The following is a 56,352-nucleotide window of genomic DNA, read 5'->3' as shown; positions in this document are numbered from 1 at the left end:
AACAACGCTCACGCGCTGTTCGGCCGGCCCATGGTCACCAGCCCCGAAGCCACCATCGCGATCGAGACCGAGGCGGGCGGGCACGACGCCCTGGTGTTCTGCGACGGACGCCGCGAGATGGTGATCCCCCCCGGCTGCCGGATCGAGGTGACCCGCTGCGACACACCGGTCAAATGGGCGCGGCTGGACAGCGCGCCGTTCACCGACCGCTTGGTGCGCAAATTCCGCCTGCCGGTGACCGGTTGGCGCGGAAAGTAACGGCGCTGGCACGGTGCTCACTGAAATCCGCATCGAGTCGCTGGGGGCCATCAGCGCCGCGGTCGGGGAATTCGGCCGCGGCCTGACGGTGCTGACCGGCGAGACCGGCACCGGCAAGACGATGGTGGTGACCGGGCTGCACCTGCTCGGCGGTGCCCGCGCCGATCCCACTCGCGTCCGGTCCGGGGCCGACCGCGCCGTCGTCGAGGGCCGTTTCGCCACAAGCGATCTCGCCGATGAGACGGCGACGCAACTGGATGCGATGCTGGAAGACCTGGGTGGGGAGCGCGACGAGGACGGCAGCGTGATCGCGCTGCGCTCGGTCAGCCGCGACGGGCCGTCGCGGGCGTATCTCGGCGGCCGCAGCGTGCCCGCAAAGTCGCTGGGCGACTTCACCACCGAGCTGTTGACCCTGCACGGCCAGAACGACCAGCTGCGGCTGATGCGTCCCGAGGAGCAGCGCGGCGCGCTGGACCGCTTCGCCGGCGCCGGTCCGGCGCTGGAGCGCTACCGCAAGCTGCGCGACGCCTGGCTGACGGCGCGGCGCGACCTGATCGACCGCCGCGACCGGGCCCGCGAACTCGCCCTGGAGGCCGACCGGCTCAAGTTCGCTTTGAACGAGATCGACACCGTCGATCCGCAACCCGGGGAAGACGACGCGCTGGTCGCCGACATCCTGCGCCTCTCCGAACTGGACACGCTGCGCGAGGCCGCCGCCATCGCGCGCGCCGCATTGTCGGCCGACGACGCCGACGGTCTGGGCCAGAGCGCCACCGATAGCCTCGGAAAGGCAAGGGCCGCACTCGAATCCACCGACGACGCGACGCTGCGCGCGTTGGCCGGCCAGATCGGCGAGGCGCTCACCGTCGTCGCCGACGCGGCGCACGAGCTCGGTGGGTTCCTGGACGGACTGCCGGTGGACGCCAGCGCCCTGGAGTCCAAGCTGGCCCGGCAGGCGGAACTGCGCACGCTGACCCGCAAGTACGCCGCCGACATCGACGGCGTGCTGCAGTGGGCGCGGGAGTCACGCGATCGGCTGGCGCAACTCGATATCTCCGAAGAAGGCCTGGCGGCGCTGGAACGCCGGGTCGACGAACTGGCCCGCGAACTGTCCGATGGGGCAACCGATCTCAGCAAGCTGCGGCGCAAGGCCGCCAAGCGGCTGGCCAAAGAGGTGACCGCGGAACTGTCCGGGCTGGCGATGGCCGACGCCGAATTCACGATCGACGTGAGCCTCGACGCCGCGGGCCAGGACGATCCGGCCACGCTGGCGCTACCGTCGGGCGAGCTGGTGCGCGCCGGTGGCGACGGTATCGATGAGGTCGAGTTCGGCTTCGCCGCCCACCGCGGCATGACGGTGCTGCCGCTGGCGAAAAGCGCCTCCGGTGGGGAGTTGTCCCGGGTGATGCTGGCGCTCGAGGCGGTGCTGGCGGCGTCGGCGGCCGGCACCACGATGGTGTTCGACGAGGTCGACGCCGGCGTCGGGGGCCGGGCGGCCGTGCAGATCGGGCGGCGGCTGGCGCGGCTGGCCCGGACCCACCAGGTCATCGTCGTCACGCACCTGCCGCAGGTCGCCGCATACGCCGACGTGCACCTGGTGGTGCACAGCGCCGGACCCAAGGGCACCAGCGTGGTGCGGCGAGTCACCGACGACGACCGCGTCGCCGAGCTGGCCCGGATGCTGGCCGGGCTGGGCGACTCGGACAGCGGGCGCGCGCACGCCCGCGAACTGCTCGAAACGGCACAGAACGATAGGGACTGACCCGGCCCCCTGCCGCGAGCGCGCGTGTTTGTACGCCGACACGCCGCGCAGCCCGTACAACTGCGCGCCCTCGCCGCGACCAAGCCGTAATGACCCTGTTACTGATGTGACTCTAGATAACTTCTGAGGCTAATGTTACGGCGCGCCTCCACGCCTGGCCCGGGCTTCACCGACAGAATCGCCCCCATGAAGATGTCAGGTCTGCTTTCGCGTAACACGTCCCGGCCGGGCCTCACCGGCACCGCTCGGGTCGACCGGAACATCGACCGCCTGCTGCGCAGGGTGTGTCCCGGCGACATCGTGGTACTCGACATCCTGGATCTGGACCGCATCACCGCGGACGCGCTGGTGGAGGCCGACATCGCCGCCGTGGTCAACGCCTCGCCCTCGGTCTCGGGCCGCTACCCGAACCTGGGCCCCGAGGTGCTGGTCAACAACGGCGTGACCCTCATCGACGAGACCGGGCCCGACGTCTTCAAGAAGGTCAAGGACGGCGCCAAGATTCGCCTCTACGAGGGCGGCGTGTACTCCGGCGACCGCCGCCTGGTCCGCGGCACCGAACGCACCGACCACGACATCGCCGACCTGATGCGCGAGGCTAAGAGCGGCCTGGCCGCACATCTGGAGGCGTTCGCGGGCAACACGATTGAGTTCATCAAGAGCGAGAGCCCGCTGCTGATCGACGGTATCGGCATCCCCGACATCGACGTCGACCTGCGCCGCCGGCACGTGGTGATCGTGGGCGACGAGCCCGGCGCCGAGGACGAGTTGCGCTCGCTCAAGCCGTTCATCAAGGAGTACCAGCCGGTGCTCATCGGCGTGGACACCGGCGCGGATGTGTTGCGCAAGGCCGGGTATCGGCCCCAGATCATCGTCGGCGACCCCGACAAGATCAGCACCGACGCCCTCAAGTGCGGTGCGCACGTCGTCCTGCCCGCCGACGCCGACGGCCACGCGCCCGGTCTGGAGCGGATTCAGGATCTCGGCGTGGGAGCGATGACCTTCCCGGCCGCGGGCTCGGCCGTCGACTTGGCCCTGTTGCTGGCCGACCACCACGGCGCCGCGCTGCTCGTGACGGCCGGCCACACCGCCAACATCGAGACGTTCTTCGACCGCAACCGCACCCAGAGCAACCCCTCGACGTTTTTGACCCGGCTTCGAGTGGGGGAGAAGGTGGTGGACGCCAAGGCCGTTGCCACGTTGTACCGCAACCACATTTCGGCGGGCGCCATCGCGCTGCTGGCGTTGACGATGCTGATCGCGGTCATCGTGGCGCTGTGGGTGTCCCGCACCGACGGTGTGGTGGTGCACTGGGTCACCCACTACTGGAACCACCTCTCGCTGTGGGTGCAGCACTTGGTCAGCTAGTTCGAGGACGGTGCGTCAAATGATCTCGTTACGCCAACATGCCCTGTCGCTGGCCGCCGTCTTCCTGGCGCTGGCCGTGGGAGTCGTGCTGGGCTCCGGATTCTTGTCGGACACCCTGCTGTCCAGCCTGCGTGACGAGAAGCGTGACCTGTACACCCAGATCAGCGGGCTCAACGACCAGAAGAACGTGATGAACGAAAAGCTGGCCGCGGCAAACAATTTCGACAACCAGCTGGCCGGCCGGATCGTGCACGACGCCCTGGGCGGAAAGTCGGTGGTCGTCTTCCGCACCCCCGACGCCAAGGACGACGACGTCGCCGCGGTCTCGAAATTCATCGGCCAGGCCGGCGGGACCCTCACCGGAACGGTGTCGCTGACGCAGGAGTTCGTCGACGCGAACTCCGCGGAGAAGCTTCGCACGGTGGTGAACTCGTCGATCCTGCCCGCCGGTCAGCAGCTGAGCACCAAGCTCGTCGACCAGGGTTCGCAGGCCGGCGACCTGCTGGGCATCGCGCTGCTGGTGAACGCCAATCCGAGCGTGCCGCCCGTCGACGACACGCAGCGCGACACCGTGCTGGCCTCGCTGCGCGACACCGGCTTCATCACCTACCAGCCCGCCGACCGGCTGGGGGCGGCCAACGCCGCGCTGGTCGTCACCGGCGGCGGGCTGCCGCAGGACGCCGGCAATCAGGGCGTCAGCGTGGCCCGCTTCTCGGCCGCGCTCGCCCCGCACGGCTCGGGCACCCTACTGGCGGGCCGCGACGGTTCGGCGACGGGCGGCGCCGCGGTCGCCGTGACCCGCGCCGACACCGGCATGGCGTCGGCCATCAGCACCGTCGACGACGTCGACGCCGCGCCCGGGCGCATCACCGCGGTGCTGGGCCTGCACGACCTGATCAACGGCAACCACGTCGGGCAGTACGGCACCGGGCACGGGGCCACCTCGATCACCGTGCCGCAGTAGCGGGCGTGTTCCCCGCGACACGGCGTCGTGGATGTTAGGGTGGGTTTCCGTGGGTCGGCAGGCCCATCTAGTTCATCGCTAGAAAAATCGAAGCCCTGCCCGTCTTCACGGAGGTCGCCTGTGCGGAAGCACCCGCAAACCACTACCAAGCACCTCTTCGTCAGCGGTGGGGTCGCTTCCTCGCTGGGCAAAGGGCTTACCGCCAGCAGCCTGGGGCAGCTACTGACGGCCCGTGGGCTGCACGTGACGATGCAGAAGCTCGACCCGTACCTCAACGTCGACCCGGGCACGATGAACCCGTTCCAGCACGGCGAGGTCTTCGTCACCGAGGACGGCGCCGAGACCGACCTCGACGTCGGCCACTACGAGCGGTTCCTGGATCGCGACCTGTCCGGCTCGGCGAATGTCACCACCGGTCAGGTGTATTCGACCGTCATCGCCAAGGAACGGCGCGGTGAGTACCTCGGCGACACCGTCCAGGTGATCCCGCACATCACCGACGAGATCAAGCGGCGCATCGTGGCGATGGCCCAGCCGGACGCCGACGGCAATCGCCCCGACGTCGTCATCACCGAAATCGGCGGCACCGTCGGCGATATCGAGTCGCAACCCTTTCTGGAGGCCGCGCGGCAGGTGCGCCACGACCTCGGCCGGGAGAACGTCTTCTTCCTGCACGTGTCGCTGGTGCCCTACCTGGCCCCGTCGGGCGAGCTCAAGACCAAGCCCACCCAGCACTCGGTGGCCGCGCTGCGCAGCATCGGTATCACCCCCGACGCGCTGATCCTGCGCTGCGACCGTGACGTTCCCGAGGCGCTGAAGAACAAGATCGCGCTGAGCTGCGACGTCGATATCGACGGCGTCATCTCCACCCCCGATGCTCCGTCGATCTACGACATCCCGAAGGTGTTGCACCGCGAGGAACTCGACGCGTTCGTGGTGCGCCGGCTCAACCTGCCGTTCCGCGACGTCGACTGGACCGAGTGGGACGACCTGCTGCGCCGGGTGCACGAGCCGCACGAGACGGTGCGAATCGCTCTGGTGGGCAAGTACGTTGAGCTTTCCGACGCCTACCTGTCGGTGACCGAGGCGCTGCGCGCCGGCGGGTTCAAGCACCAAGCCAAGGTCGAGATGGTGTGGGTGCCCTCCGACGACTGCGCGAACGCCCATGACGCCGCCACCGCGCTGGGCGACGTGCACGGCGTGCTGATCCCCGGCGGTTTCGGCATCCGCGGCATCGAGGGCAAGATCGGCGCCATCCGTCATGCCCGGGGACGCGGGCTGCCGGTGCTGGGCCTGTGCCTGGGGCTGCAGTGCATCGTGATCGAGGCCGCGCGCTCGGCCGGTCTCACGGAGGCCAACTCGGCCGAATTCGAGCCGGGCACACCGGATCCCGTCATCTCCACGATGGCCGATCAGGAGCATATCGTCGCCGGCCAGGCGGACCTCGGCGGCACCATGCGGCTGGGGGCCTACCCGGCGGTGCTGGAGCCGGATTCGATTGTGGCCCAGGCGTACGGGGCCACCGAGGTCTCCGAGCGGCACCGGCACCGCTACGAGGTCAACAACGCCTACCGCGACAAGATCGCCGAAAGCGGCCTGCGTTTCTCGGGGACCTCGCCCGACGGACACTTGGTGGAGTTCGTCGAATACCCGCCCGATCTGCACCCGTTCGTCGTCGGCACCCAGGCCCATCCCGAACTGAAGAGCAGGCCGACGCGGCCACACCCTTTGTTCGTCGCGTTCGTCAAGGCGGCCCTGGACTACAAGGCGGGCGAGCAGCTGCCGGTGGAAATCCCCGAGCAGCACTCGCCCAACGGCACCCAGCATCGAGACAGCGTTCAGCGGCCGCTACCCGAGCCCGCGTCCCGTGGCTGACCACGTCTTCGAGACGGCGTCATCCGAAACGCTGCACACCGGAAAGATTTTCGCGCTGCGCCGCGATCAGGTCCGGATGCCCGGCGGCAAGCTCGTCACCCGGGAGGTCGTCGAGCACTTCGGCGCGGTGGCGGTGGTGGCCATGGACGACGACGGCAACATCCCGATGGTCTATCAGTACCGCCACGCGTTCGGCCGGCGGCTGTGGGAGTTGCCCGCCGGGCTGCTCGACGTGGGGGGCGAGCCCGCGCAGCTGACCGCCGCCCGGGAGCTGCACGAGGAGGCGGGGCTGAAGGCCGACACCTGGCGGGTGCTCGTCGACCTCGATTCCACGCCCGGCTTCAGCGACGAATCGGTGCGCGTCTATCTGGCTACCGGCCTCACCGAGGTGGACCGCCCCGAGGCGCACGACGAAGAGGCCGACATGACGATGCAGTGGTATCCGCTGGCGGAGGCCACCCGCAAGGTGCTCACCGGCGAGATCGTCAATGCCATTGCGGTGGCGGGGATTCTGGCCGCCCACGCGGTGACCGACGGGGTCGCCCAGCCGCGCCCGGCGGACAGCCCATGGACCGACAAGCCGACCGCGTTCGCAGCGCGTAAGGCCGCGCAATGACGGCGGCTCTCGACACGCAGCTGCAGGGCTACTTCGACCACCTGACGATCGAGCGGGGCGTGGCGAAGAACACGCTGAGCTCCTATCGCCGGGACCTGCGCCGCTACAGCAAGCACCTGTCCGACCGCGGGATTTACGACCTGGCCAAGGTGGGCGAGGACGACGTCAGCGAGTTCCTGGTGGCGCTGCGTCGCGGCGATCCCGACACCGGGGCCGCGGCGCTGTCCGCGGTGTCGGCGGCGCGGGCGCTGATCGCGGTGCGCGGCCTGCATCGGTTCGCCGCCGCCGAAGGGCTGGCCGAACTGGACGTGGCGCGGGCCGTGCGGCCGCCGACCCCGGGCCGTCGGCTTCCCAAGAGCCTCACCATCGACGAGGTGCTGGCGCTGCTGGAGGGCGCCGGCGGCGACAGCCCGAGCGACGGCCCGCTGACGCTGCGCAACCGCGCTCTGCTGGAGTTGTTGTACTCCACCGGATCTCGGATCTCCGAGGCCGTCGGCCTCGACGTCGACGACATCGACACCGAGGCCCGTTCGGTGTTGCTGCGCGGCAAGGGCGGCAAGCAGCGGCTGGTGCCGATCGGGCGCCCCGCCGTGCGGGCGTTGGACGCGTATCTGGTGCGCGGTCGCCCCGATCTGGCGCCCCGCGGCCGCGGCACGCCCGCCATCTTCCTCAACGCCCGCGGCGGCCGGCTGTCGCGGCAAAGCGCGTGGCAGGTGCTGCAGGACGCCGCCGAGCGCGCGGGCATCACCTCGGGGGTGTCGCCGCACATGCTGCGCCATTCCTTCGCGACCCACCTGCTCGAGGGCGGCGCGGACGTCCGCGTCGTGCAGGAGCTGCTCGGGCACGCCTCGGTGACGACGACGCAGATCTACACGCTGGTGACGGTGCATGCGCTGCGCGAGGTGTGGGCCGGGGCGCACCCCCGGGCGCGGTAACTCTGCGCCGAACGTCGACTTGTTGCGCGAGTTCGTCGCAAATCCCGACATTAACTCGACGCTGGACCCCGGTATTCCGACTCCAGCACCAGGTCGGACACCAGCGACTGGTATTCCAGGTGCGCCTTGTGCTCGACGGTGTCCCAACCCTTGCCCTGCTGCTGGCGCATGTACTCGCGATATTTCGGGGCGCCGGGGATTCTCACGTTGTCGGCGACGACGATCGCGCCCGGGCGCAGCCAGCCCCGGTCGAGGATGCTCATCAGGTCGCCCAGGTAGGCGTTCTTGTCGTGGTCCAGGAACACGAAATCGAGTGCGCCCGAAGCGAATCCGTGGTCATTGGCCAGTGCGTCCAGCGTGCGTCCGCCGTCGCCGATGGTCCCGACGACGCACGTCACCCGGTCGGCGACCCCGGCGTGCTCCCAGATCCGCCGGGCGTTGGCGGCGTTGGCCTCGGCGAGCTCGACGGAGTACACCTTCGCTTTGGGGGCGGCGCGGGCGATCCGCAGCGCACCGTAGCCGCAGTAGGTGCCCAGCTCGAGCGCCACCGCGGGGTCGGCGCGCCGCACGGCCGCGTCGAGCAACAGCCCCTTCTCGTCGCCGACGTTGATCAGCATCGACTTCTCGTAGGCGAACTTGTCGATGGTGGCCAGCACGTCGTCGACGTCGCCGCCCCGGGCGTTGCGCAGGACGTATTCGACGGCGGCGGCCTCGCGCCCGTCGCCGATCTGTCCCGTGGTGGTGATGTTGCGATTCCCGGCGGCCATCCGCCACACCGACCACCGCAGGATGGGCAGGCGTCGCTTGAGATCCATGAGAATCCACGATAGTGCCGGCCACGATGCCCCTGCGAATGGTGCTGGTGTGACTGAAGTTAGCCCTGCGCGCAAAGGTGCGTTCCACCAGCGATTTCCGCCCATATTGGCTGGTGATTCGTCCGCGCGGCGCCCGGGTTACATGCGCGAAGCCGTTAGACTTTCGAGCGATGTTCACCTCTCGAACACGCCGGGCGTGATGACCGAGCACCCGGACAACGGCGTCGAGATCGGCTTGACGGGACGCCCCCCGCGGGCGATTCCCGAGCCGGCGCCGCGCACCTCGCACGGCCCGGCCAAGGTCGTCGCCATGTGCAACCAGAAGGGCGGCGTCGGGAAGACCACCTCGACGATCAACCTGGGCGCCGCGCTCGCCGAATACGGCCGGCGCGTGCTGCTGGTGGACATGGACCCGCAGGGCGCGCTGTCCGCGGGCCTGGGCGTCCCGCACTACGAGCTGGAGAAGACGATCCACAACGTGCTGGTCGAGCCGCGGGTGTCGATCGACGACGTGCTCCTCCACACCCGCGTCAACCACATGGACCTGGTGCCCAGCAACATCGACCTGTCGGCCGCCGAGATCCAGTTGGTCAACGAGGTCGGCCGCGAGCAGACCCTGGGCCGCTCGCTGTACCCGGTGCTGGACCGCTACGACTACGTCCTGATCGACTGCCAGCCGTCGTTGGGCCTGCTCACCGTCAACGGACTGGCCTGCGCGGACGGCGTGGTGATTCCCACCGAGTGCGAATTCTTCTCGCTGCGCGGCCTGGCGCTGCTCACCGACACCGTCGACAAGGTGCGCGACCGGCTCAACCCGAAGCTGGAGATCAGCGGGATCCTGCTCACCCGTTACGACCCGCGCACCGTCAACTCGCGCGAGGTGATGGCCCGCGTCGTGGAGCGGTTCGGGGACCTGGTGTTCGACACCGTGATCACCCGGACCGTCCGGTTCCCGGAGACCAGCGTGGCGGGCGAGCCCATCACCACCTGGGCGCCCCGATCGACCGGCGCCATCGCCTACCGCGCGCTGGCCCGCGAGTTCATCCACCGATTCGGCGCGTGAACGGCGCAGCCAACGGTGAGGCGCCAGCCAAGAACGGCTTCCAGGTACGCCTGACCAACTTCGAGGGGCCGTTCGATCTGCTGCTGCAGCTGATCTTCGCCCATCGCCTCGACGTCACCGAGGTGGCGCTGCACCAGGTCACCGACGACTTCATCGCCTATACCAAAGCGATCGGCTCCCAGCTGGGCCTCGAGGAGACCACGGCCTTCCTGGTGATCGCCGCGACGCTGCTCGACCTCAAGGCGGCCCGCCTGCTGCCGGCCGGACAGGTCGACGACGACGAAGACCTGGCGCTGCTCGAGGTGCGCGACCTGCTGTTCGCCCGGCTGCTGCAGTACCGCGCCTTCAAGCACGTCGCGGAGATGTTCGCCGAGCTGGAGGCCGCAGCGTTGCGCAGCTATCCGCGCGCGGTGTCGCTCGAGGACCGGTTCACCGAGCTGCTCCCCGAGGTGATGCTCGGCGTCGACGCCGAGCGGTTCGCGCAGATCGCCGCCGTCGCGTTCACCCCGCGTCCGGTCCCGACGGTGGCCCTCGGCCACCTGCATGAGCTGCAGGTCTCGGTCCCCGAGCAGGCCGAGAAACTGCTGGCGATCCTGGAAGCCCGGGGCAGTGGGCACTGGGCGACGTTTTCCGAGCTGGTCGCCGACTGTGAGGCGCCGATGGAGGTCGTCGGGCGCTTCCTCGCGCTGCTCGAGCTGTATCGGACCCGGACGGTAGCATTCGACCAGTCAGAGCCGCTTGGCGTGCTCCAAATTTCGTGGACCGGGGAACGTCCGGTAGAAGTGCGGGACGAATGATGACGGACGAGCTGCCCGACGAGCTGCCCGAGATCGATCTGGGCATCGAGATCGCCGAGGCGGCGCCGATGGACGCCGAGGAACTCGGCTCCGTGCTGGAAGCGCTGCTGCTGGTGGTGGACACCCCCGTCACCGCCGAGGCGCTGGGCGCGGCCACGCAGCAACCCGTGTACCGAATAGCCGCCAAGCTGCAGCAGCTGGCCGAGGAACTCACCGAACGCGACAGCGGCATCGATCTGCGGCAAAACAGCGAGGGCTGGCGGATGTACACCCGCGCCCGGTTCGCGCCGTACGTGGAGAAGTTGCTGCTGGACGGCGCGCGATCCAAGCTCACCCGGGCCGCGCTGGAGACGCTGGCCGTGGTCGCCTATCGGCAGCCCGTGACGCGGGCGCGGGTCAGCGCGGTGCGCGGCGTCAACGTCGACGCCGTCATGCGCACCCTGCTGGCGCGCGGCCTGATCACCGAGGCCGGCGCCGACGACGACACCGGCGCGACGACATTCGCCACCACCGAGCTGTTCCTGGAGCGGCTGGGGCTGACGTCGCTGGCCGACCTCCCCGATATCGCGCCGCTGCTTCCCGACGTCGACACGATCGAGGACCTGAGCGAATCCCTGGACAGCGAGCCACGTTTCATCAAACTCGGGGGCGGTTCGGCCTCCGAGCAGTCGCTGTCCTTCGACGTGGACAAGGATTGATGGCCGAATCTGAAGGGGTCCGCCTACAAAAAGTCTTGTCCCAGGCGGGAATAGCGTCGCGCCGGGCCGCCGAGAAGTTGATCATCGACGGCCGCGTCGAGGTGGACGGGCAGGTGGTGACCGAGCTGGGCACCCGGGTCGACCCGGACGCTTCGGTGATCCGCGTCGACGGGGCGCGGGTAGTGGTCGACGACTCGCTGGTGTACCTGGCCCTGAACAAGCCGCGCGGCATGCACTCGACCATGTCCGACGAGCGCGGCCGGCCGTGCATCGGCGACCTGATCGAGCGCCGGGTTCGCGGCAACAAGAACCTCTTTCACGTCGGCCGGCTCGACGCCGACACCGAGGGGCTGATCCTGCTGACCAACGACGGCGAGCTGGCGCACCGGCTGATGCACCCCTCCCACGAGGTGCCCAAGACGTACCTGGCGACGGTGACCGGGACCGTGCCGCGCGGGCTGGGTAAGCGGTTGCGGGCCGGGGTCGAGCTGGAGGACGGCCCGGCGCGGGTCGACGATTTCGCGGTGGTGGATGCCATTCCGGGGAAGACGTTGGTGCGCGTGACATTGCACGAGGGACGCAACCGCATCGTGCGCCGGCTGTTGGGCGCCGCCGGTTTTCCAGTGGAGGCGCTGGTGCGCACCGACATCGGCGCGGTGTCGCTGGGGGAGCAGCGCCCGGGCAGCATCCGGGCGTTACGGCGCGACGAGATCGGTTCGCTCTACAAGGCGGTCGGGCTGTGAGCAACATAGTAGTCGCGATCGATGGTCCGGCAGGGACTGGAAAGTCCTCTGTGTCAAAGGGATTAGCCCAAGCACTGGGATTGCGCTACCTGGACACAGGCGCCATGTATCGGCTGGTGACACTGGCGGTATTGCGGGCGGGAGTCGATCCGGCCGACGCCGAAGCGGTTGCACACGTTGCCGATACGGTGAGGATGTCGGTTGCCTACCATCCCGACGGTGATCTCTATTTCCTGGCGGGAGAAGATGTCTCGGCCAAGATCCGTGGCGATGAGGTCACTGGTGCCGTCTCGGCGGTGTCGTCGGTTCCTGCAGTGCGTAGCAAGCTCGTCGCCCGACAGCGTGACGAGATTAGGCAGGGCGGCGTCGTCGTCGAGGGCCGGGACATCGGAACCGTGGTCCTGCCCGACGCGCCGGTCAAGATCTTCCTCACCGCCTCGGCCGAAACCCGCGCCAGGCGGCGCAACGACCAGAACGTCGCGTCCGGTCTGGCCGACGACTGCGAGGGCGTGCTGGCCGACGTGCGCCGCCGCGACCATCTCGATTCCACCCGGGCGGTGTCGCCGCTGCGCGCGGCGCCCGACGCGGTGGTCGTGGACACCAGCGACATGACCGAGGCGCAGGTGATCGCGCATTTGCTCGAGCTGGTGCGGCAGAAGAGCGGGGCGGTGCGATGACGCAGGACGGCACCTGGGCCGACGAAAGTGATTGGGAAGCGGTCGATTCCGGCGTTGAGGACGCCGAAGATGCCGGACCGGCGCCGGTGGTCGCGGTGGTGGGCCGGCCCAACGTCGGCAAGTCGACTCTGGTCAACCGGATCCTGGGCCGGCGCGAGGCGGTGGTGCAGGACATCCCCGGCGTGACGCGCGACCGCGTCTCCTATGACGCGCTGTGGACCGGGCGCAGGTTCGTCGTGCAGGACACCGGGGGGTGGGAGCCCGACGCGAAGGGCCTGCAGCAGTTGGTGGCCGAGCAGGCGGCGGTGGCCATGCGGACCGCCGACGCGGTGATCCTGGTGATCGACGCGACCGTCGGCGCCACCGCGGCCGACGAGGCCGCCGCGCGCATCCTGCTGCGCTCGGGCAAGCCGGTCTTCCTGGCGGCCAACAAGGTTGACAGCGACAGGGCCGAGGCCGACGTCGCGGAGCTGTGGTCGCTGGGGCTCGGCGAGCCGCACGCCGTCAGCGCGATGCACGGCCGCGGTGTCGCCGATCTGCTCGACGAGGTGCTGGCCGTGCTGCCCGAGGTGTCGGAGGCCGCACCCGCGCCGGGCGGGCCGCGGCGGGTGGCGCTGGTCGGCAAGCCGAACGTGGGCAAGAGCTCGTTGCTGAACAAGCTTGCGGGCGACGAGCGTTCGGTGGTGCACGACGTCGCCGGGACGACCGTGGATCCGGTGGACTCGCTCATCGAACTGGGCGGCAAGGTCTGGCGGTTCGTCGACACCGCGGGGTTGCGGCGCAAGGTGGGCCAGGCCAGCGGGCACGAGTTCTATGCGTCGGTGCGCACCCACTCGGCGATCGATGCGGCCGAGGTGGTGGTCGTGCTGATCGACGGGTCGCAGACCCTGACCGAGCAGGATCAGCGGGTGCTGTCGATGGTGATCGAGGCCGGCCGCGCGCTGGTGCTGGCGTTCAACAAGTGGGACCTGGTCGACGAGGACCGCCTCGACCTGCTGGAGCGCGAAATCGACCGCGAGCTGGCGCAGCTGCGGTGGGCGCAGCGGGTGAACATCTCCGCCAAGACGGGCCGCGCGCTGCAGAAGCTGGTGCCGGCGATGGAGACCGCGCTGGAGTCCTGGGACGCGCGGATCGGCACCGGGCAGCTGAACGCGTGGATCAAGGAAATCGTCGCCGCCACGCCGCCGCCGGTGCGCGGCGGCAAGCAGCCGCGGATCCTGTTCGCCACCCAGGCCGCCGCCCGCCCGCCGACGTTCGTGCTCTTTACCACCGGTTTTCTGGAGGCCGGCTACCGGCGGTTCCTGGAGCGACGGCTGCGCGAGACGTTCGGCTTCGAGGGCAGCCCGATCCGGATCAACGTGCGGGTGCGCGAGAAGCGGGGACCGAAGCGCCGCTGAGTGTGCGCTCACGGCTTTGCGGGTGCACCCACGGCGGAGATCCGGCGATTTTCCCGCCCCCTGCACACACTGATGGCCCAGGAGTCACACTCGACGCCCCGCCAGGCCGTCACTGGGTAGCGGGTCGTCTGCGGTAGGCTGTCGACCTGCTGCCGGTGATCCCGGCAGCACGCGGGCTGTGGCGCAGTTTGGTAGCGCACTTGACTGGGGGTCAAGTGGTCGCAGGTTCAAATCCTGTCAGCCCGACCAAAATTTCCGCAGGTAGACCGCCTATCGGTGGTCCGCGACAACCGTCGAAGCGGTACCGCCGACGGGTATGTACAGCAACCGGTACAGCAACGCGTGCGCGTTTGCCGGAGAACCGTTAATTGTCCGAGAGCCCCCTCATTCTTTCGACGGCGGCTCAGGTCGTGTGACCTCGACCTCGGCTGTCATAGTTAGCGGCACCACTAACGACGCCGTCGCACCAATGAACACATGGCCCAGAAATTTGAGCACGTAATCCGTCGTGGTGGAATCCGCGTCGAGGTGAACAACCTGGATGCCCTCACTCTTAGCAATAAGCTCGCCGCCATCTTGTACACCGATGGGGGTTACGACAATCCCGCCCGCGGCGCCAACGTCGCCGATCCTGTACGCGACCGCTCCCATCGCTTCCGCCTTGATCTTGGAGGTGGTACATCGCCGGCACTCGATGACGACGATTGCCCCGTCATCCGTGCTGACGCCCTTGCCCTCGACCTCCCAGTTCATGCCCGACTTGCCGACGAGTTTCTGCTTGCCCTCCACGCGTTCCAGTCCGAGCCCGAGCGCGTCGCTCAGCCACGACTGGCAGGCCAGGGTAGCTGACCGCAGACAATACGGCCGTTGCAGGACGTGCTCCGCGATCGAGCGACGACGGGTAGCGGATTTGTAATCGCCGCCACAGTGACGGGCCGCCCCCGGAGAGCAAGGGCGGCGCGTCAAATGTTCAGAAGCGGGCTACAGCGATCCTGTTCCCCGCTTTAGCCCTGGGACCAGCTGCCGAATCCCCAGGAGTAGGCGCAGTTCGGAGTCGATGGTCTCGATGTCGCGCATGCGCGGAGAGTAGGGCGGTAGGCGGATGTTGCACTTCACCTTGTTGGCGGTCGCCGCCGGCGCTAGTCAGTGTTAGGGGCTGTTCTGGCCGTCACTGCCCTCGGGGGGGATTATGGGGGAGAACCTGGTGTCGCCGGCGCCGCGGCCGCCGGTGAAGACGGTGCCGCCGTTACCCCCCGGACCGGGTGTGTAGCCGCCGCCACCGGCACCGCCGGTGGCGCCAGAAGCATTGCCACCGGGCAGGCCGGCGCCGGTGCCGAGGCTGGCGCCGCCGCCGCCACCACCACCGCCGGTGGCGCCCACGCCCGCCGCACCGGAGCCGCCGGGCGCGGTGGCGGCGCCATTGTCGGTCGCGGCGCCGCCATTACCGCCGGTGCCGCCGGTGGCGCTGGCGTCGCCGCCGCCGCCACCACCGCCACCGCCACCGCCGTCGCCACCGTGGAAGTTCGGAACATCTTCCGTGGCGCCGCCCGCGCCGCCGCCACCGCCGGCGCCCCCGCAACCGCCGGTAGCGCCAGAGGCGGCGCCGCCGCCGCCACCGCCGCCACCGTCGCCGCCGCCGCCGACGTCGTCGTGGAGGCCGGTGCTGGTGGCGGTGCCGCCGGTCCCGCCGGTCCCGCCGGTGCCGCCGCCATTGCCGGTGCCGCCGCTGCCGGTGCCGGTGCCGGCGTCGCCGCCGTTACCGCCGGCGCCGCCACCGCCGCCGCCGCCACCAAGGACTTCGTTGCCCGTAGTCGTGTTGCCGCCGCCCTTGCCGCCGGTGCCGCCGTTACCACCTAGGCCGCCGTCGCCGTTTGTCCCGCCGTGGGGGGTGCCGCCGCCAGCCCCGCCGGTGCCGCCGTTGCCGCCGGTGCCGCCTTGACCGGCGACGCTGTTAAGGGCGCCGGAGCCGGCGCCACCGTCACCGCCGGTGCCGCCGGTCCCGCCGGTGCCGCCGTTGCCGCCGTGGCCCAACGTGCCGCCGTGGGCGTTGCCGGCGGCCCCCGCGGCCCCGCCGGTGCCGCCATTGCCGCCGATCGCACCCGCATCACCGGCGTTAAGGCCGTCGCCGCCGCCACCGCCGGTGCCCCCGGTGCCGCCATTACCGCCGTTGCCGGCAGTCCCCGACGCGGCCTGACCGCCCAGCCCGGTGCCGCCCAACCCGGCGTCGCCGCCGGTGCCCCCGTTGCCGCCCCGGCTGCCATCACCGCCGGCACCACCGCCAGCGACGCCGCTGTGATCGGTGCCGCCCGCACCCTGAGCGCCTTGGCCGCCGGTGCCGCCGTAGCCGCCGAGGCCGCCGTTGGTGCCGTCGACAAAGCCGGTGGTGCCGATCCCACCGGCCCCGCCTAGACCGCCGGCCCCGCCTAGACCGCCGGGACCGCCGTTGCCGTACAACAGCCCACCGTGGCCGCCTACTCCGCCCGTCCCGCCGTTGCCGCCGAGGCCGCCGTCGGTGCCGCTCGCCGCAGAGCCCGTTGTGCCGGTCGTACCGGCCCCGCCGGCCCCGCCCCGGCCGCCGTTGCCGAACAAGAAAGCGTTCCCGCCTTGGCCGCCGGGCTGCCCAGGCGCCCCGGACCCGCCGTCGCCACCGGGGCCCCACAACAGTCCGCCCGGCCCACCGTTTTGCCCGGTCCCCGGCGCCCCATTGGTGCCCTTGCCGATCAGCGGCGTCCCCAACAACAAATCGGTGGGCGCATTGATTAACCCCCGGACTTCTTGCCACACGGCCTGCACCGGCTGCGGAAGGCTGTGCAACGTTGAGCCGTTGGCTGCCTCGGTCAGCGCATACGCGCCCCCCGCCCCGCTCAAAGCGCGCACAAAGTCGGCATGAAACACCGCCGCCTGCGCACTCAACGCCTGATAGGCCCGGGCGTGGCCAGAAAACACCGCCGCGATCGCCGCCGACACCTCATCGGAAGCCGCATCCACCACCGACGTCGTTGACGGCGACGCCGCGAAGTTCGCCGCTCTTAGCGCCGACCCGATCCCGCTCAAATCCGACGACGCGGAGGCCAACACATCCGGCGAAGCGATCAACGACGACATCTGCGGCTCCCATCGCCAGGCAACACGAGGACAGGCAGTGCCTCAGGGGAAATCCCAAGACGACTCAGAAACTGTACATATGTCTGATAGTGCTTGGAGGGCAATTCTCCAAACCGGAGTCGCCGCCATGCAGCCGAGCTGCGCGCCCTACAGAGCGGTGCTCATCTCCCCTTTGACATGGCGTTGGCGGCAGACTGTGCTCAACGGAGCGCGCTGCCGGACCGTGGTCGCAGGTTCAAATCCTGTCAGCCCGACCGTGTGGTGTCGCGAGACATCGGAATAGCCCGAACCTACTTTAGGTTCGGGGGTTTTCCGTGTGGGGCCTTTGGGGGCGCCGGTGGGTTGGTAGTCCCTGGTGGGGTCCAGGGTGAAGTCGCGCAGTAATTCTCAAATGGCGGCGTAGATGAATTTGACGTTGAGGTGCGAGAGATGTTCGGCCCGAACACCAAGCCGTCCCCGCAGATGACGGAGGTGTTCAACCAGATCCCGGACTACAACGACGGCCGCCGGGTGCTGCGTAACTGACGCAGACGCGTTCACCTCGATAAGGGACAATCGAGCAGATGACGACTCCGCAAGGGCCCTCGCGCGGCGATTCACCGGAATGGAAGCGCCCATTCGAGCCGCCCGGCCCCAGTAGGGGACCGGTACCCCCGAGGCGCCAGCCCGCGCCTCCGTCGGAATCGCCGACCCAGCAGGTTCCTCAGGGTGGTCGGCCATATCCACCACCGCCATCGGGGAACCGACCACCGCCGCCCGGTCGCCCACCGCGTCCGCAGCCGTATCCGGCGGGCCGCCCACCTGCCCCGCACCAAGGTCAGGGCGGCCTGCCACCACGGCAACCGGAACAGGCCACCATTCGGCTGTCCACCCAGCCGCCGCCCAAGGAGGCGCCGGCGCAAACCCGGCGCCGCTTCTTACGCAACCGGCGGTCGATCGCTCTGGTCCTCGCCATTGTGCTGGTCGTTGTCCTGGCCGTCGTGATCGGGACTGAGCTATATGTCCGCCACCTGGCCGGGAACAAGGTGGCAAGCGCGGTGGCGTGCGAGGTGCAGGACAGCGCCACGGTGTCGTTTGCGTCCATGCCGCCGATGCTCTGGCAGTACTTCAGTGACGACTACCCCGACATCTCCGTGCAGACTGCCGGCAATCAGGTGCGCAGCGCCAAGGGCATGAAAGTCAACATCGATATCAAGGACCTGCGCCTGAGCGACACCAACAACTCCAAGGGCACCATCGGGGCACTGAAAGGCACCATCACCTGGTCATCCGAAGGCATCAAGCAATCGATCCAGGACGCCATCCCGGTGCTGGGCAGTTTTGTGACCAGCAAAGTCACCACCAATCCGAACGACGGAACCATCGAATTGAAGGGTCTACTCGACAGCGCCACCGTCAAGCCCCAGATTGCCAACAACGGGCTGGCACTGCAGGTGGTCAACTTGACCGCGCTGGGCTCCAAGATGTCGACGGACAAGGTGCAGAAGAACCTGGACAGTCTCACGTCCAAAGCGACCCAGAACTATCCGCTGGGCATCCACGCCGACAGCGTCAAGGTCACCGATACTGGCGTGGAGGCGACGTTCTCCACCTTGAACGCGACGATCCCGGCGGATTCGTCGTCGCCACAGACCGGTCAGGACTGTTTCGGCGGGGTCTGACATATTCAGCCAGTCACACGCGCGAGTGCTGATAGGGAAACATTTAGGGCCATGCGCGGCAAGACATTACTTCGATTGATCGCCGTCGCCTGTGTAGCGGGCCTGGCGGCGTGCGGCAGCACCACCACGAAAACCACCCCGGGCAGCGGCAGTGCGTCACCGTCCGCAGGGTCGCCGTCGATCACCGAAGAGCCGTTCGGCCAGGTGGGCGGGACGCCGGTGAGCCGCTACACGCTCAGCAGCGGGCATGGCATGCGCGTGCGAATCCTGACCTACGGCGGCATCGTCCAGTCGATCGAGGTCCCCGATCGCAACGCACATGTCGACGATGTCGTGCTCGGATTCCCGACCCTCGACGGCTACCTGCGCAACACCGGCTCCGGCAAAACCTACTTCGGCGCGATCGTGGGCCGCTACGGCAACCGGATCGCCAAGGGGACCTTCCTGCTGAACGGCACCGAGTATCACGTACCGATCAACAACAACGGCAACAGCCTGCACGGCGGCACCGCGGGCTTCGATACGAAGGTGTGGCAGGCCAGTCCGCAGAACGGTAGCGACGGCGTGGGCCTGATACTCCAATATGTCAGTCCCGCAGGCGAAATGGACTATCCCGGGACGCTGACGACCACAGTCACCTACACCGTGGATTCGGATAACGAACTGCGCATCGACTACCACGCCACCACCGATGCCCCGACCGTGATCAACCTGACCAATCACAGCTACTTCAACCTGGCCGGCGAGGACACGCTCGACGTCTACGGCCAGAAGCTCACCATCAATGCCGACACCTACACCCCGACCGACGCCACCCAGATCCCGACCGGGCAGATCGCCCCGGTGCAGGGCACACCGTTCGACTTCACCTCACCGACAGCGATCGGCGCCCACATCACCGCGAGCGACCCGCAGCTGCTGCTGGCCCGCGGCTACGACCACAACTGGGTGATCAACCGCGGCAGCAACACGGGGCTGGTACAGGCGGCCAGGGCCGTAGACCCGCAGACCGGGCGCACGCTGACAGTCTCCACCACCGAACCCGGTGTGCAGTTCTACACCGCCAACTTCATCGACGGGGCGTTTACGGGAACCAGCGGCCATGCCTACCGGCAAGGCGCGGGTTTCACGATGGAGACCCAGCACTACCCGGATTCGCCGAATCATCCGACCTTTCCGACGACAACCCTTGACCACGGCCAAAGCTACAATTCGACAACGGTTTTCGCGTTCGGCGCTCAATAGGAGCAGCGAATGGGTGTTCCAGCTCGCCTCAAATGCGTCCTGAGCGCGGCGCGTCCCTGCGGCTTGCGCAGTGGACTCTCGCGCAACGCCCGCAGAGCGGGGCATGATGACCGTCATGGACGCTGAACTTCAACGCTGGCTGGCCTCGGGAGAGTTCTTCGACTACCTCGGCTTCGACATCTTCTACCGCGTGGAGGGTAGCGGGCCTCCGCTCCTGCTGATTCACGGTTATCCGTTCAATTCCTTTGACTGGGCACCGATGTGGCCCACGCTGACGCAACGGTTCACCGTCATCGCACCCGACATGATCGGCATGGGATTCTCGGCTAAACCGGTGGCCTACGAATACTCGGTGGGCGATCACGCCGACATGCACGAGGCGCTCCTGGAGCACCTCAACATCCGCAACGCGCACATCCTGGCCCACGACATCGGCGATTCGGTGGGCCAGGAACTGTTGGCCCGCCACGAGTTCGGTCAGCAGGCCTACGGCGAATGGCGCATCGACTCGATCACCTGGCTCAACGGTGGGATGTTCATCGAGTCCTACACGCCCAGGGCGGCGCAGAAGCTGATGTCGGGCACCCCGTTGGGCGATGTCTTCAGCCATGTGCAGAACAGTCCGCTGTCTCGTCGGCTGCTGGAGCCGACGCTGCGCGAGATGTTCGGCCCGAACACCAAGCCGACCCGGCACATGATGGACGTGTTCAACCAGATCTTGGACTACAACGACGGGCGCCGGGTGCTGCACAAGGTCGGCCGGTTCATCAACGATCGCTACACCCACCGCAACCGGTGGGTGCGTGCCATGCGACAGACCGCGGTTCCGATGCGGTTGATCGACGGGCCCGTCGACCCCAACTCCGGCGCCCACATGGCCCGCCGCTATGCCGAGGTGATACCGAACCCCGATGTGGTGATGCTCGCCGACGACATCGGCCACTGGCCCCAACTCGAAGCCCCCGACGCGGTATTGACGCACTTCCTTGCCCACATTGACCGCATCGCCGGCTGAACGACTAGGAGTCGGCGTCGGGTCTTCTCCCTCCGGCCTCTAGCAAGAGCCAACCGGGGAGTCGACGCAGGACGCCAGGATGCGTTTCCTTGCCGGCCGGATTGCGTTGCGGATCGTTGCAAGACAACGAAAGTCGCACTATGTCCGTCTGGGGGTCAAGTCGTCGCAGGTTCAAAATCGAGGAGTTCCTCGACGCCCGGACATGGACGTCAGAAGATCAATGCCGCGAAGCCCTCGGAGTCTGGAACTTCCGCTGCAACTACCACCGATCCCTCACGGCTGCGGGCGGGCGTCAGCAACGTGCCGGCCTCCCACATGGTCGCGAGATTCGGTATCGTCAGTGAGTGGCCTTACCGGGGCGGCAGCGAATCCGTTGCCACTGCAGGGTTTATCACCGGCTTTCATCTCCGAGCCCCGAGTGCCAGAACAACCATTTGTCATAGCCGAGTTCGAGTTTGGAGGCAGACCATCACACCTGCCCGGGAACCGTGGGATCCCGCAACCAGCGTAGGAACAACGGCGACGATGGTGGCGGCGGCGCGTGCCATCGCGACCACCAACGGCGAAATCAACGATCAATTCGCCGAGCCGTTAGTTCGTGCGGTCGGTGTGCCCTTTCTGACCCGCTGGGCTACCGGTGAGCTGTCCGCGGCGGACGTGGACGTCGAGGGCAGCGCGTGGGGCCTAGCACAGATGCCTGTTTCGATCGCGGCCCGAACGCGATACTTTGACCGATTCCAGGCTGATGCCGTCGCGGCCGGCGTCCGCCAGGCCGTAATCCTCGCCTCGGGCCTTGACACCCGCGCTTATCGCTTGAACTGGCCTAGTGGGATGACGGTGTACGAGATCGACCAACCGGCCGTGATCGGATTCAAACTTGCGACGCTGGCTGGTCTTGGGGCCGAACCCAAAGCCGACTTGCGGCCGGTTGGGATCGACCTGCGCGAGGACTGGCCGACGGCGCTGAACGCGGCGGGATTCGACTCGTATAGACCCACGGCGTGGACCGCTGAAGGCCTGTTTGGCTACCTGACACCGGGCGACCAGGACCGGCTGCTCGACGCCATCACTGCACTGAGCGCGCCCGGCAGCCTACTCGGCACCGAGGGAGTCCCGAGTACCGCCGACATGGATCCCGACGTGGCGCGCGAACGCATGCGCGAGGCGACGGCCAAATGGCGCCAGTACGGCTTCGAACCCGACTTCGATGTGATCGAGTTCGAGGGCGAGCGCCACGACGTGGGCGCGTATCTCGACGCTCGCGGATGGTCGTCGGTCGCGACACCGATGGCACGGCTACTTACCGACCACGGCTTGGGGGCCATCCCGCAGACTGACGATGATCGGCAAACGATGAACGGAGTCACCTACTACACGTCGACCCTGCTGGCAGGACGATAAGCCGGTCTCGGCGCCGACCTACCCACCAATGAACGACTCTCGTTCGCTGTTGAGCACTTCACCAGGTCGGGTCAATGCACGGTCGTGGTCGCCTTGGTCGCGTATGGTTGGGTGATTCGCCCGACGCACCGGACCAGGCGATTTTTTGAAGATGACCGGTGCAGCACGAACAGGGTATCCAGGGCCGGGCAGTCGAAGCCTTCGCCGATGAATGAACCTGTCCCGACGACGAGTAGTGGTTCGACATCGCGGGTGTGGTTGCCGCCGCTCATCTTGCGGTGCAGACATGTTAGTGGTGTTGACGAGCCAGTGAGTGGTTGCGTCCATCGGTCAGGCACTCGCCGATGCGTGTGAGCGATGAGATCCGGACGTAGAAGTCCTAAGGGGAGGGAAACTATGGCGATTACGGATGTTCCGGCCTTCGCCCATTTGACTGACGCCGACATCGAGAATCTGGCGGTTGAGCTGGACGCGATCCGGCTGGATATCGAGGATTCCCTTGGCGAGCGCGACGCCCGCTACATCCGCCGCACCGTCGCCGCGCAGCGTGCTCTCGAACTAGCCGGGCGGCTCATGCTGGCCGGTAGCTCGAAACGCTCGGTGTGGTGGGCGGGAACGGTGACCATTGGTCTGGCCAAGATCATCGAGAACATGGAGATCGGCCACAATGTCATGCACGGCCAATGGAACTGGATGAACGATCCCGAGATTCACTCCACGACGTGGGAGTGGGACATGAGCGCGGCCTCAAAACACTGGATTTCTTCCCACAACTTTCAGCACCACAAATACACCAACATCCTGGGCATGGATGACGATGTGGGCTACTACATCCTGCGGGTCACACGTGACCAGCCCTGGCAGCGTTTCAACATCGGCAACCTACTGTTCAATGCCATTCTCGCGCTGGGGTTCGAGTGGGGAATTGGCAGCCAGACCGTCGATTTCGAGAAGATCTTGAAGGCAGGCCCGGAGCGCGACTCGACCCTTCAGCTGGCACAGGAGTTCCTGGGCAAGGCCGGCCGCCAGGTGGTCAAGGACTACGTCGCGTTCCCGGCGCTCACCTCGCTGTCGCCGGCGGCCACCTACACATCGACGCTGAAGGCCAACGCGGTGGCCAACGTGATCCGCAATATCTGGGCCAACGCGGTGATCTTCTGCGGACATTTCCCGGATGGCGCGGAGAAATTCACGAAGACCGACATGATCGGTGAGACGAAGGGAGAGTGGTATCTGCGCCAGATGCTGGGCAGCGCCAACTTCGAAGCGGGCCCCGTGCTGCGGTTCATGAGCGGCAACCTGTGCCATCAGATCGAGCACCACCTGTACCCCGACCTGCCGAGCAACCGGCTGCACGAGGTCTCGGTGCGTGTGCGCGCGTTGTGCGGCAAGTACGACCTGCCTTACACCACAGGCTCATTTCTGGTGCAGTACGGCAGGACGTGGCGCACCATCGCCAAACTCTCGCTGCCGAACAAGTACTTGCGTGACACCGCCGACGACGCCCCGGAGACGCGCAGCGAGCGGATGTTCGCTGACCTGGAGCCCGGTTTCGCTAAGACCGACCCAGTGACAGGGCGTCGCCGCGGGCTCAAGACTGCGATAGCAATTGCGGCCCGCCATCGACGTCGGGGAGCATCGCGGTTTTGATGCGTCGAGCACCCAGCTCGAGCCCGTCGGGTTGCCGAAACGCAGCGCCGCAGCGTCGGGCCCACTCCTCCCATTTCCGCGCATGACGATAAAAGCAGCACTGCCGCAGCGATTTTCGTACGCGAAGGCTTTCGGTCACCCCGCTGTGGAGCCCAAGCGGGTGGTTCAGGCCGAAAATGGGTAACCGCCGATTAGCGCACTATTCGTAACCGGAAGAGAAGGACACGCCAGTGAGCAGTGCGGATAAAGCCCGGAACAAGGTGGACCAGGTCACGGGCAAGGTCAAGGCGGCAGTCGGCCGCGCGATCAACGATCCAGCGTTGGAGGCTGAGGGCAGAGCTGATCAGCGGGCGGCTCACCTGAGAGACGCGGGTGAAAAGGTTAAAGACGCGTTCCGGCCTCGCAGGCGTCGACGGATACCTCGCCGGCGTCGACAGATATAGCAGACGAAGCCCTCACGTAACGGCCGACGGGATCAGCCCCGCGCACTCTCGGTGTCGCGCATGCGGCGAGGCCGCGCCTGTGGCCTCGAGCAACGCCTGACCTGGATGACGCCCGGATGAACTTCCTGGATGGTCCCAACGTCGTAGTAGACATGAGCACCATCTCGACAATGAGGACCGGACATCGTCGACTAGCGGACGGTTCGCTGCTCCGGATTGACATCGAGTTGGGCCGCTTTGTGGGAAGTCTTTACACACGAGACATGCGGGTGAAGGCACGAATCGTCGGCAGTGACGTCGAAGTTCATGCGTGGGCTGGCCGCGTGCACCCGTCACCCGGCTCAACCATTGCGAATTTTCGCACATCGCAACGAATGTGACGCGACCACAACGCATTAACCCTGACGTTGGATTCCCTGCTTCGCCAGGGTGAACTGGTTGACATCGATATAACCGATCCGGAACATCTGTTCGCAGCCGGTCAGGTACTTCATATAGCGCTCGTACACCTCTTCTGACTGAATCTCGATGGCCGCGCTTTTTTGTGCCTCCAGGGCCTCCGCCCACAGCTTTAGAGTCCTGGCGTAATGGGGTTGCAGCGACTGGCGGCGGGTCAGCGTGAAACCGGCCTTCGCCGAGTGCTCCTCCACCATGTCGATCGGCGGTGCAAAGCCCCCGGGGAAGATCTCGGTCAAGATGAACTTGATGAACTGGACGAAGTCGGACGTAATCGGCAAGAAGCGGTCGATCATTTGCTGCTCTGTCAAGCTGGTGATGGTGTGCAGCAGCATCACGCCGTCCGCGGGCAGGATGTTGTGGGCCAGCGCGAAGAAGTCGTCGTAGCGGTCAGGGCCGAAGTGCTCGAACGCGCCGATCGACACGATGCGGTCGACGGGCTCGTCGAACTGTTCCCAGCCGGCCAGCAACACGCGCTTGCTGCGCGAACTGGACATCTCGTCGAACGACTTCTGCACGTGGGCGGCCTGGTTCTTCGACAACGTCAGACCGACGACGTTGACGTCGTACTTTTCGATGGCCCGGCGCATGGTGGCGCCCCAGCCGCAGCCGACGTCGAGCAGTGTCATGCCGGCTCGCAAACCCAACTTGCCCAGCGCCAGGTCGATCTTGGCGACCTGCGCCTCTTCCAGCGTCATGCCCTTGTGCTCGAAGTATGCGCAGCTGTAGGTCTGGGTGGGGTCCAGAAATAGGCGAAAGAAGTCGTCGGACAGGTCGTAGTGCGCCTGCACATCGCTGAAGTGCGGTGTCAGCTTTTTGGCCATATCTTGTCCCCCTTGGCCCCGAGGACTGCGCCCTCACGGGCAACGCTACGCCGAGGCGCAACCCAGTAGTCATGGCATGAAACCTTTCTCGTCGGTTGCCAGCGCCGGTCGAGGGAGGCGGCGACGTTCCGGGTGTCCGCAGGTGTCCTGCTTGGGCCCACCCGGGTAGAAACGGGTGCGCTGCGCCAGCGTGCGTTGGATCGGGGTCGGCAGCCGCGCGCAAAGCCGCGGATCTCGCGGTTCATGTAGCCTCGGAGGTCAACTAACGACTAGGGGCGACAAGGCGGGTGCTCAAATATGGCACAGCCGTCCACCGGACCAGGTGGTTCCGGGCAGGTCGCCGGGCCGCGGGACTCCCGTGACGAGGGCGACTACGGCGGTCACATCAGCGGTGCGGCCGGGCCGGTGAGTGCACGCAACAACATCGATCGCGGCCCGATCGAGTAGTTACCCGCTTACCTGACCTCGCGCGGGCCCTCGCCTACGCGTAAACAAACATCCAAAAAGATCGGACGGGACCCACATTGCTGCGGTTCGTAAACCTTCCCTGGCCGCGCGTCGCCGCCCGGACGCCGCGTGCCATCATGCCCGAATCTCATTGATTCCGTGGCCATCACTGAAGTACCTGAATACGCGCACCTGAGTGACAAAGACCTCGAGGAGCTCGCGGCCGCGTTGGAAGCGATCCGTCGCGATATCGAGTCTTCACGTGGCGCCAGCGATCGGGCATACATCAAGCGCGCCATCGCTTTTCAGCGCGCCCTCGAGGTCGCGGCGAGGCTAGTCATCGGCACCAGTAAAGGCAGGTTTGGCTGGGCCGTCGGAACCGCTGCCCTGGCAGCGGCCAAGTGCATCGAGAACATGGAACTCGGCCACAACATCAGCCACGGTCAATGGGATTGGATGAACGACCCGGAGATCCATTCCGCTACCTGGGAATGGGACATGGCCGGCCTCACGTCCCAGTGGAAGAACTCCCACAACTACCGGCATCACGTCTTCGCGAACGTCGTCGGCGTAGATGACGACCTGGGATTCGGCGTCTTGCGGGTCACTCGAGACGAGGAGTGGCGGCCACGCGCACTGCTGCAGCCGTTGCGTGCGGTGCTGCTGGCGGTGTTATTCGAGTGGGGCGTCGCGCTGCACGGTCTGTATTCAGTGCAGGAGCGCGAGACGACGACCGCCGGAAAAGCCGCTCACAAGGCTGCGCTGATCCGCAAGATCGCTCGGCAGGTCGGCAAGGACTATGTCCTGTTTCCAGTGCTGAGTGGCCGGCGGTGGTGGCGCGCACTGGGAGCCACCGTGGTCGCCAACGGGCTGCGCAACGTCTGGGCCTGCGCCGTGATCATGTGCGGTCACTTCGCGGACGGAGCGGAAAAGTTCACCCCGTCCGTCCTGGAGGGCGAAACAAAGCCCGAATGGTATCTGCGACAGATGCTGGGCACCGCGAACTTCAGGGCCGGGAAAGTGCTCGCATTCCTGAGTGGAAACCTGTGTTATCAAATCGAACATCACCTCTACCCTGACCTGCCAAGCAATCGATACCCCGAGATCGCCGTGCGGGTTCGCGCTTTATGCGCCAACTACGACCTGCCATATACGACGGGTCCGTTGCTTCGTCAGTACCTCCTCACCTCGCGCACCATCTGCAAGTTGGCGCTTCCGGACCGGTTCCTTTTCGCGACCTCCGACGACGCGCCAGAGACCGCGTCCGAACACAAATTCCGGAATGTCACGAAACGGTCGCATGATTCAAGCGTGGGCAACCACGTGAGGCGACGCGGATTGGCCACGGCAATACTCACCCACAGTAATCGACCCCAGTCCAGACGCCGGTCGGCGTAGCGGTCCAATCATGGTGCGACACAATCCCATTCAGCATGAACCCCGCAGTTGGCTTCCGGATGCCGCTGTTGTTGACTGCTCTGTGTGAAACTTCCTCGGCAGCGCCCGAGTCCGCAACGCCCGGACGAACCCGACGGCCGACTCGTGACCACGCAGTTACCTGGCAGTTCAGCCCGCGAACAGAACAGAGTAGGGTAGTGGGCGCGGTTGGGAGACGATAAAGGGCACCCCCCGGGTGCATTGCGGATTGACGGCTGGACGGCATCAGATTTCAGGTCCGGCTGCACGACAAATCGGCGCGTCTCAGTAAATCCCTGCCACAGGAAGAAGTCATGCCCACCGTTGAGTCGCAGCTCCGTCAGGACTTGCGCGACTACGCCGTCGAAATACGGCAACTCGCCTACACGCTGCCCGGAGGTCTGGGCGAGCACGATCTGCTTGGATTGTCCGGTCGGATGAGCGCTACCGCAGATCTAGTCGAACGACAGCGAAGTGTTGGCGATGGCTGATCGGGTCATGAGGGGCAGCCGCCTTGGCGCCTTGAGCTATGAGACCGACCGCAACCATGACCTGGCGGCGCGCAAGATAGCGCGGTACCGCACCGACAATGGCGACGAGTTCGACATGCCCTTTGCCGCCGACGCCGACGTGCCCGGCTCCTGGCTGTGCCGCAACGGCCTGGAGGGCACCCTGATCGAGGGTGGTGAACTCGCCGAACCCAAGAAGGGCAAGGTGCCGCGCACACACTGGGACATGCTGCGGGAACGCCGCTCGATTGAAGAACTCGATGAACTCCTCAACGAACGCCTCGAGATCATCAAGTCACGCCGCCGCGGCAGCTAAGAGGCGGAACCTCGTGAGTCGTTGTCGTGGACGAACTCACCCTCGGCGGAGCAGCTTGGGAAGTGCTCCAGAGATTCTTGGCGCCGCTAACCGCCCGAGCTACGGCGCCTTCCGGAGATCGCCGAGCGAGTTCCGAAGCCCACCGTCCATGCGGATCTGGAGGGCGGCCACCGCCAGCATCACGCCGGCGGTCACCAAGTGCACTACCGCGTCGGTCGTGTTGTGGGGAAACGTGAAGACGAACGCCACCTGGTGCGAGAAGAAGGCCCAGATGCCTGGCAGCGCACCGGCTATCGCGGCGAACAACAGATACAACACGGCCCACGACTTGCGCATCGCGAACACCAGGCCCGGCGCGAACAGGGCAAGCCCGGCGACGGCGTGCCAGCCGTTGTAGTCCATTCCGAACAGTTGGACGGTCGGGGCATTGGGCCCGGTCGCGAAGCTGGGCTCAAGGACGAAGCCGATCACCGCCTGCACCACATGCAGAACACAGATGATCAGCAGCCCGATCTGGGCGAAACTCCACCTCACGTTGCACCTCCTTGTGCACGGTGGGATCGCCCCGAATACTACGCCGGGTAGTAGATCATGCCAATGTCACTTGCGGCCGGGCAGCCTCATCACCGCGCGCACCACGGGCACCAGCGACTTTTGCCACAGCGTCGACGGAACGCCAAGCGGCGGATCGAGATTGAACACGCGGGCCGCCGCGATCGTCTGCGATTCGGTGTACTTCAGCAGGCCCTCGGGCCCGTGCCGGCGGCCGACCCCGGACTGGCCCATCCCGCCCATCGGTGCGCCGAGGCTGCCCCACGCGAACGCGTAACCCTCGTTGACGTTCACCGTCCCGGACCGCAGCCGGGCCGCGATCTGTTCGCCCTCCGCGGCGGAGCCCGCGAACACGCTGGCGTTGAGCCCGTACTCGGTGTCGTTGGCCTTCTGGACGGCCTCGTCCACGTCGGCCACGGGGTAGATGGACACAAGCGGCCCGAACGTCTCGTTGGCCGCGCATTCCATCTCCGGTGTGACGTCGGTCAGCACCGTCGGCTCGTAGAACAGCGGCCCGAGGTCGGTCCGGGCCCTGCCGCCCGCAATCACCTTGGCGCCCTTGGCTTTCGCGTCGTCGACATGGTCGGTCACCGTGTCCAGCTGACTCGCGGAGATCAAGCTGCCCATGTCCACCGAGAAGTCATACGCGGTGCCCAGCTTCATGTTTCGGACCGCAGCGCCGAACTTGCTGGTGAAGTCGTCGGCGATGTCCTTTTCGACGTAGATCCGCTCGATGGAGATGCACAGCTGGCCCGCGTTGGAGAAGCACGCGCGGGTGGCCGCCTTGGCGGCCTTGTCCAGGTTGGCCCCGCGCGTGACGATCATCGCGTTCTTGCCGCCGAGTTCGGCCGAGAAACCGATCAGCCGACGGCCGCAGTGTTCGGCGAGCTGCCTGCCGGTGGCGGTCGAGCCGGTGAACATCAGGTAGTCGCAGTTGTCGATGATCGCGGTGCCGACCACCGAGCCCGGACCCGGCACGATCGCGTAGAGCGCTCGCGGCAGGCCGGCCTCATACAACAGCTCGGCGCACGCCAGCGCGCAATACGGCGTCTGGCTGTCCGGCTTAAGCACCACCGCGTTGCCTGCCAGCAGCGCCGGAACCGAGTCCGACGCCGTCAGCGTCATGGGGTAGTTCCACGGCGAGATCACCCCGACCACGCCCTTGGGCTGGTAGGCGACGGTGGTCTTGCCGATCCCCGGGAGCAGCGCCTGCACCTTGCGCGGCTTCAGCAGGTCGGCGGCGACGCTCACGTAGTAGTTCGCGTTGGCCATCAGATCGACGATTTCCTCCTGCGCCGCCCAGCGGGCCTTGCCGGCCTCGGCTTGCAGCAGGTCCATGAGGAACTCGCGGTTCTCGACGACCAGGTCGCGATAGCGTCGGATGACGTCGACGCGGTCGCTCACCGGGCGGTTCGCCCACTCGACCTGCGCCGCTCGCGCCTCGGCGAACGCGGCTTCGACGTCGGCGGCGGTACCGATGGGGATCGTGGCCAGCGGCTTGCCGGTGAAGACCTCGTCAATCGGCTTGGTGTCGCGGGCCGCGGTGTCCTTGATCGCGGCGAGCTGGCGCAAGCGGTCGAAGACCTCGGCTGATGGTGCGGACATGTCGTTACCCCTCGGAAATGCGCAGCGTCCAAAGCACCAGCCTATCGCCGCGACTACAGTGCACCACCGTGAAGCCTGACGCGGTTGCCTTCGCTGAGCAGTGGGTGAATTCATGGAATGCCCACGACGTGGAGTCGGTCCTCCGGCATTTCGACGACGACGTCGTGTTCACGTCGCCGGTGGCCGCCAAGCTGCTGCCGGAAACCGCGGGAGTCATTCGCGGCAAGCCCGCACTCCGCGACTACTGGACCCGGGCGTTGCAGCGCGTCGCGAACCTGCGGTTCGCCGTCGAGGGCGTCTACGAGGGCATCGACACCATCGTCATCGCGTACCGCAACCAAGACGGTGGCCTGGTCAGCGAGGTGCTCCAGTTCAGCGACGGGCTGGTGATCGAGGGCCACGGAACGTATCTCCTTGCCGCGCAAGGTGCGACGGACTCGATCAGCTGATCGGGGTTGGCGGGCCGTCCGGCTCGGCGGCAGGCGACAGGTCGAGCTGCATCCACGCGACGTCGTGCCAGCGGTCGTGTTTCCATCCGACTCGACGGTAGAGACCCGCATCCTGAAACCCGAAGGATCGGTGAAATGCGTTGCTGGATTCGTTGGGTTGGGTGATGCCGGCGAAGGCGCGGCGGTAACCGCGCTCGGCGAGCCGGCGCAGCAGCCGTGTGTAGAGCTTGCGGCCAGCGCCCGAACGGTGATGCCCGTCGTCGACGTAGATGCTGGTTTCGGCCGACCATTGGTACGCGGCGCGGGGATTGAACGCGTGCGCGTAGGCGTAGCCGATCACTCGCCCTGCGGCATCCTCGGCGACGAGCCATTCGTGGGTCGCCCGGGCCGCGTCGATGCGCGCCGCCAGCTCCGCTACCGTCGGGACGTCAACTTCGAAGGTGATCGCCGTGTTCTCAACGTAGGGGCGATAAATCGCCATGCAACCGGCGGCATCTTCCGGGATCGCCGATCGCACCGTGTCATCGCTTGCTGCCATGCCGGTAGTGTCCCACTACCGATTCGGCAGGCGCCTCAAGCTATTCGGCGACCGCCGTGGCGAGTTGTTGCCGGGCGGCCTGCACGATCAGGCCGGCGGTCAGAAAAGCTTGCTTGCCTTGGTCGCAGGAGTCGACGGGCAGGTCGGCAGCGCGGCGCAGCACCATCACGGCGAGCGCGGTGTAGGTGGCATACGGGATGACCAGAAGGTTGACGTGTGCCAGACCGCCGCTCAATGTCATCACGTGCTGGCGCTTGTGTTCCCAACCCGCCCAATTGAAGTCGGGGGGTCGTTGCAGCGGCGGCCAGTTGACGTTGATGCAGTCGATGTCGCCGAGCAGGGGAGTCAGAGCCCCGACAAGAGTGGGCAGCTCGTTGGTGATTCGGTCTGCGCGGGGCCACCACGCGCCGTCGATGGCGCCACCCAACTGGCGAGCCACGGAGAGCCGGACGGGATCGGTGCGGCGCCGGCCCGCTCGCGGATAGGTCATCGCTCAGCCGATCGATGTGGGAGCTGTACTTACGGTTGGCGTCGTGCGATCCACGGGCTGGTCCTTCACGTTGCATCGCCTGCCCCGCGGGCGCGGGCCGAGCGGAGGAATCGCATTGCCCGGGGGTGTCATCCGCGCGGATGGCGGTGGACCACCGCAGACAACGAAACGGCTCGCTATTGACGCTACGCCACCAGCGCCCGGGCAGATTGGCCGGGGGACCAGCGGGGAACTCAAATCCGAAGTAGGGTTGCGGCAACAGCTAAAGGATGGACGAAATGCCTACAGATAATTGGTGCGACGCACCCCAGATCCATCCGTCGCAGGTCCGGGTCGGTGACATCATCGGCACGTTGCACGACACCAAATTGCGCCTCACCGTGAAATTGATCGGCGGGCCCCAGAGCACTCCGCGGCAGTGGACCTTTTTCACCCGCGACGACAACGGCCTGCAGCGCACGAACACGTTCGGCGAGGACGAGTTGGTCCGCAGGTACGCCAAAGCATCGTGACGGCCGCCCAGCCTTCGATCCGCCACTAACCCACCAAGATAGCTGACCGGTCGGCTACTATTGGCGCTATGCCGCGCCCACCGAACCCAGAGGTGCGCCGCCGCCTGCTTGAGGCGGGACTCGAACTCGTGCACGCCCGGGGTTTCACCGCCAGCGGCGTCAAGGACATCACCGATGCGGCCGAGGTGCCGAAGGGATCGTTCTACGCGTACTTCGACAGCAAAGAGGCTTTCGCGGCGGCGATCCTCGCACATCACTGGGCCGATATCGAGGCGCGGCTGCTGCCGATCCTGGAGACAAGCGGGACGGCCCAGGAGCGAATCACGCGCTTCTTCCACGCACTCGCTGACGAACACGAGGCCGGCGACTTCCTGCTCGGCTGCCTGGTCGGCAACCTATCGCTCGAGCTCGGCGGGTCGAGCGAACCGGTGCGCACCGAACTTGTGCGCATCCTCGACCGCTGGGATGCGGCCCTTTGCACGTGTGTGCGTTCCGGCCAGCGCGACTCCGATGGCGTCCGCAGCGACCTCGATGCCGGCGAGCTCGCCGCCCAGCTCATCGAGGCATGGGAAGGCGCGGCCCTGCGCGGGAAAGTCACCCGCAGCCGCACCCCGTACGACCGATTCGAAGCGGTCACCGTCCCGGCGCTTCTGCACTGATCCGTCCGACGGGAATACGGTCCCCAGTAAACCCGTTGAGTAGACGACTGGTCATCTATAGCTAGCGGCCAGCCCCCACCGGTTCCCGACTCGCAAGGACGGCCCCCGATGTCAGACCTCAGTCAGCACAAATTCGCTTTGAACGACGGCAACGGTGCGATGCCCGCGCTCGGGTTTGGGACTTCACTTTCCGATCGCAGCCAGACGCGCAACGCCGTGAGGGCCGCGGTGCAGGTGGGGTTCCGGCACCTCGACGCCGCCGAGCGGTACCGCAACGAAGCCGAGGTCGGTGCGGCGCTCAAAGAGTTGTTCGCGGACGGGACCGTGCGCCGCGAGGAACTGTTCGTCACCACCAAGCTGTGGAACAACAACCACCGACCCGAACGGGTCAGGCCCGCGCTGCAGGCCAGCCTGGACAGGCTCGGGCTGGAGGCGGTCGACCTATATCTGGTGCACACGCCGTTCGCGTTCCGGCCCGGCGACGACCAGGATCCCCGCGACGCCCACGGCGCCGTCGTCTACGACGACGGCGTCACGCTCGAGGAAACCTGGGCCGCGATGGAAAGCCTTGTCGACGAGGGTCTTTCGCGATCGATCGGCCTGTCCGACATCGACGCCGCGGGCACCCGGAAAATCGTCGAGAACTCCCGGATCAAGCCGGCGGTCGTCGAGGTCGAGTCGCACCCCTACCACCCGCAATGGGAACTTCACGAATTGTGCACGACGCACGGGGTCATCCTGTTGGCATTCGCAGCCCTGGGACACGCGCTGGAACCACGCCTGCTCGACGATCCCCTCGTCGTCGCGATCGCGTCCAGCGTCGGAAAGACCCCCGCGCAAGTGCTTTTGGCCTGGGGCATCCAGCGCGGCAGCGCAGTCCTCACGTCCTCCGTCAAGCCGGCACGCATCGGCGAGAACTTCGATGTCACCGCCCTCCCGCAGAGCGCGATCCACGAGATCAACCAGCGTCTCGAAACTCGGTACCGGTTCAATTCCGTCGTCGACGCCGGAGAACCGGGATTTGCCGAAGTCCCGCAAGGAAGTTGAGCACATGACGGGTTTCCACAGCGGCGAACTTGCCATGCAACGACAAGCCGGCGTCGAAGCGCAGGCCGCCCGGCTCGCGCCGATGCTCGCCCCGGGCCAATTGCGTGCTGGAACGGCCGCGTTTCTCTCCGAGGTGACATTCGCGGCGCTGACCGCGCGGGACACGACCGGGCGGCTGTGGACCTCACCGCTGCTCGGGCCGGCCGGTTTCCTGCAGGCCGCGTCGCCCACCACATTGCGAATCCACGCGTCGCTGCCGAGTGCTGATCCCCTGCACGGCCCAGCGTGCGGGCAGCCGGTGGGCGTCATCGCCATGAACTTCCTGACCCGGCGGCGGCTTCGGATCAACGGTCGCCTCACCGGCAACGACGGAGGACTGACCATCGACATCGACCAGGCTTACGGCAACTGCCCGCAGTACATCCAGCAGCGCCGCATCCAGGTCGATGGACGACCGGACGACAAACTGGTGCGCCATTATTCGGGATTGACGTTGCGGCCCGACGACATTCGCCTCATCAACACCGCCGACACGTTCTTTCTGGGCACCACCCACGCCGCCAGTGGCAACGACGCCTCCCACCGCGGCGGCCCGTCCGGTTTCGTCCACGCCGCGACCGGGCACCTTTGGTGGCCGGACTATCCGGGCAACAACATGTTCAACAGCCTGGGCAACCTCGCCGCAGATCCCACCGCGGCCCTGCTGTTCCTGGACTTCCGCGCCGGTACCGCGCTGCAGCTCTCCGGCAGCGCGGAGGTTCGCTGGAGCGACGCGGCCGCCGGCGACGACGGCTACACCGGGCGCCACGTCCATTTCGTTCCGCAGCGGGTGGTCGGCACGGCGCCCCCACGGTGGACCTGGCCAGGAGGCGAAGAACATCTTCGCCGGGTGCCCCCGAATGCCCCAAATTGACGACGGCCGGAATTTAACAACTAAGTTTGTCTCTATGGCGGACGACGACCGGGACGAATCCGCATTCACCTGGCAGGGCCAGCGTGAGCTGGTGGGTCCTGTGCATGAACAGCTCGACGAGCTGGTGGCGGCCCGCGACCAGCTGGAACAACTGGTGCGGGTCATCGTCGAGATCGGCTCCGATCTGGACCTGGAAGTCACGTTGCATCGCATCGTGGATGCGGCGATGGAGCTGACCGGCGCCCCGTACGGTGCGTTGGGGATACGCGCGTCCGACGGCGCCCTGGCCTCGTTCGTGCGCGCCGGCATCGACGACGACACGGCGCGGCGGCTGGGCGAGCTGCCGGTCGGTGGCGGTCTGCGCGTCGACGATGCGAGCGGTGATCCGCAGGCCGGCGGGCTGGACGTGCAGGGCACGCCGATACGGGCACTCCTCGGAATACCAATCACCGTGCGGGCGGCCGACTTCGGCAGCCTCTACCTGGCCGACGACCGGCCGGGCCGGGTGTTCTCTGACATTCAGGAGGGCGCCGTACGGGCAATGGCCACGGCCGCGGCCGCCGCCATCGACAATGCGCGGCTCTTCGAGCGGGAGCGCGAATCGGCGAAGTGGACGAAGGCCAGCCGCGAGATCACGACGGCGCTGTTGTCCGGGGCACCGCAGACGGGACCCTTGCAGCTGATCGTGAACCGGGCGCTGGAGCTGGCCGACGCCGAGCAGGCGATCTTGCTGATTCCGAAAGATCCCGATCTGCCCGCCGATGAAGTCGACACCCTGGTGGTGGCCGCCACCGCGGGCCGGTACGCCTCGGAGGTGATCGGCCGGCAGGTCCCGATGGAGGGGTCCACGACGGGCGGGGTGGCACGGCGCGGTCTGCCGCTGATCACCGATTCGTTCCAATACCCGATCGAAGGGTTCACCGATGCCGGTGAACGCTCGGCGACGGTCATGCCGCTGATTGCCGACGACAGGGTGCTCGGTGTCATCGCCGTCGCGCGCCACCCGCAGCAGCCTCCGTTCGACACCGATTACCTGGAACTGGTCAGTGACTTCGCCCGGCACGCTGCGATTGCTCTGGCGCTCGCCGCCGGCCGGGAACATGCGCTCAATCAGGAACTGGCCCAAGCAGACACCGTCGATGACGCGCTGCGCGCCGTGGCGGAGGAACTGCGCCGGCTGTGGCGGGCCCGCCGCGTGCTGGCCGTCACCTTCCCGGCACCCAGTTCCGTCACCCAAACCGCTTACAGCGCACCGCAAGTGGTGTCGGTTGGCGAGCCAACGCAATGGGCCGACCTGCCCGCCGATACGCGACACTTGCTCGGTTCGCTCCGCGACGGCGACCTGCTCACCCCTAACTCGACCAGGCCGGGTTCGGCCGGGATCGCGCTGCAGCATCCCGAGGGCGTGCTCGTCGTCTGGCTGGACCTGGCCGAGCAGCGCCCGTTCACCCTCGAGGACCAGACGCTGCTGACCGTGCTGGCAGGACGGCTGGGCCAAGGCCTGCAGCGTGTGCACCAGGTGGATCAGCAGCGCGAGACCGCCCTGGCGTTGCAGCACGCGATCCTCGGCCCGGCCGACTTGCCGCACGGGTTCGCGGTGCGCTACCAGGCCGCAAGCGCCCCCCTGCAGGTGGGCGGTGACTGGTTCGACATCGTCGATCTGGAAGACGGACGCATCGCGATGATCGTCGGCGACTGCGTCGGCCATGGCCTTGCCGCCGCCACCGTCATGGGGCAGATGCGCAGCGCCTGCCGCGCCCTGCTGTTCGACAACCCCAGCCCGGCCGCTGCGCTGGCGGGGATGGACCGGTTCGCGGCGCGGCTGCCCGGCGCGCAATGCACCACCGCCGTCTGCGCGGTGCTGACCCGCGAAACCGGTGAGCTGGTCTACTCCAGCGCCGGGCACCCGCCACCCATCCTGGTCCACTCCGACGGCACCACCCAGATGCTCGACGACGGCCACACCATCGCTTTGGGAGTGCGATCCACTTGGGCCCGTCCCGAGGCGCACGTGACCATCCCGGCGCGAGCGACGCTCCTGCTCTACACCGACGGTCTCGTCGAGCGTCGCCGCATTGCACTGCACCAGGGCATCTCCCGCGCCGCCACCCTCCTTCAGGACGGCCGCACCTCCACCCTTGACGATCTGGCGAACCACATCATGTCCGGACTCGCGCCGGGCGGCGGATACCAGGATGACGTCGTCCTGCTGCTCTACCGCCACCCCGCACCGCTGGAGCTGACGTTTCCCGCGGACGTCAGCCAGCTCGCCCCCGCGCGCACCGCGTTGCGCACCTGGCTGACCCAGGCCCGGGTGGACCCGGACAAGACTGTGGACGTGCTCGTCGCCGCGGGCGAAGCCGTCGCCAACGCCATCGAGCATGGTCATCGCCACACTCCGGAAGGCACGATCGTCCTGGGCGCGACCGCCCTGGTAGACCAGGTGCAGTTGACCATCACCGACACCGGCTCGTGGAAGCCACCGCAACCCGCCGCCGAAACCAACCGCGGCCGGGGCATCACGCTGATGCGAGGTCTCATGCAGGACGTCACGATCAGACCCGGCACCGCCGGAACCACAGTTCACCTATCCGCGAGGATCACCTGATGACCACGCCGCTTTCCCTCGACACCGCGCGCCGCAACGACGGAAATCTTGTCCTGACCGCAGCGGGGGAAATCGACCTGAGCAACATCGACGCCTTCAACCAAGCCCTCACCACCGCCACCACCGAGGCCGGTGGCAGCGGCGAAACGCTCACCGTCGACCTCAGCGCGGTGGAGTACCTCGACAGCGCCGCCATCAACGCCTTGTTTGCCCGCGCCGACGACATCCGCCTCGTCGCCCACCCGCTGCTGATGCCGATCCTCAATGTCAGCGGTCTCACCGAACTGGTCAAAACGGAACCCGCGCCGTCCGCGGAACGCTGACGCACCGGCGATAACCTTCGGCATCCGATGATCCGCGGAAAGTCCGTTCTAGTAACGGGTTCCACGTCGGGCATCGGTTTGGGTATCGCGCGCGCCTTCGCAGCGGAGGGCGCGAATGTGACCCTCAACGGTTTCGGTGACCCGGACGGCGTCGAGCAACAGCGGCACGGCATCGAGGAGACGTTCGGGGTGGCGGCCGCCTATTCGGGCGCTGACGTGACCAAGCCGGATGAGATCGCCGACATGATCAGCCGCGCCGAAAGGACCTTCGGAGCCGTCGATGTCCTCGTCAACAACGCGGGCATCCAGTTCGTGGCGGAGGTGGAGGACTTCCCCGTCGAAAAGTGGGACGCCGTGATCGCCACGAATTTGTCGGCCGCCTTCCACACTTGTCGCTGCGCAGTCCCGGGAATGAAAAGCCGGGGCTGGGGCCGAATAGTCAATATCGCCTCGGCACACGGCCTTGTCGCCAGCGCCGGGAAGTCGGCATATGTCGCGGCCAAGCACGGGCTGGTCGGGCTGACCAAGGTGGTCGCAATCGAAACCGCCGAGCACGGCATCACATGCAACGCGATCTGTCCCGGATGGGTGATGACGCCGCTGGTGGCTCGGCAGGTCGAAACGCGCGCCCAGGCGACCGGAAAGCCCTTCGACGAGGCCAGGCGGGAATTCGTCGCGGAAAAGCAACCGATGGCCCGCTATACCAACCCGGAAGACATCGGCGCCCTCGCGGTCTTCCTGGCCGGCGAGGCGGCCGCTACCATCACGGGGGCGAGCTATTCGATCGACGGCGGCTGGACCGCCCAATGAGGGGCGACGCGCCAACGAGTTCTTAAGATTTTCTGCGGATTATGGGGCGCGAAATTCGCCACGTTCATATAGGGCGCGGCAATTGCTGAAAAGCCAAGTTTTCGTAGCTATTCCGGCGACTCCCTATTACGCTTATGTTGCTTTGGTCATCGGGCGGCCGTCGCATCCGACCCACAGGAGGCGCATGTGTCATATCTGGTGACCGCTCCGGACGAGGTCGGAGCGGCAGCCCAGAATTTGGCCGGTATCCGCTCGTTGTTGGCCGGGTCCGCTGCATCGGCCGCGGCGCCCACGACTGCGGTGGCCGCCGCGGCCCAGGACGAGGTGTCCGCCTTGGTCGCAGCGATGTTCAACGATTTCGGCCAGGAATTTCAAATTATCAATGCCCAAGCCAATGCGTTTCACGGGGAATTCGTCGGCCTGATTAAAGCGGGCGCGGGTGCCTACGCCGGCGCCGAGGCGGCCAACGCCGCGGCGGCCGCGCTGGGCGCGATGAACGCGCCCGCCCAAGGACTGTTTGGACCGTCCGTTCAGAGCGCCGCCGGCGCCGCCCAGGCGGCCGCCGCCGACTTGGGCCTGACCTCGATCCTGGGCGGCAGCGCAAGCCTGTCCCTCGATGGCGGCGTGGTGAGCCTGCCGCCGATCCTGGGCGGCGGCGCGCTCAGCGTGCCTTCGCTGGTCGCCGGTGGCGTGTTGAGTTTGCCCCCGGTCCTGGGCGGCGCGCAGTTGACCGTGCCGCCGATCTCCAGCGTCGGGCCCGCCGTCCTCACCGCCCTGAGCCCGATCATCAACGGCGGCGTGGTGGCCCTGCCCTCCTTCCTCGGCGGCGGCGAGCTGACCGTCCCGTCGATCTTGGTCGGGGGCGTGCTGGACCTGCCCGCGTCGCTCGGGGGTGGCGTCCTGGGTCTGCCGTCGATCCTCACGGGTGGCCTGCTGAGCCTGCCCTCGAGCCTCGGCGGTGGCATCTTCACGGTGCCGCCGATCTCCAGCGTCCTGACCTCGATCGTCAACGGCGGCGCGGTCACCCTGCCGCCGATCCTGGGCGGCGGGCAGCTGAGCGTGCCGTCGATCCTCACCGGTGGCGTGCTGACCCTGCCGCCCATCGCCGGTGGCGGGAACGTCGGCATCCCGTCGGTCCTCGTCGGTGGCGTGCTGAGCCTGCCCTCGAGTCTCGGTGGCGGCGACGTCGGCATTCCGTCGATCGTCACCGGTGGCGTGCTGAGCCTGCCGCCGAGCCTCGGCGGGGGGCAACTGACCGTGCCCCCGGTGCTGACCGGTGGCCTGCTGGGTTTGCTCGGCTAGGCCGGTGCCGTAAGGGATTGCGGCAGCGTCCCCGCCGACGCCGATTCCAGGATCTCCCGGATGCGCCGCCGCGACCGACGCCAGCCGCGCACGTATTCCTCGTCGTCGCCGTCGCGTTTGATCACGATCCGCCACCGCAAACCGAGCCAGTGCGCCACAAACCAAAACGGCCACCACGCCCCGACGAGCACTGCGATCGCCACCAAGATCCCAAAGCCACCGTCCCCAGGATCGGTCATGTCCCAACCGGACAGGGAATACCACCGGCGCCGGCGCACCGACCACTGCACGCCACGCGGGTCGGCTACCTGTGCCATGTCGCTCACTTCTTCGCTATCGACTGTTGCCGCACCACGCGGTGGGTCATGTGCAGTTTGGGAAAGAGGACTTGGAGGATCCTTGGAGCCCAACGGGATTGGGGCCCGAGCCGTCAATCCATCACTGTGACGGCGCCGGGGTCATGGAGCCGATGTAATAGGTTTCGTGCCCGGTCGGGTATCCGCCGCCGTTGGTGGCGATATGGACGTGGTCGTAGTGGTTGAGGGTTTCGTTGCCGTAGTCCGCGGTCCAGCTCGGCGAGCCGACCCCCGGGTAGATCTTCTGCCGCCAGATCACGTGGTTGATTCCCCACCGCTTCGCATTCGCCAGCGCATACCCGGCGATGTCGTTGCCCAGCTGGATGCCCTCGGGGGAGGAATGGTTGGGGATCATCACGTCGATCGCCAAGCCGTTGGGGTGCCACGGCAGGGGATCCTCCCGGTACCCGTAGATCGTGGTGATCTCCGGAAACAGCACGCTGATGGCGCGGGCCGCCCAGATGGTCTTGACCTGCAGCCGCTGCTCGGACGCGATGCCGGGCGACAACGGGAACAGGAACTGCTGGGCCGCCGCCGGGGCACCCGCCGCCAGCTTTTCCACCTCCGCGGGAGTGGCGATCTGCGGCGGGGGGCCGGCGGCCACCGGCGGCGCGCCGGCCGCCATGGACGGCGGGGCGGGCGCCGGTGGTGTCGGGCCGGCGGCCGGATTATCAACGCAACAGGGGGGTTTGGCGCTTTCGGCGTGCAGCGGCTTGGCGCCCTGGGCGTAGATGATGGCGGCCGAGACCACGAGGGAGGCCGCCAACGCCAGCCAGCGGCTCCTGCCGATGGCTAACACACCTTTGCCCACGATCAGCAGCTTAGCGCCGCGCGGGACGCCCGTGGCAATCTTTTCCGAAGAATCAGGGCACCATCCAGGACAGCACCGACGCCTGCAGCCCGGACAGGGCGCAGACGAACGCCAGGAACACCAGGCTCCAGACGAACACCCGGCGGAAGATGTCGCCCTCCTTGCTGTGCACACCCACCGCCGCCGCCCCGATGGCGAGGTTCTGCGGCGAGATCATCTTGCCGAGCACACCGCCGGAGCTGTTGCCGGCAGCCATCAGCGCCGGGGATAGCCCTGCCTTGGTCGCCGCGGTCACCTGCAGCGCGCCGAAGAGCGAGTTCGAGGAGGTGTCGGACCCGGTCACCGCCACACCGAGCCAGCCGAGGATGGGGGACAGGATCGCGAACGCGCCCCCAGCCCCGGCCATCCACGTGCCCAAGGTGATGGTCTGCCCAGACGCGTTCATCACGAAAGCCAATGCCAGCACGGCCATTACGGTGACGATGGCCCAGCGCAGCTGGTGCAGCGTCGCCCCGTAAGCCTTCAGCGCCGTGCCCACGGACAGGCGCAGCGCCACCGTGGTGAAGACCCCCGCCACGAGCATCTGCGTGCCCGGCGTCGTCAGCAGGTTCAAGGTGAAGTTCGGCAGCGACGACGGGGTGCCCGTGGCCGTGTAGAGGTGTAGCCCCGGCCAATGCACGACGGAGGTCGCCTTGTCGAGGAGCTTTTTCACCGGGGAGATCTGGCAGACCACGAAGACGGCGATGACGATCGCGTAGGGCGCGTACGCGCGCAACACCTGCCCGCGTGGGTCGGGACTCGCGACCGGCTCGGTGGGCTCGGGGGCCGGCGCGTCGGCGACACCGCCGGCAGTGACCGGGGCGCCGATGTGCTCGGGGCGCGAAGGACTGAGGCGAACCACCGACACGACGGCACCCGCGGACAACAGCGACGCGATCACGTCGGCCAATGGCACCGACACGAAGTTCGACGTCGCGTATTGGGCCAGGCCGAAAATTACGCCGCCCGCCAGCGCGGGGATCCATGTTTCGCGGACGCCGCGCCGGCCGTCGACGATGGCGACCAGCGCGAGGGGGACGAAGACCGCCAGGATCGGTGTTTGGCGCCCGACCATCGCGCCGAGCGTGTCGGTCGGCAACCCTGAGGTCTTGGCGAGGGTGATGATGGGCGTGGCCATCGCGCCGAATGCCACCGGCGCGGTGTTGGCGACCAGCGCCAGCACGGCCGCCTTGATCGGTTTGAAGCCCAGCGCGAGCAGCATCACCGAGGTGACCGCCACGGGCGTGCCGAACCCGGCCAGCGCCTCGAGCAACGCGCCGAACGAAAACGCGATGATGATCGCCTGGATCCGGTGATCGTCACTGACCGTCGCAAAGCTGCGTCGCAGCACGTCGAAATGGCCTGTCTCCACCGTCATCTGGTAAACCCAGATCGCGTTGATCACGATCCAGAGGATCGGGAAGAAGCCGAACACCGCGCCCTCGGTGCCCGCCAGCGCCGCCTGGCCGATGGGCATCCCGTAGACCGCGACCGCGATCACGATCGCGACGGCCAGCGACGCGACCGACGCCAGCCAGGCCCGCACCCGCAACACACCGAGCATCACGAATAGCGATGCCAGCGGCAACGCCGCCACGAGTGAGCTCCACGCCAGCGAGTGGGCGACGGGATCAAGGATCTGGCGATACATGTTGCGCACCTTCCGGACGCAGGGGTGTGAAGGGCGTTTCTGGCCGCGAACCTCCTTGAGCCGCACCGGGAATCGGTGGCCGGCAGTGCACCGTGCTGACCGTCGTCGTGGTCGTGACAGTGCTCTACGCAGCACTCTATATCCGCGGGCGTTGTTCGCGGCGTTCTGTTTCGTGCCGGAGAGTTTTCGGCGGCGCCGTTAGCCGTGCAGCCTTTCGGTGTTCACCTCGAATTAATCGGGCCGACTGCCTCTTTGCGGCGCCAGAGATAGATGCCGAGCGCGAGGATCGACACGAACGGTATGTCGGTGAGGAACTTGCTCCAGTAGTGATCGAGTTCGGTGGCCGCCTGGACGGCCATCAACGCCCCGTGGACAAGGTTGGCCCACATGGTGAAGTCCAGAAACGACGCGTAGCGAGGCGGGTCACCGGCGGCGCGCAGCAGAAAGACTCCCCATACGATGTAGATCACCATCAGCATCGGCGGAACGTGCAGATGTTCGCTGCCGCAGCGCACGTCGTTCCATATCGTCCAGTTCAGCGGGCCGCCATGCTCGGCCAACAGCGGCGACTGCGCAACAAAGCCCACGAACAGCGACACGAAGATCGCCAACGTCAGCACGCCGTAGACGCGCAGGAAAACCCGGAACGCGCTCACGAGTGAGCCTCCGGCAGATCGAATGCCCTCAGGGCGCCGCGGTCCATGAACGACACGATGCGTGAGATCCCCTGCGGCGCAACGGTGAGCACCTGCAGCGAGTGCAGCCGCCGCTTTCCCCCGGGGCCGACGTACAGCGCCACCGCCGGCTGCCAGTTGGCCGAAATCCGGATGATCGATGCCTTGCCCAACTCGCGCATCCGCGCGCCCAGGAACCCGCCGACGTCGTCCGCACCCCGAAACCACGTGACCACCGGCGGCATTTCGAACATCGCGTCCTCGGTCAACACCGCCATCAGGCCGGTCACGTCGGCGTTTTCGAACGCGGCCACATAGCGGTCGAGCAGCTCGCGTTCTCGGGTCTGCGACGGTTCGACAACCGTGTCGTGGTCGGCCGGCAGCCGCGAACGCGCCCGCTGCAGCGCGCTGTTGACCGCCGCGACGCTCAGATCCAGGACCGCGGCGACCTCGGCCGCGCTCAGGCTCAGCACGTCACGCAGGATGAGCACCGCCCGCTGGCGGGGCGTGAGCACCTGCAGCGCCGCGATAAACGCCAACCGCGCCGTGTGCCGCGCGGTGACCACCGCGGCGGGATCGGCCAAGGCGCCGGTCAGCACGGAATCGGGCGCCGGCTGTAACCACGCCAGCTCCGCCGAGCCGGGCTGCACCGCCACGAAGGCATCCATCGCCGGATCGCTGAGGTCCGACGGCAGCGGGCGACGATGGTGTCGCTCGATCCCCTTGATAAAGGCGCGGGTGGCGATGCGATACAGCCAGGTGCGCAGCGACGAGCGTCCCTCGAAGCGGTCGTAGGCGCGCCAAGCCTCGAGATACACGTCCTGCACGATTTCCTCGGCGTCGTCAAGCGAGCCGAGCATCCGGTAGCCGTACGCGATCAGCTCGCGCCGGAACGGTTCGGCGAGCCGCCCGAAGTCCTCGCTGGTCTCAGTGGTGGTGGGCATGGCCGTCGGATGTTCCGTAGGTGTCGTGCCAAGGCCATTGGTTGATGTAGCGCTGCCGGCCCAGCGGGGTCAGGTCGAGGAACCGATAGGTGCTCAACATGACGTCGGCGCCCACCCCGTAGGCCGAATAGGTGTGGAAGACCTTGCCGTCGTCCTGGACGAAGACGCTGATGCCCTGCCCGTCGGCGCCAGCGGTGGCGAGGTAACCGAGTCCCTCGCGCAGCAGCGTCGTCTTGTCCTTAAAGTTGTATTCGATGGGTGCGATCGACTCGTCGCTGGTGACGTGGAAGTCGTAGTTGAAGTCGCTGCCGTATGACGAGTAGAAGGGCAGCCGCCAGCCCATCCGCGCTTTGAATTGCCGCAGCCGCGGGTAGGGCGCCCGCGACACCAGCGCCAGCGTGGTGTCCGCGCCCTCGTTGAGGTGGATCGGGTCGGGCATGTCGTCGGCGGCGAAGGAGCAGCTCGGGCAGCCTTCGTCGATGTCGTACAGCCACATGAAGTGGTAGACGATCAGCTGGCTGCGGCCGTCGAACAGGTCGATCAGCCGCGCGCTGCCGTCGGGGCCCTCGAAGGTGTAGTCCTTGTCGACCGGCACCGCCGGCAGCGCGCGGCGCTGCTCGGCCAGGGCGGCCAGCTGCCGGCTGGCGGCCTTCTCCTTGGCCAACAGGTCGAGACGCGCGGCGAGCCACTCCTGCCGGGGCGCGATGCGTGAGATTTTCATCGGTGTTCCCGTCCTTTCATCACATACTGAGGACCCTGGGCGCCGAAACTCATCGGTTCCTGCCGAAGTAGGCGCCGATGAGCCTGGCGCGGGTGATTGTCGGGGGTGTTGCCAGCCGTTGTTCGAGGTCGTGGTGGAAGTGCCGGTCGGCTTTGCAATCCGCGAACGGGTCTGCGGTGCCGTCGAACACGGCGATGTGCAGGAAACCCGTTCCGTCATCGAACTGGAACACCTGGTAGTCCAACCCTCCGGGATCGCGGGACTTGAGCTCGTCTAGGACCTCCTCGATCAACGCCCGGTTGTGCTCGGCCGAGGTGGTGCCGGTGTGGTACTGCACCACGGCGGCCCTGCGCATTCCCGTCACCCCCATCCGTCCGTCCGTGCCAGCCAGCCGAACATCGCCTCGAGGTCCTCGTGGCCGGCGAGGACGACCACCTCAACGCCGGGCTGCGCGAGCGCACGGGTCTTGTCGCCGTTTAGGTTTCGCGTCGCCGACCGAACCGGAACCGACCGGTTGAGCAGGGCCTCGACGACGGCGCCGCCTCGCTGGCCGGTCGCGCCGATGACGGTGACCGGGCCGTCGCGCCAGAATCCCGACGTGGCTCGACTAGGCATCGAGGCGGGCCTCCTGCGTCGCGCCGAACGCGGTTCGGTGCTGCCGAACGAAGGCTTCCAGCGGCTGGGGCGCCACGCCGCCAATTGACTCGACAACGTCGGTCACGGTGTCGAAAACACCGTGTTGGTGACTCTCGGCCACCCGCGAGAGGTGCTCGATCAAATACGGCGTCATGACGGGGACCCGTGCGAGGGCCTGCCTCCAGGCCTCGCCGGGTATGTCGACATATTCGACGGGGCGGCCCAGCACCCGGCTGAACACCCCGGCCTGTTCCGTCATCGTCAACGACGCCGGCCCGGTGGGCACATACGTCTTGCCGCGGTGCGCGGCCGGGTCGGTCAGGATGCCGACCACCACGCGCGCGATGTCTTCACCCGCTATCGGGGCGTGGGCCCCGTCGCCGTACGGAAGATAAATCTTGTTTTCCGAGCGAACGGTTGGGGCTGCGACGTTGAAGAGATTCTCCAGAAAGAACGGGGGCCGCAGGTGGGTGACACCGATTCCCGACCAGTCCAGCACCCGCTCCGCCAACCAGTGTGCGCGAGCCGCGGGGCTGCGATGATGGGGCCCCGCGGTGATCTGGGACATGTTCACCACCGATTGCACGCCCGCCTCGGTGCCGGCCACGGCGAAGGTCGCTGTGGCCTCCAGGAGGCCCTCGGCCAGCGGGTACGTGAAGTAGGCGCCCTGCACACCCTCCAGCGCGGCGCGCACGTCGCGGTAGTCGCGGAGATCGCCGACGGCGATCTCGGCGCCGAGCTGCCTGAGTAGGTCGGCCCGTTCGTCGGCGCGACGAACGAACGCGCGAACCGTCAGCCCGCGTGTGAGCAGCTGTCGCGCCGCGTAATTGCCCGTGGCTCCATGGCTTCCACCCGCACCCGCGATCAGGTAGCGCGTGGGTGTCTGCTGCGTCATCTCGGGTTCCTCTCGTAGGCAAACACTCTTAACGCCTATACAGAGGCGGCGTGCGGCTCAAACTCATCGGCGCTGTCACTCCGGCGCGCCCATTCGTCGTACGGGATCGAGCTCGGGGAAGGAAACGCCATGCCCAACACCACGTCAAGAGTCTCGGTGCGGCAGGGCTGCTGACGCCGCGGTCGAGTTTCAGCCGGCGCCCCTAAGCACACATCCTTTACCGCAACGTGTGGGAGCATTCCGGTCATGGACTCCGACGATCCCGAACAGCGAATCAGGGAGTTGGAACGCCGCCTCGCCGACGCGAAAGGCGGCCCCCGGGAGAATGTCCCGGCAGGCAACGAGGCCGGGCCCGCGCCGGGCGCTTGGGCGCCACAGCCGCCGAACGTGAATCCGCCCAACTACGAACTGCTGCGCCGTCAGATGAGCCGGCGGCGCCGGTTGAGCAGCATGTGGGGAATCTTCTTGGTGCCCGGCATCCTGCTGGTGGCCATCCTGGTCTTCCATCCGTACCGGGCCGAGCAGCACTCGCCGCCCGCCACCGCCTTGCCGGGCGCCGAACCGACCGCGGACCTGTCGGGCGCGCTGACCGTGGGTCCGGGCGGGAACCTCACCGAGGAGCCCAGCAGCGCCACTTTCACGGTTGTCTGTGACCGGGCCGAACTGACGGTCGCCGGCAATGGGAACTCGGCCTACGTGGCCGGCCACTGCGCCCATCTCATCGTCAGGGGCTCGCGCAACAAGGTGGTCGCGGACAACGCGGACGCCATCGACACCGATGGCTCCGCGAACCAGGTGATCTATCACGGCGGAGCGCCACAGATCTCGGTTGGGGGAACCGGCAACATCGTCAGGAAGGGCTGAGACCGCCTGGGCCACTTGGGACAGGCTCATCTACGGTGAACTCATCGAACACGAAATGGCTCCCCACTAGCGTGCTGTACGCATCCGCCCGTCTCGCCCTCGCCGCGCCGCGCCGCGTCATCGCGCTGGCGGTTCTGGTCATGATCGGCACTGCGCTCTTCGGCATCCCGGTGAGCAAGAAGCTGTTGCCCGGCGGCTGGTTCGATCCCGGCTCCGAGTCGTCGCAGGCGTCGGCGTTGCTCTCCCAGAAGTTCGGCCAGGGGGACATGGTCATGCTGATCACCGTCACCTCCAGCGGCGGCGCGGAAGGCGCACGCGCCAGGGCGGTAGGCACCGATCTCGCTGCGCGGCTGCAGGATTCGCCGAATGTCGGACAAGTGCAATCCGCGTGGACCGTGCCCGCGGCGGCGGCGCACGCGTTCATCAGCAAGGACGGCAACACGGGACTGATCATGGCCGCGATCACCGGCGGCGAGGCCAACGCCCAGAAAGCCGCCGAGCGCCTGTCCCGCGAACTCGTTCACGACCGCGACGGTGTCACAGTGCGCGCCGGGGGTGACGCCACCGTCTTCTGGCAGGTGGACGATCAAACCCGCGAAGACCTGTTGGTGATGGAGTCGCTGGCGCTGCCGCTGAGTTTTCTGGTGCTGGTCTGGATTTTTGGCGGCTTGTTCGCCGCGGCCCTGCCGCTGGTCGTCGGCGGATTCGCGATTCTCGGCGCGATGGCGTCGCTGCGTGCGGTCTCGCTGTTCGCCAACGTGTCGATCTTCGCGCTGAACCTGACGGTCGCGATGGGCGCGGCGCTGGCCATCGACTACACGCTGCTGATCCTCAGTCGATACCGGGATGAGTTGGCGGAGGGCCAGACTCGCGACGCGGCGCTGATCCGCGCGATGGCCACCGCCGGCCGCACGGTGCTGTTTTCGGCGACGACGGTCGGGCTGTCGATGGCCACCATGGTGCTGTTCCCGCAATACTTCCTCAAATCGTTTGCCTACGCGGGCGTCGCGGTGATCGCGTTCGCGGTGGCCGCGGCGGTCGTCGTCACGCCGGCGGCGATCGTGCTGCTGGGAGACCGGCTCGACTCGCTGGACGCGCGCCGGCTGCTGCGCCGGATCCTGCGGCGCCCGGAGCCCGGGCCCGCACCCTACGAGCGGTGGTTCTGGTATCGCTGGACGAGATCCGTTATGCGCCATGCCGCCCCGATCGTCATCTCCATCGTCGCGCTGCTGTTGTTGCTCGGCTCGCCGTTCCGCGATGTGCGATGGGGTGTCGCCGACGACCGGGTCCTGCCCACCTCGGCCTCGGCGCGCCAGGTCGGCGACCAGCTGCGCACCGACTTCCCCGGCAGCGGGGTCCCCGATGTCACGGTGGTGCTGCGCAACGCGGCCGGTCTCAGCCCGGCCGATCTCAATGCCTACGCCGCCGCGCTGTCGCGGGTGCCGGACGTGTCATCGGTATCCTCGCCGGGTGGCACGTTCGTCGGCGGCAGGCTGGCGGGACCGCCCACCGGGCCCACCGACCTCAAGGACCGCAGCGCCTTCCTGACGGTGAGCACCCTCGCACCGCTGTATTCGGCCGCGTCGGCCACTCAGCTTGACCGGCTGCACGCCGTTGCCACCCCGGCCGCCAGACCGGTGCAGTTCACCGGCGCGGCACAGAGCGATCGCGACACCGTGCACGCGATCACGACGCGCCTGCCGCTGGTGCTCGCGATCATCGCCGTGATCACCGTGATACTGGTGTTCCTGCTGACCGGGAGCGCGGTGTTGCCCTTCGAGGCGCTGGTGACGAACACACTGTCGCTCGCCGCGGCGTTCGGCGCGGTGGTGTGGGTGTTCCAGCAGGGGCACCTGGGCGGGCTGGGCACGGCCGCGACCGGCACGATCGGGGTGGACCTGCCAGTGTTGTTGTTCTGCATCACGTTTGGGCTTTCGATGGACTACGAGGTGTTCCTGATCGCGCGTATCCGGGAGTACTGGCTCGCCTCGCACCGAGGCTGGGGGGCGAACGACAAGAGCATCGCGCTCGGCGTGGCCCACACCGGGCGGGTGATCACGGCCGCGGCGTCGATCATGGCAATCTCGTTCGTGGCGCTGATGGCCGCCCAGGTGTCGCTCATGCGGCTGTTCGGGTTCGGGCTCACGGTGGCGGTGCTGGTCGATGCCACGCTGGTGCGCATGCTGCTGGTGCCGGCGGTCATGCATGTGCTCGGCCGGGCCAACTGGTGGGCGCCGGAATGGTTGGCCCGGCTGCACCAACGGTTCGGGATCAGCGAAACCGCGAGCCGCGGTCCCGATGATGCGCAACCCGATTGGCGGATGCTGGGTCGCCGCGTGCTGTTCGGCGTCCAGAGTTAGCCGCAGCGCGACCGGTGATGCCGTGCGATCAAACGGCGATAGCTTGGTCGAGCGTGGTTCGCGTGGCCGTCGAGGCCAGCAGCTCGAGTTCCTGAGCCGCGAACCGCTCCACGAGAAGCGGAACGTACTCCCGCACCGGCCGGCCCTCGAAGCGGGCATACGCCTCCCGCACGACCGCGGTCACGGTTTCCGCTGCAAAGCTTGGATATTTCCTGGTCAAACGATCGGCCACCCCGGCGATGATCTGCTGCTCGCTCAACTCGATCACGGCGTCAGGCTCGCATGCGTTCATGCGGAAGTCAAACGTCGTTAACGAACGGCGAGCCACCCCGCGCGCTTCCCTTTAACTGAGTATCGGGTACTATACCCAGCATGGCGGAAAAACTTCCCGGTCGGCTGGCCGAGCACCCCACCGTGCGGCGGGTGCGCTCGCGCCCGACGCAGCGGCCCGGCCCGCTGGAAGCCGACTGGTTGCGCGAGATCTGCCTGGCCGCCGGCGTCGACGACGTCGCGTTCGCCAGCATCGACAATCCGGACCTGGCCTCCGAGGCCGAGCACGTCCAGGCCGCGCTGCCGGGAACCAAGAGCTACATCTCGCTGGTCGTCAAGATGAACCGCGACAACGTGCGCTCGACGGCGCGCAGCGTGGCAAACCAGGAGTTCCACCGTAGCGGCGAGGTGCTCAACGAAGCGGCCCACCGCATCGTGCGGCGGCTGCAGGATGCCGGCTATCGGGCGCTGAACCCGTCGGCGACCTTCCCGATGGAGATGGACAACTTTCCCGGCCGGATCTGGGTGGTGGCGCACAAGCCCGTCGCGGTGGCCGCCGGCCTCGGCGTTATGGGCATTCACCGCAACGTGATTCACCCCAAGTTCGGCAACTTCATCCTGCTCGGCACGATCTTGGTGGACGCGCCGATCAGCAGCTACGGCCGGCCGCTGGACTACAGCCCGTGCCTGGAGTGCAAGCTGTGCGTGGCCGCCTGCCCCGTCGGCGCGATCGGCAAGGACGGCGATTTCGACTTCGTCTCCTGCTCGGTGCACAACTATCGCGAATTCATGGGCGGGTTCACCGACTGGGTGCAGACCATCGCCGACAGCGTCGACGCGGCCGATTTCCGTTCGCGGGTCAGTGATTCGGAGAATGCCTCGATGTGGCAGAGCCTGTCCTTCAAGCCCAATTACAAGGCCGCCTACTGCCTGGCGGTCTGCCCGGCGGGGGAGGACGTCATCGAGCCGTACCTCGAGAACCGCAAGGGATTCATGGACCTGGTGTTGAAACCGTTGCAGGACAAGAAGGAAACGTTGTACGTGCTGCCCAACTCGCGGGCCAAGGCGCACGCCGAACGCCGCTATCCGCACAAGCCGGTGCAGGTCGTCGACGGCGGGGTCCGGGGGCGCTAGAACCTACCCGCTCACGGTTGTCCGGTATTGCGGACAATAGGCGGACGAGGAAATGCCGAGGAAAAAGCCGGCTTGCCTCGCCGTCAAATTGGTGTCCCGCATCAGCCTCATCACGAGCAGGGGTCGCGTTGTGCCTTGGTCGAGTAGGGCACACATGGTGCGGCCCTCCTGGATCGCGGCGTCGTTATCGGGAACCGGGAGCCCCTGATTGACCAGCGCGGCGATGAAGGCGTCATCGAGCTGGTCCGCCGACGCCGGTGCCGCGGCGAGTAGGGCGGCGCCCGACAGCAGGGCGGCGGCGAATGCCGACCTTGTCCCGCGACCAACCCTGGAGTGGGTCATGGTTCCCCTTTGGGCGGGCGATGTGCGTCGATCCAAAAATAACTCCGCCGCACCTCAGGCGAAAGCGCCGCCCGGGCTCACATCATCGGGGGAAACGGCACCGCCCAGTTGAACGAGTTGTCGGTGTTTCCGCGGTATTGGGGGCAGTAGGCGGCCACCGAAACGCCGACGAAATAGCCGGCTTGTTTCACCGAAAGAGGGGTGTCCCTCGCAATCCCCAGCGCCACGTGGGTCGACGGCTCGCCTTTATCGAACCCGGCGCACACCGAGTGGCCCAGCGAAACCGCGGTGCCGCGGTCGGACAGGGGGATCCCGTTCTTCGCGAGGGCCGCGACGAAGGCGTCATCGATCGGATCCGCGGCCGCCGGCGCCGCACAGAGCAGTGCGACGGCCGACAGCAGGCCCGCGCCCGCCGCCGACCACTTCGTGCGACCGATATTCATGGCCTTCCCGATGTTGATAAATCGGCTTCGAGTCAAGAACGACTTGGTTGAACGCTAGCTGAAATCTCGGCTTTTCTCTCTCCGAGCGGTCGCAAGAATTCCGCAAGAACTTCGCCACGAATTGGCAAGCGGCGCGGAGTTATGTAGGTGCTGCCGGTCACGGCGACCGGCCCGGGAGAAAAGTTCGCAAGAAAGTGTCCGACCGTAGGGGAGCGGTGGCTCTTACCGACGCGAGCGGCCCATCGCGCGGCGGCGGTCGGAGATGTTGGGACCGGTAGCCGAGCGGGCGGGGTCGACTAGCACAACTAAAGACCACCCACCGAGAGGAAAGACCCCGTGAGCACCGACCTCGACAACGCGCCGGCCCTGCGCACGCGGAGCATCGGAGCGCTGACCCCCATGAGCGAGCCCCGCATCGCCCACCGCGGTTGCTACACGACGGGATCGCGCGCGCTCGCGGCGACGGACGTGCTCACGATTCCCCGGCTCCAGGTCGTCAGCGGCGTGGTCGTCCCGCTGCCCACCGCATCCGTCGAGCGTGCTCCCCGGAAATGGCAGGGTCTCTACGCGCTGAAGCCGTGGTACACCCGCCGGTTGACGCCGATCGTGAATGTCGCCGTGGCCCGGCGCATCTCGCCGGATGTGTTCACCGCGGCCGGGGTCGTGGCGGCGGGCGCGGCGGGCGTCACCGTCGCGCTGGGATGGTGGCCGCTGGCGGCCCTGTTCCTCGCGCTGCGGCTGGCCGGAGCCAATCTCGACGGCGCGGTCGCTCGCGCCCGCGGCGTGAGCCGGCCCTGGGGATTCGTCCTCAACGAAATCGGCGACCGCGCCTCGGATCTGCTGACCTTCGCGGGGCTGGCGGTGTGGGCGGCGCGACAGCGCGGCCCCGGGCTGCATTTCTTGTCCTGGCCGGTGCTCATGGTGCTGGTGGCGGCGCTCGCCGCGACGCTGCCCACCTTTGCGTCGCTGGCCGCCGCGGCGGCCGGAGCGCAGCGGCGCAACGGCGGCCCGCTCGGCAAGACCGAACGCTGCCTGTTCGTCTTGCTGGCGACCGCGCTCCCGGTCATCCTTCCCGTGGTCTGCACGCAGCTGGTGAACGGGTCGCTGATCACCGCGGCGCTGCGGCTGCGGGCAGCCCGTCGCGAGCTGGCGGCGAAGCGACAGGCTGAGGTGCTGGCGTCATGACCGCGACCCGGATCGCCAGCGTGCTGCGGCACCGGCTGTGGCGGGCGGTGTGCGCCGTTTCGGGCGGGCTGACCGTCACGGGGCGGTGGCGCGTGCCGGGCGGCTGCGTCGTGGTGGCCAACCACTCCTCGCACGCCGACACCGCGGTGCTGCTCGCCGCGCTGCCCGCCGGCGCCCAGCCGGTGTTCGCCGCGGCCGCGGACTACTGGTTCGACGTGCCGGTGCGCCGTTTCGTGGCCTCCTCGCTGATCGGCGTGCTGCCGGTGCGGCGTTCGGGGGCCGACACCTACGCCCAGTTGCTGGCCGCGGCGCGCCCGGCGCTCAAGGCCGGACGCACCGTCGTCATCTACCCCGAGGGCACCCGCTCGACGGACGGCGGCGTCGGCGAATTCCGCTCCGGCGCACTGCGCTTGGCGCGCGACTGCGGCGTGCCGGTCGTTCCGGTCGCCGTGCTGGGCACCGCGGAGGTGCTACCCAAGGGTGCCAGCTTCATCTCCCAAGCCCCGATGCAGGTTCGCATCGGGGAACCCGTCGACCCGCACAGCGCCTCGGCGCCGCAGCTGCGGGCGCAGGTTCTGGCCCTGCGGGACGACGACACGACGAAGCCGCTCGAGCTCACGCACGCCGCGTGAGCGGCCGGTCAGCCCAGCAGATACGCGAGCGGCAGCACCAGCAGTAGCGAGTCGATCCGGTCGAGCAGGCCGCCGAAGCCCGGCAGCCACGTGCCGGCGTCTTTGACCTGGGCCTGCCTCTTCACCATCGATTCGACCAGGTCCCCGAGCACACCGCCGAACGCCACCGCGACCCACAGCCCGACGGTGACCGTCCCCAGCAGCATCAGCACCAGAAACGCACCAATGACCGCGCCGACCAGGCCGCCGACCGTCTTGTTGGGGCTCAAGGGGGACAACGGCCTTCGGGCCCACCCGAAGAACCGCAGCCCCTTGCCGCCGCACCAGGCCGCGACGTCGGTGGCCGCCGCCGCGAAGCACACCAGATACGCGTCCGACCACAGCGTCACCAGGTGCGCCAGGGACCAGCAGATCCACACCGAACCGAACGCGGTGAACGTGGTGCGCCTGCTGCCGTGCTCCACGTCGCCGCTGAACACCGAGGGCAGCACGCACGCAAGCACCACGATGGGCGCGAGCCGCAGCAGCGGCGGGTGCAGCCAGGCCGCGGCGGGATACAGCACGGCCAGGCCCAGCAGCAGATAGGTGTCGACCTTGCCGAGCTTGACCAGGCGCGCGTACTCGAACACCGCCACCACCGCCAGCGCGCCGGCCAGCGCCGCGGTGGTGCCCCGCCCGATCCAGATGGGGATGCCGACCACCGGCGCGATCATCACCCACGTCGTCCACCGCCGGATCAGCTCGCGCCGGCGCGAGGCCAGCACCACGACTCCGGCGATCACCAGGATCACCACGGTGACCCACATGAAGAACACCGATCGCGCGTACAGGTGCACGTGCAGCGGGCCGAGGTCGAAGTTGAGCGGCATCCGCCGATCCCATTGCAGGATCCACAGCGAATCGTCGGTGAGCATCAGCGCGGCCAGGCGTGTCGGTGGAGCGGAGCGGTCGAGCGGTACCGGCCGAACGGCGTCCCGTCCACATCAGCCTCCCAGCAAACTGCGGCCCCAGGAAACGATAAGCCGTCCGGCCTTTCCGGGATCGAAAAACGCGGCATCGCCGGGGCGTTGCGTTCTTGCTCAGTGATTTCGGCCCGCGTAGACGGGTGGCTCTTTGGTCAGGTCGACGAAGCTGTCCACGCGCATGGCGTCGCGCAGGGTCTTCGGTTGGGAGTTGACTTGCACCTGCGCGGAGTAATTGATGGTCCCCGTGACGTGAACTTTCATGACGTTGGGGTCGAGCTCGTAGTTCATGTCCTGGGTGCTCTCGATGTTGTCGATCTTCAGCGTGTCGTAATTGGTTCCGGGTCCGCCGGTGAATTGGCATCCACCCGGCGGGCAGCACCCCGCCGGCGCCGCCACTCCGGTGAAGCAGGAGTGGATCTTGGCGTCGACGGCGGCCAGGGAGGCCTGGCGGCCGGCGTCGTTGAGTGCGACGGTCGGTTGGATGCTGGATCGGTTGTTTGCGTCGGTGAGCGACTCGAGGAGCAACGGCCTAGTGGGCGCGGCGATGTCGATGTAGCGATTGGTCGACGACACCGCGGGCGTGCCGGGAAATACCGAGACGGGGTCGGCGCCGTTGGTGCCCACCCCGTAGATCGCAATGGTCTTCATCGCTTCATCCGCGTTGGCGGGTTTGTCGATGGTCACCTCGATGGTGGTGACGTCGAGCTTCCATTGGCCGTCCTTCTTGTGCGCCCACAGCACGGTTTTGGATGGGGTGGCACCGAAGTTCGCGGCCATGACCAGCCGCTGCGCATCGGCGGCCGCTGCCTGGTCCTGGGTCTGGTCGTTGGTAACGACGATGTCGGTGATCGGCGTCGTGGCGAGTTGCGCCCGTAAGACCTTGTCGGTGAGCAGCTGCGGGGTCGGTGGCTGCTGAGCGCCGAGCGCCAGCGCCGCGCGGGCGTCGCCGACGGCGAGCGCCTCCAGGTAGTGCTGTCCGGCCAGCCGCGCGGCTTCTCGATCTTGGGCGGCATGTTTGGACGCGTTGTGGGCGATGAACTTGTTTGCCGCGACGGTTCCCGCTCCGGCCAGCAGGGCGAGCACGGCCAGTGCCGAAAGAACCGATACCACAAGGCGTTTGCGACTGCTGCGCCGTGGTGTGGCAGGGGGGGGGGGCGGGGGCGCGA

At 67.4% G+C, this 56,352-nt stretch carries 59 protein-coding genes and 2 tRNA genes (1 of these 61 only partly in view); 38 read left to right on the top strand and 23 right to left on the bottom strand.

Translation table 11 applies throughout. The features are described from left to right. The 7 genes from A5787_RS24310 to xerD all read left to right on the top strand — a co-directional run. Window positions 1–258, top strand: partial view of an NAD kinase gene (locus A5787_RS24310; RefSeq protein WP_066971820.1) — the final stretch only. Its footprint begins 663 nt before the window's first position; only the last 258 of its 921 coding nucleotides appear in the window; its start codon lies beyond the left edge, outside the window; the stop codon is at window positions 256–258. A gap of 13 nt (window positions 259–271) precedes the next feature. Next, window positions 272–2,020, top strand: a complete 1,749-nt coding sequence (recN, locus tag A5787_RS24305) for a DNA repair protein RecN (RefSeq protein WP_066971818.1) — start codon at window positions 272–274, stop codon at window positions 2,018–2,020. A gap of 186 nt (window positions 2,021–2,206) precedes the next feature. Beyond that, window positions 2,207–3,388, top strand: coding sequence for a putative cytokinetic ring protein SteA (steA, locus tag A5787_RS24300; protein WP_066971816.1), 1,182 nt, complete (start codon window positions 2,207–2,209; stop codon window positions 3,386–3,388). 19 nt (window positions 3,389–3,407) lie between these two features. After that, window positions 3,408–4,352 (top strand): copper transporter, encoded by a 945-nt coding sequence (locus tag A5787_RS24295; RefSeq protein ID WP_066971815.1) that lies wholly within the window; start codon window positions 3,408–3,410, stop codon window positions 4,350–4,352. A gap of 120 nt (window positions 4,353–4,472) precedes the next feature. Next, the gene (locus A5787_RS24290) at window positions 4,473–6,227 is read left to right on the top strand and encodes a CTP synthase (RefSeq protein WP_066971814.1); all 1,755 of its coding nucleotides are present in this window, start codon (window positions 4,473–4,475) and stop codon (window positions 6,225–6,227) included. After that, entirely contained in the window at window positions 6,220–6,843 is a 624-nt protein-coding gene (locus A5787_RS24285) for an NUDIX hydrolase (RefSeq protein ID WP_066971812.1), read from the top strand. The genes A5787_RS24290 and A5787_RS24285 overlap by 8 nt, the downstream gene beginning before the upstream one ends. Next, window positions 6,840–7,778: a site-specific tyrosine recombinase XerD gene (gene xerD, locus A5787_RS24280; protein ID WP_066971810.1), complete on the top strand. Its 939-nt coding sequence runs from the start codon at window positions 6,840–6,842 to the stop codon at window positions 7,776–7,778. Before A5787_RS24285 ends, xerD begins: the two co-directional genes overlap by 4 nt. A 50-nt stretch (window positions 7,779–7,828) precedes the next feature. Here the strand turns inward: xerD and A5787_RS24275 are convergent, their stop codons facing one another. Then, the gene (locus A5787_RS24275) at window positions 7,829–8,593 is read right to left on the bottom strand and encodes an O-methyltransferase (RefSeq protein ID WP_066971808.1); all 765 of its coding nucleotides are present in this window, start codon (window positions 8,591–8,593) and stop codon (window positions 7,829–7,831) included. Window positions 8,594–8,792: 199 nt separating this feature from the next. Here A5787_RS24275 and A5787_RS24270 point away from each other — a divergent pair, with 199 nt between their 5' ends. The 7 genes from A5787_RS24270 (at window position 8,793) to A5787_RS24240 (ending at window position 14,217) form a co-directional block, all read left to right on the top strand. Continuing rightward, the gene (locus A5787_RS24270) at window positions 8,793–9,656 is read left to right on the top strand and encodes a ParA family protein (RefSeq protein WP_066971806.1); all 864 of its coding nucleotides are present in this window, start codon (window positions 8,793–8,795) and stop codon (window positions 9,654–9,656) included. Further along, the gene (locus A5787_RS24265; protein ID WP_066971804.1) at window positions 9,653–10,453 is read left to right on the top strand and encodes a segregation/condensation protein A; all 801 of its coding nucleotides are present in this window, start codon (window positions 9,653–9,655) and stop codon (window positions 10,451–10,453) included. Before A5787_RS24270 ends, A5787_RS24265 begins: the two co-directional genes overlap by 4 nt. Then, on the top strand, window positions 10,453–11,151 hold the full coding sequence (gene scpB / locus A5787_RS24260) for an SMC-Scp complex subunit ScpB (protein ID WP_066971915.1): 699 nt from the start codon (window positions 10,453–10,455) through the stop codon (window positions 11,149–11,151). Before A5787_RS24265 ends, scpB begins: the two co-directional genes overlap by 1 nt. After that, entirely contained in the window at window positions 11,151–11,894 is a 744-nt protein-coding gene (locus A5787_RS24255) for a pseudouridine synthase (RefSeq protein WP_066971802.1), read from the top strand. The genes scpB and A5787_RS24255 overlap by 1 nt, the downstream gene beginning before the upstream one ends. Further along, the gene (gene cmk, locus A5787_RS24250; RefSeq protein ID WP_066971800.1) at window positions 11,891–12,571 is read left to right on the top strand and encodes a (d)CMP kinase; all 681 of its coding nucleotides are present in this window, start codon (window positions 11,891–11,893) and stop codon (window positions 12,569–12,571) included. Before A5787_RS24255 ends, cmk begins: the two co-directional genes overlap by 4 nt. Beyond that, window positions 12,568–13,968 (top strand): ribosome biogenesis GTPase Der, encoded by a 1,401-nt coding sequence (gene der, locus A5787_RS24245; protein ID WP_066971798.1) that lies wholly within the window; start codon window positions 12,568–12,570, stop codon window positions 13,966–13,968. Before cmk ends, der begins: the two co-directional genes overlap by 4 nt. Before the next feature lie 172 nt (window positions 13,969–14,140). Continuing rightward, a tRNA-Pro gene (locus A5787_RS24240) sits at window positions 14,141–14,217 on the top strand. Window positions 14,218–14,352: 135 nt separating this feature from the next. Here A5787_RS24240 and A5787_RS24235 read toward each other — a convergent pair. Continuing rightward, window positions 14,353–14,757 (bottom strand): hypothetical protein, encoded by a 405-nt coding sequence (locus A5787_RS24235; RefSeq protein ID WP_231994142.1) that lies wholly within the window; start codon window positions 14,755–14,757, stop codon window positions 14,353–14,355. A gap of 360 nt (window positions 14,758–15,117) precedes the next feature. After that, complete coding sequence (locus A5787_RS28695; RefSeq protein ID WP_066971795.1) at window positions 15,118–17,073, bottom strand: PE family protein; 1,956 nt, start codon at window positions 17,071–17,073, stop codon at window positions 15,118–15,120. Between the two features lie 190 nt (window positions 17,074–17,263). Between A5787_RS28695 and A5787_RS27520 the strand changes: the two genes are divergently transcribed. The 5 genes from A5787_RS27520 to A5787_RS24210 all read left to right on the top strand — a co-directional run bounded on the left by A5787_RS27520 (window position 17,264) and on the right by A5787_RS24210 (window position 22,395). Then, window positions 17,264–17,327 (top strand) — tRNA-OTHER (locus A5787_RS27520). 702 nt (window positions 17,328–18,029) lie between these two features. Then, window positions 18,030–18,734: a DUF2993 domain-containing protein gene (locus A5787_RS28400; RefSeq protein ID WP_231994145.1), complete on the top strand. Its 705-nt coding sequence runs from the start codon at window positions 18,030–18,032 to the stop codon at window positions 18,732–18,734. 51 nt (window positions 18,735–18,785) lie between these two features. Then, window positions 18,786–19,979 (top strand): aldose epimerase family protein, encoded by a 1,194-nt coding sequence (locus tag A5787_RS24220; RefSeq protein ID WP_066971792.1) that lies wholly within the window; start codon window positions 18,786–18,788, stop codon window positions 19,977–19,979. 115 nt (window positions 19,980–20,094) lie between these two features. Then, complete coding sequence (locus tag A5787_RS24215) at window positions 20,095–20,994, top strand: alpha/beta fold hydrolase (protein ID WP_066971913.1); 900 nt, start codon at window positions 20,095–20,097, stop codon at window positions 20,992–20,994. 525 nt (window positions 20,995–21,519) lie between these two features. Beyond that, a complete protein-coding gene (locus A5787_RS24210) occupies window positions 21,520–22,395 on the top strand; it encodes an SAM-dependent methyltransferase (protein WP_066971791.1) in 876 nt (291 codons plus the stop codon). Window positions 22,396–22,466: 71 nt separating this feature from the next. On the opposite strand, the gene A5787_RS24205 is transcribed toward A5787_RS24210, so the two are convergent. Continuing rightward, window positions 22,467–22,667, bottom strand: coding sequence for a hypothetical protein (locus A5787_RS24205; protein ID WP_066971790.1), 201 nt, complete (start codon window positions 22,665–22,667; stop codon window positions 22,467–22,469). 124 nt (window positions 22,668–22,791) lie between these two features. On the opposite strand from A5787_RS24205, the gene A5787_RS24200 reads away from it, so the two are divergent. Both A5787_RS24200 and A5787_RS27085 read left to right on the top strand, forming a co-directional pair. Continuing rightward, a complete protein-coding gene (locus A5787_RS24200) occupies window positions 22,792–24,045 on the top strand; it encodes a fatty acid desaturase (RefSeq protein WP_066971788.1) in 1,254 nt (417 codons plus the stop codon). Between the two features lie 230 nt (window positions 24,046–24,275). After that, on the top strand, window positions 24,276–24,488 hold the full coding sequence (locus A5787_RS27085; RefSeq protein WP_082977425.1) for a CsbD family protein: 213 nt from the start codon (window positions 24,276–24,278) through the stop codon (window positions 24,486–24,488). Between the two features lie 395 nt (window positions 24,489–24,883). On the opposite strand, the gene mmaA2 is transcribed toward A5787_RS27085, so the two are convergent. Next, a complete protein-coding gene (gene mmaA2 / locus A5787_RS24195; RefSeq protein ID WP_066971786.1) occupies window positions 24,884–25,768 on the bottom strand; it encodes a cyclopropane mycolic acid synthase MmaA2 in 885 nt (294 codons plus the stop codon). Window positions 25,769–26,065: 297 nt separating this feature from the next. Between mmaA2 and A5787_RS27510 the strand changes: the two genes are divergently transcribed. From A5787_RS27510 to A5787_RS24185, 3 genes are all read left to right on the top strand, one after another. Continuing rightward, window positions 26,066–26,215, top strand: coding sequence for a hypothetical protein (locus A5787_RS27510; RefSeq protein ID WP_156764111.1), 150 nt, complete (start codon window positions 26,066–26,068; stop codon window positions 26,213–26,215). A gap of 159 nt (window positions 26,216–26,374) precedes the next feature. Continuing rightward, complete coding sequence (locus tag A5787_RS24190) at window positions 26,375–27,613, top strand: acyl-CoA desaturase (protein ID WP_066971784.1); 1,239 nt, start codon at window positions 26,375–26,377, stop codon at window positions 27,611–27,613. 501 nt (window positions 27,614–28,114) lie between these two features. Further along, window positions 28,115–28,456, top strand: coding sequence for an RNA polymerase-binding protein RbpA (locus A5787_RS24185; RefSeq protein ID WP_066971912.1), 342 nt, complete (start codon window positions 28,115–28,117; stop codon window positions 28,454–28,456). Window positions 28,457–28,555: 99 nt separating this feature from the next. On the opposite strand, the gene A5787_RS24180 is transcribed toward A5787_RS24185, so the two are convergent. Both A5787_RS24180 and A5787_RS24175 read right to left on the bottom strand, forming a co-directional pair. Next, window positions 28,556–28,990, bottom strand: a complete 435-nt coding sequence (locus A5787_RS24180; RefSeq protein ID WP_066971782.1) for a DUF4383 domain-containing protein — start codon at window positions 28,988–28,990, stop codon at window positions 28,556–28,558. Window positions 28,991–29,056: 66 nt separating this feature from the next. Next, the gene (locus A5787_RS24175) at window positions 29,057–30,613 is read right to left on the bottom strand and encodes a succinic semialdehyde dehydrogenase (protein ID WP_066971780.1); all 1,557 of its coding nucleotides are present in this window, start codon (window positions 30,611–30,613) and stop codon (window positions 29,057–29,059) included. A 68-nt stretch (window positions 30,614–30,681) separates the two neighbouring features. Here A5787_RS24175 and A5787_RS24170 point away from each other — a divergent pair, with 68 nt between their 5' ends. Further along, window positions 30,682–31,062, top strand: coding sequence for a nuclear transport factor 2 family protein (locus tag A5787_RS24170; protein ID WP_156764110.1), 381 nt, complete (start codon window positions 30,682–30,684; stop codon window positions 31,060–31,062). On the opposite strand, the gene A5787_RS24165 is transcribed toward A5787_RS24170, so the two are convergent. Both A5787_RS24165 and A5787_RS24160 read right to left on the bottom strand, forming a co-directional pair. After that, the gene (locus tag A5787_RS24165) at window positions 31,055–31,600 is read right to left on the bottom strand and encodes a GNAT family N-acetyltransferase (RefSeq protein ID WP_066971777.1); all 546 of its coding nucleotides are present in this window, start codon (window positions 31,598–31,600) and stop codon (window positions 31,055–31,057) included. The genes A5787_RS24170 and A5787_RS24165 overlap by 8 nt on opposite strands. A 40-nt stretch (window positions 31,601–31,640) precedes the next feature. Then, complete coding sequence (locus A5787_RS24160; protein ID WP_066971775.1) at window positions 31,641–32,090, bottom strand: DUF5994 family protein; 450 nt, start codon at window positions 32,088–32,090, stop codon at window positions 31,641–31,643. A gap of 278 nt (window positions 32,091–32,368) precedes the next feature. Between A5787_RS24160 and A5787_RS24155 the strand changes: the two genes are divergently transcribed. The 8 genes from A5787_RS24155 to A5787_RS28690 all read left to right on the top strand — a co-directional run bounded on the left by A5787_RS24155 (window position 32,369) and on the right by A5787_RS28690 (window position 40,264). Then, the gene (locus A5787_RS24155; RefSeq protein ID WP_066971911.1) at window positions 32,369–32,602 is read left to right on the top strand and encodes a hypothetical protein; all 234 of its coding nucleotides are present in this window, start codon (window positions 32,369–32,371) and stop codon (window positions 32,600–32,602) included. Between the two features lie 68 nt (window positions 32,603–32,670). Continuing rightward, a complete protein-coding gene (locus tag A5787_RS24150) occupies window positions 32,671–33,261 on the top strand; it encodes a TetR/AcrR family transcriptional regulator (RefSeq protein ID WP_066971773.1) in 591 nt (196 codons plus the stop codon). A gap of 108 nt (window positions 33,262–33,369) precedes the next feature. After that, window positions 33,370–34,308: an aldo/keto reductase gene (locus A5787_RS24145; protein ID WP_066971771.1), complete on the top strand. Its 939-nt coding sequence runs from the start codon at window positions 33,370–33,372 to the stop codon at window positions 34,306–34,308. A gap of 4 nt (window positions 34,309–34,312) precedes the next feature. Continuing rightward, window positions 34,313–35,221 (top strand): pyridoxamine 5'-phosphate oxidase family protein, encoded by a 909-nt coding sequence (locus A5787_RS24140; protein ID WP_066971769.1) that lies wholly within the window; start codon window positions 34,313–34,315, stop codon window positions 35,219–35,221. Between the two features lie 34 nt (window positions 35,222–35,255). Next, window positions 35,256–37,829: a SpoIIE family protein phosphatase gene (locus A5787_RS24135; RefSeq protein WP_066971767.1), complete on the top strand. Its 2,574-nt coding sequence runs from the start codon at window positions 35,256–35,258 to the stop codon at window positions 37,827–37,829. Then, a complete protein-coding gene (locus tag A5787_RS24130; protein WP_066971765.1) occupies window positions 37,829–38,152 on the top strand; it encodes an STAS domain-containing protein in 324 nt (107 codons plus the stop codon). The genes A5787_RS24135 and A5787_RS24130 overlap by 1 nt, the downstream gene beginning before the upstream one ends. Before the next feature lie 27 nt (window positions 38,153–38,179). Beyond that, window positions 38,180–38,962: a 3-hydroxybutyrate dehydrogenase gene (locus A5787_RS24125; RefSeq protein ID WP_066971762.1), complete on the top strand. Its 783-nt coding sequence runs from the start codon at window positions 38,180–38,182 to the stop codon at window positions 38,960–38,962. A 186-nt stretch (window positions 38,963–39,148) separates the two neighbouring features. Next, window positions 39,149–40,264 (top strand): PE family protein, encoded by a 1,116-nt coding sequence (locus A5787_RS28690; protein WP_066971760.1) that lies wholly within the window; start codon window positions 39,149–39,151, stop codon window positions 40,262–40,264. Here the strand turns inward: A5787_RS28690 and A5787_RS24115 are convergent. From A5787_RS24115 to A5787_RS24075, 9 genes are all read right to left on the bottom strand, one after another. Continuing rightward, complete coding sequence (locus A5787_RS24115) at window positions 40,261–40,581, bottom strand: hypothetical protein (protein ID WP_066971909.1); 321 nt, start codon at window positions 40,579–40,581, stop codon at window positions 40,261–40,263. The two genes, A5787_RS28690 and A5787_RS24115, sit on opposite strands and share 4 nt — an antisense overlap. Window positions 40,582–40,702: 121 nt before the next feature. Beyond that, window positions 40,703–41,440 carry a glycoside hydrolase gene (locus tag A5787_RS24110; RefSeq protein WP_369829158.1) on the bottom strand — a complete coding sequence of 246 codons (738 nt, stop codon included), beginning with the start codon at window positions 41,438–41,440 and terminating at the stop codon, window positions 40,703–40,705. Window positions 41,441–41,483: 43 nt separating this feature from the next. Beyond that, window positions 41,484–43,121 carry an L-lactate permease gene (locus A5787_RS24105; protein ID WP_066971905.1) on the bottom strand — a complete coding sequence of 546 codons (1,638 nt, stop codon included), beginning with the start codon at window positions 43,119–43,121 and terminating at the stop codon, window positions 41,484–41,486. 221 nt (window positions 43,122–43,342) lie between these two features. Further along, window positions 43,343–43,777: a DUF6632 domain-containing protein gene (locus tag A5787_RS24100; RefSeq protein WP_066971757.1), complete on the bottom strand. Its 435-nt coding sequence runs from the start codon at window positions 43,775–43,777 to the stop codon at window positions 43,343–43,345. Beyond that, a complete protein-coding gene (locus A5787_RS24095) occupies window positions 43,774–44,739 on the bottom strand; it encodes an RNA polymerase subunit sigma-70 (RefSeq protein ID WP_066971756.1) in 966 nt (321 codons plus the stop codon). The genes A5787_RS24100 and A5787_RS24095 overlap by 4 nt, the downstream gene beginning before the upstream one ends. Continuing rightward, entirely contained in the window at window positions 44,723–45,460 is a 738-nt protein-coding gene (locus A5787_RS24090; RefSeq protein ID WP_066971753.1) for a DUF899 domain-containing protein, read from the bottom strand. The genes A5787_RS24095 and A5787_RS24090 overlap by 17 nt, the downstream gene beginning before the upstream one ends. A 49-nt stretch (window positions 45,461–45,509) precedes the next feature. Then, on the bottom strand, window positions 45,510–45,830 hold the full coding sequence (locus tag A5787_RS24085; RefSeq protein ID WP_082977422.1) for a hypothetical protein: 321 nt from the start codon (window positions 45,828–45,830) through the stop codon (window positions 45,510–45,512). Further along, window positions 45,821–46,075, bottom strand: a complete 255-nt coding sequence (locus A5787_RS24080) for an NmrA family NAD(P)-binding protein (protein WP_066971752.1) — start codon at window positions 46,073–46,075, stop codon at window positions 45,821–45,823. The genes A5787_RS24085 and A5787_RS24080 overlap by 10 nt, the downstream gene beginning before the upstream one ends. Further along, window positions 46,068–46,991 carry an NmrA family NAD(P)-binding protein gene (locus tag A5787_RS24075; protein ID WP_066971750.1) on the bottom strand — a complete coding sequence of 308 codons (924 nt, stop codon included), beginning with the start codon at window positions 46,989–46,991 and terminating at the stop codon, window positions 46,068–46,070. Before A5787_RS24075 ends, A5787_RS24080 begins: the two co-directional genes overlap by 8 nt. A gap of 246 nt (window positions 46,992–47,237) precedes the next feature. On the opposite strand from A5787_RS24075, the gene A5787_RS24070 reads away from it, so the two are divergent. Both A5787_RS24070 and A5787_RS24065 read left to right on the top strand, forming a co-directional pair. After that, on the top strand, window positions 47,238–47,855 hold the full coding sequence (locus tag A5787_RS24070) for a DUF3060 domain-containing protein (RefSeq protein WP_066971748.1): 618 nt from the start codon (window positions 47,238–47,240) through the stop codon (window positions 47,853–47,855). Between the two features lie 71 nt (window positions 47,856–47,926). Beyond that, on the top strand, window positions 47,927–50,215 hold the full coding sequence (locus A5787_RS24065; RefSeq protein WP_066971746.1) for an MMPL family transporter: 2,289 nt from the start codon (window positions 47,927–47,929) through the stop codon (window positions 50,213–50,215). Between the two features lie 28 nt (window positions 50,216–50,243). Here the strand turns inward: A5787_RS24065 and A5787_RS24060 are convergent, their stop codons facing one another. Next, a complete protein-coding gene (locus tag A5787_RS24060; RefSeq protein ID WP_156764109.1) occupies window positions 50,244–50,483 on the bottom strand; it encodes a three-helix bundle dimerization domain-containing protein in 240 nt (79 codons plus the stop codon). A 104-nt stretch (window positions 50,484–50,587) separates the two neighbouring features. On the opposite strand from A5787_RS24060, the gene A5787_RS24055 reads away from it, so the two are divergent. After that, window positions 50,588–51,619 (top strand): epoxyqueuosine reductase, encoded by a 1,032-nt coding sequence (locus A5787_RS24055; RefSeq protein WP_066971742.1) that lies wholly within the window; start codon window positions 50,588–50,590, stop codon window positions 51,617–51,619. Between the two features lie 3 nt (window positions 51,620–51,622). On the opposite strand, the gene A5787_RS24050 is transcribed toward A5787_RS24055, so the two are convergent. Beyond that, entirely contained in the window at window positions 51,623–51,961 is a 339-nt protein-coding gene (locus A5787_RS24050; RefSeq protein ID WP_066971740.1) for a DUF732 domain-containing protein, read from the bottom strand. Between the two features lie 77 nt (window positions 51,962–52,038). Beyond that, a complete protein-coding gene (locus tag A5787_RS24045; protein ID WP_066971738.1) occupies window positions 52,039–52,404 on the bottom strand; it encodes a DUF732 domain-containing protein in 366 nt (121 codons plus the stop codon). 336 nt (window positions 52,405–52,740) lie between these two features. On the opposite strand from A5787_RS24045, the gene A5787_RS24040 reads away from it, so the two are divergent. Then, entirely contained in the window at window positions 52,741–53,589 is an 849-nt protein-coding gene (locus A5787_RS24040; RefSeq protein WP_231994141.1) for a CDP-alcohol phosphatidyltransferase family protein, read from the top strand. Then, window positions 53,586–54,221 (top strand): lysophospholipid acyltransferase family protein, encoded by a 636-nt coding sequence (locus tag A5787_RS24035; RefSeq protein ID WP_066971736.1) that lies wholly within the window; start codon window positions 53,586–53,588, stop codon window positions 54,219–54,221. Before A5787_RS24040 ends, A5787_RS24035 begins: the two co-directional genes overlap by 4 nt. Before the next feature lie 8 nt (window positions 54,222–54,229). Here A5787_RS24035 and A5787_RS24030 read toward each other — a convergent pair whose 3' ends face one another. Next, complete coding sequence (locus A5787_RS24030) at window positions 54,230–55,135, bottom strand: phosphatidate cytidylyltransferase (protein ID WP_066971734.1); 906 nt, start codon at window positions 55,133–55,135, stop codon at window positions 54,230–54,232. Window positions 55,136–55,300: 165 nt separating this feature from the next. Next, window positions 55,301–56,296, bottom strand: a complete 996-nt coding sequence (locus tag A5787_RS24025; protein WP_156764108.1) for a hypothetical protein — start codon at window positions 56,294–56,296, stop codon at window positions 55,301–55,303. Window positions 56,297–56,352 lie beyond the last annotated feature (56 nt).

Source organism: Mycobacterium sp. 852002-50816_SCH5313054-b (assembly GCF_001667185.1).
Classification (GTDB): domain Bacteria; phylum Actinomycetota; class Actinomycetes; order Mycobacteriales; family Mycobacteriaceae; genus Mycobacterium.
Note: the sequence above shows the minus strand (reverse complement) of the source record. Positions and strands in the feature narration are given on the sequence as shown.

Coding starts and splice junctions, on each gene's coding strand:
- steA (WP_066971816.1), top strand. CDS start 2,207: ATGAAGATGTCAGGTCTGCTTTCGCGTAACACGTCCCGGCCGGGCCTC.
- A5787_RS24295 (WP_066971815.1), top strand. CDS start 3,408: ATGATCTCGTTACGCCAACATGCCCTGTCGCTGGCCGCCGTCTTCCTG.
- xerD (WP_066971810.1), top strand. CDS start 6,840: ATGACGGCGGCTCTCGACACGCAGCTGCAGGGCTACTTCGACCACCTG.
- A5787_RS24275 (WP_066971808.1), bottom strand. CDS start 8,593: ATGGATCTCAAGCGACGCCTGCCCATCCTGCGGTGGTCGGTGTGGCGG.
- A5787_RS24270 (WP_066971806.1), top strand. CDS start 8,793: ATGACCGAGCACCCGGACAACGGCGTCGAGATCGGCTTGACGGGACGC.
- scpB (WP_066971915.1), top strand. CDS start 10,453: ATGACGGACGAGCTGCCCGACGAGCTGCCCGAGATCGATCTGGGCATC.
- A5787_RS24255 (WP_066971802.1), top strand. CDS start 11,151: ATGGCCGAATCTGAAGGGGTCCGCCTACAAAAAGTCTTGTCCCAGGCG.
- der (WP_066971798.1), top strand. CDS start 12,568: ATGACGCAGGACGGCACCTGGGCCGACGAAAGTGATTGGGAAGCGGTC.
- A5787_RS28695 (WP_066971795.1), bottom strand. CDS start 17,073: ATGTCGTCGTTGATCGCTTCGCCGGATGTGTTGGCCTCCGCGTCGTCG.
- A5787_RS24220 (WP_066971792.1), top strand. CDS start 18,786: ATGCGCGGCAAGACATTACTTCGATTGATCGCCGTCGCCTGTGTAGCG.
- A5787_RS24215 (WP_066971913.1), top strand. CDS start 20,095: ATGGACGCTGAACTTCAACGCTGGCTGGCCTCGGGAGAGTTCTTCGAC.
- A5787_RS24210 (WP_066971791.1), top strand. CDS start 21,520: ATGGTGGCGGCGGCGCGTGCCATCGCGACCACCAACGGCGAAATCAAC.
- A5787_RS24205 (WP_066971790.1), bottom strand. CDS start 22,667: ATGAGCGGCGGCAACCACACCCGCGATGTCGAACCACTACTCGTCGTC.
- A5787_RS24200 (WP_066971788.1), top strand. CDS start 22,792: ATGGCGATTACGGATGTTCCGGCCTTCGCCCATTTGACTGACGCCGAC.
- mmaA2 (WP_066971786.1), bottom strand. CDS start 25,768: ATGGCCAAAAAGCTGACACCGCACTTCAGCGATGTGCAGGCGCACTAC.
- A5787_RS27510 (WP_156764111.1), top strand. CDS start 26,066: ATGGCACAGCCGTCCACCGGACCAGGTGGTTCCGGGCAGGTCGCCGGG.
- A5787_RS24185 (WP_066971912.1), top strand. CDS start 28,115: ATGGCTGATCGGGTCATGAGGGGCAGCCGCCTTGGCGCCTTGAGCTAT.
- A5787_RS24175 (WP_066971780.1), bottom strand. CDS start 30,613: ATGTCCGCACCATCAGCCGAGGTCTTCGACCGCTTGCGCCAGCTCGCC.
- A5787_RS24165 (WP_066971777.1), bottom strand. CDS start 31,600: ATGGCAGCAAGCGATGACACGGTGCGATCGGCGATCCCGGAAGATGCC.
- A5787_RS24160 (WP_066971775.1), bottom strand. CDS start 32,090: ATGACCTATCCGCGAGCGGGCCGGCGCCGCACCGATCCCGTCCGGCTC.
- A5787_RS24155 (WP_066971911.1), top strand. CDS start 32,369: ATGCCTACAGATAATTGGTGCGACGCACCCCAGATCCATCCGTCGCAG.
- A5787_RS24150 (WP_066971773.1), top strand. CDS start 32,671: ATGCCGCGCCCACCGAACCCAGAGGTGCGCCGCCGCCTGCTTGAGGCG.
- A5787_RS24145 (WP_066971771.1), top strand. CDS start 33,370: ATGTCAGACCTCAGTCAGCACAAATTCGCTTTGAACGACGGCAACGGT.
- A5787_RS24140 (WP_066971769.1), top strand. CDS start 34,313: ATGACGGGTTTCCACAGCGGCGAACTTGCCATGCAACGACAAGCCGGC.
- A5787_RS24135 (WP_066971767.1), top strand. CDS start 35,256: ATGGCGGACGACGACCGGGACGAATCCGCATTCACCTGGCAGGGCCAG.
- A5787_RS24130 (WP_066971765.1), top strand. CDS start 37,829: ATGACCACGCCGCTTTCCCTCGACACCGCGCGCCGCAACGACGGAAAT.
- A5787_RS24125 (WP_066971762.1), top strand. CDS start 38,180: ATGATCCGCGGAAAGTCCGTTCTAGTAACGGGTTCCACGTCGGGCATC.
- A5787_RS24115 (WP_066971909.1), bottom strand. CDS start 40,581: ATGGCACAGGTAGCCGACCCGCGTGGCGTGCAGTGGTCGGTGCGCCGG.
- A5787_RS24105 (WP_066971905.1), bottom strand. CDS start 43,121: ATGTATCGCCAGATCCTTGATCCCGTCGCCCACTCGCTGGCGTGGAGC.
- A5787_RS24095 (WP_066971756.1), bottom strand. CDS start 44,739: ATGCCCACCACCACTGAGACCAGCGAGGACTTCGGGCGGCTCGCCGAA.
- A5787_RS24090 (WP_066971753.1), bottom strand. CDS start 45,460: ATGAAAATCTCACGCATCGCGCCCCGGCAGGAGTGGCTCGCCGCGCGT.
- A5787_RS24085 (WP_082977422.1), bottom strand. CDS start 45,830: ATGGGGGTGACGGGAATGCGCAGGGCCGCCGTGGTGCAGTACCACACC.
- A5787_RS24080 (WP_066971752.1), bottom strand. CDS start 46,075: ATGCCTAGTCGAGCCACGTCGGGATTCTGGCGCGACGGCCCGGTCACC.
- A5787_RS24075 (WP_066971750.1), bottom strand. CDS start 46,991: ATGACGCAGCAGACACCCACGCGCTACCTGATCGCGGGTGCGGGTGGA.
- A5787_RS24070 (WP_066971748.1), top strand. CDS start 47,238: ATGGACTCCGACGATCCCGAACAGCGAATCAGGGAGTTGGAACGCCGC.
- A5787_RS24055 (WP_066971742.1), top strand. CDS start 50,588: ATGGCGGAAAAACTTCCCGGTCGGCTGGCCGAGCACCCCACCGTGCGG.
- A5787_RS24050 (WP_066971740.1), bottom strand. CDS start 51,961: ATGACCCACTCCAGGGTTGGTCGCGGGACAAGGTCGGCATTCGCCGCC.
- A5787_RS24045 (WP_066971738.1), bottom strand. CDS start 52,404: ATGAATATCGGTCGCACGAAGTGGTCGGCGGCGGGCGCGGGCCTGCTG.
- A5787_RS24035 (WP_066971736.1), top strand. CDS start 53,586: ATGACCGCGACCCGGATCGCCAGCGTGCTGCGGCACCGGCTGTGGCGG.
- A5787_RS24030 (WP_066971734.1), bottom strand. CDS start 55,135: ATGCTCACCGACGATTCGCTGTGGATCCTGCAATGGGATCGGCGGATG.